Source organism: Micromonospora sp. NPDC048887, assembly GCF_040649715.1.
Lineage (GTDB): Bacteria > Actinomycetota > Actinomycetes > Mycobacteriales > Micromonosporaceae > Micromonospora.
This window is the reverse complement of record NZ_JBEZGA010000008.1, coordinates 169,851-227,175: the sequence shown is the minus strand read 5'-3', so window position 1 is coordinate 227,175 and position 57,325 is coordinate 169,851. Positions and strand designations below refer to the sequence as shown.

The 57,325-nt window shown below is 72.8% G+C and carries 54 protein-coding genes (2 of these 54 only partly in view); 32 read left to right on the top strand and 22 right to left on the bottom strand.

Annotation, left to right across the window (positions count from 1 at the left end):
* From AB0C17_RS15470 to AB0C17_RS15460, 3 genes are all read left to right on the top strand, one after another.
* On the top strand, positions 1-455 hold the 3' portion of the coding sequence (locus tag AB0C17_RS15470; protein WP_357381418.1) for an inositol monophosphatase family protein. The gene continues 379 nt to the left of window position 1, outside the view; only the last 455 of its 834 coding nucleotides appear in the window; its start codon lies off the left edge, out of view; the stop codon is at positions 453-455.
* Positions 456-534: 79 nt separating this feature from the next.
* On the top strand, positions 535-1,446 hold the full coding sequence (cysD, locus tag AB0C17_RS15465; RefSeq protein ID WP_357381420.1) for a sulfate adenylyltransferase subunit CysD: 912 nt from the start codon (positions 535-537) through the stop codon (positions 1,444-1,446).
* A complete protein-coding gene (locus AB0C17_RS15460; protein ID WP_013283961.1) occupies positions 1,446-2,747 on the top strand; it encodes a GTP-binding protein in 1,302 nt (433 codons plus the stop codon). The genes cysD and AB0C17_RS15460 overlap by 1 nt, the downstream gene beginning before the upstream one ends.
* A gap of 97 nt (positions 2,748-2,844) precedes the next feature.
* Here the strand turns inward: AB0C17_RS15460 and galK are convergent, their stop codons facing one another.
* Together galK and galE are read right to left on the bottom strand one after the other, a co-directional pair.
* Positions 2,845-3,999 (bottom strand): galactokinase, encoded by a 1,155-nt coding sequence (galK, locus tag AB0C17_RS15455; RefSeq protein WP_357381423.1) that lies wholly within the window; start codon positions 3,997-3,999, stop codon positions 2,845-2,847.
* Positions 3,996-4,982 carry a UDP-glucose 4-epimerase GalE gene (gene galE / locus AB0C17_RS15450; protein ID WP_357381425.1) on the bottom strand — a complete coding sequence of 329 codons (987 nt, stop codon included), beginning with the start codon at positions 4,980-4,982 and terminating at the stop codon, positions 3,996-3,998. The genes galK and galE overlap by 4 nt, the downstream gene beginning before the upstream one ends.
* Positions 4,983-5,159: 177 nt before the next feature.
* Here galE and AB0C17_RS15445 point away from each other — a divergent pair, with 177 nt between their 5' ends.
* The 6 genes from AB0C17_RS15445 (at position 5,160) to AB0C17_RS15420 (ending at position 9,731) form a co-directional block, all read left to right on the top strand.
* Positions 5,160-6,176: a hemolysin family protein gene (locus AB0C17_RS15445; RefSeq protein ID WP_357381427.1), complete on the top strand. Its 1,017-nt coding sequence runs from the start codon at positions 5,160-5,162 to the stop codon at positions 6,174-6,176.
* A gap of 33 nt (positions 6,177-6,209) precedes the next feature.
* Positions 6,210-7,235: a tryptophan--tRNA ligase gene (gene trpS, locus AB0C17_RS15440; protein ID WP_357381429.1), complete on the top strand. Its 1,026-nt coding sequence runs from the start codon at positions 6,210-6,212 to the stop codon at positions 7,233-7,235.
* A gap of 46 nt (positions 7,236-7,281) precedes the next feature.
* A complete protein-coding gene (locus tag AB0C17_RS15435) occupies positions 7,282-7,845 on the top strand; it encodes a 2'-5' RNA ligase family protein (RefSeq protein ID WP_357381792.1) in 564 nt (187 codons plus the stop codon).
* 56 nt (positions 7,846-7,901) lie between these two features.
* Positions 7,902-8,843, top strand: a complete 942-nt coding sequence (locus tag AB0C17_RS15430) for a YhjD/YihY/BrkB family envelope integrity protein (RefSeq protein ID WP_357381431.1) — start codon at positions 7,902-7,904, stop codon at positions 8,841-8,843.
* Complete coding sequence (locus AB0C17_RS15425; protein WP_174534838.1) at positions 8,840-9,214, top strand: GntR family transcriptional regulator; 375 nt, start codon at positions 8,840-8,842, stop codon at positions 9,212-9,214. The genes AB0C17_RS15430 and AB0C17_RS15425 overlap by 4 nt, the downstream gene beginning before the upstream one ends.
* Before the next feature lie 73 nt (positions 9,215-9,287).
* Complete coding sequence (locus tag AB0C17_RS15420; protein WP_043326791.1) at positions 9,288-9,731, top strand: hypothetical protein; 444 nt, start codon at positions 9,288-9,290, stop codon at positions 9,729-9,731.
* A gap of 6 nt (positions 9,732-9,737) precedes the next feature.
* On the opposite strand, the gene AB0C17_RS15415 is transcribed toward AB0C17_RS15420, so the two are convergent.
* From AB0C17_RS15415 to AB0C17_RS15405, 3 genes are all read right to left on the bottom strand, one after another.
* Positions 9,738-10,100 (bottom strand): VOC family protein, encoded by a 363-nt coding sequence (locus AB0C17_RS15415; RefSeq protein WP_357473059.1) that lies wholly within the window; start codon positions 10,098-10,100, stop codon positions 9,738-9,740.
* A gap of 154 nt (positions 10,101-10,254) precedes the next feature.
* Positions 10,255-11,898: a glycoside hydrolase family 13 protein gene (locus tag AB0C17_RS15410; protein WP_357381439.1), complete on the bottom strand. Its 1,644-nt coding sequence runs from the start codon at positions 11,896-11,898 to the stop codon at positions 10,255-10,257.
* A gap of 313 nt (positions 11,899-12,211) precedes the next feature.
* Positions 12,212-13,288 carry a LacI family DNA-binding transcriptional regulator gene (locus AB0C17_RS15405; protein ID WP_357381441.1) on the bottom strand — a complete coding sequence of 359 codons (1,077 nt, stop codon included), beginning with the start codon at positions 13,286-13,288 and terminating at the stop codon, positions 12,212-12,214.
* A gap of 199 nt (positions 13,289-13,487) precedes the next feature.
* Between AB0C17_RS15405 and AB0C17_RS15400 the strand changes: the two genes are divergently transcribed.
* The 12 genes from AB0C17_RS15400 to AB0C17_RS15345 all read left to right on the top strand — a co-directional run bounded on the left by AB0C17_RS15400 (position 13,488) and on the right by AB0C17_RS15345 (position 28,516).
* The gene (locus AB0C17_RS15400) at positions 13,488-14,741 is read left to right on the top strand and encodes a maltose ABC transporter substrate-binding protein (RefSeq protein WP_357478980.1); all 1,254 of its coding nucleotides are present in this window, start codon (positions 13,488-13,490) and stop codon (positions 14,739-14,741) included.
* Positions 14,741-16,384: an ABC transporter permease subunit gene (locus AB0C17_RS15395; protein WP_357381444.1), complete on the top strand. Its 1,644-nt coding sequence runs from the start codon at positions 14,741-14,743 to the stop codon at positions 16,382-16,384. Before AB0C17_RS15400 ends, AB0C17_RS15395 begins: the two co-directional genes overlap by 1 nt.
* Complete coding sequence (locus AB0C17_RS15390; RefSeq protein ID WP_357381446.1) at positions 16,381-17,286, top strand: sugar ABC transporter permease; 906 nt, start codon at positions 16,381-16,383, stop codon at positions 17,284-17,286. The genes AB0C17_RS15395 and AB0C17_RS15390 overlap by 4 nt, the downstream gene beginning before the upstream one ends.
* Positions 17,287-17,428: 142 nt before the next feature.
* Positions 17,429-19,246 (top strand): glycoside hydrolase family 13 protein, encoded by a 1,818-nt coding sequence (locus AB0C17_RS15385; protein WP_357478977.1) that lies wholly within the window; start codon positions 17,429-17,431, stop codon positions 19,244-19,246.
* 157 nt (positions 19,247-19,403) lie between these two features.
* Positions 19,404-19,745 carry a hypothetical protein gene (locus AB0C17_RS15380; RefSeq protein WP_357478974.1) on the top strand — a complete coding sequence of 114 codons (342 nt, stop codon included), beginning with the start codon at positions 19,404-19,406 and terminating at the stop codon, positions 19,743-19,745.
* 277 nt (positions 19,746-20,022) lie between these two features.
* Complete coding sequence (locus tag AB0C17_RS15375) at positions 20,023-21,093, top strand: BMP family ABC transporter substrate-binding protein (protein WP_357381794.1); 1,071 nt, start codon at positions 20,023-20,025, stop codon at positions 21,091-21,093.
* A gap of 122 nt (positions 21,094-21,215) precedes the next feature.
* On the top strand, positions 21,216-22,856 hold the full coding sequence (locus tag AB0C17_RS15370; RefSeq protein ID WP_357381452.1) for an ABC transporter ATP-binding protein: 1,641 nt from the start codon (positions 21,216-21,218) through the stop codon (positions 22,854-22,856).
* The gene (locus AB0C17_RS15365; RefSeq protein WP_357381454.1) at positions 22,853-24,217 is read left to right on the top strand and encodes an ABC transporter permease; all 1,365 of its coding nucleotides are present in this window, start codon (positions 22,853-22,855) and stop codon (positions 24,215-24,217) included. The genes AB0C17_RS15370 and AB0C17_RS15365 overlap by 4 nt, the downstream gene beginning before the upstream one ends.
* Positions 24,218-24,219: 2 nt before the next feature.
* Positions 24,220-25,500 carry an ABC transporter permease gene (locus AB0C17_RS15360; protein WP_357381456.1) on the top strand — a complete coding sequence of 427 codons (1,281 nt, stop codon included), beginning with the start codon at positions 24,220-24,222 and terminating at the stop codon, positions 25,498-25,500.
* 93 nt (positions 25,501-25,593) lie between these two features.
* A complete protein-coding gene (locus tag AB0C17_RS15355; RefSeq protein WP_357381458.1) occupies positions 25,594-26,304 on the top strand; it encodes a cytidine deaminase in 711 nt (236 codons plus the stop codon).
* A gap of 162 nt (positions 26,305-26,466) precedes the next feature.
* Positions 26,467-27,747 (top strand): thymidine phosphorylase, encoded by a 1,281-nt coding sequence (locus AB0C17_RS15350; protein WP_357478972.1) that lies wholly within the window; start codon positions 26,467-26,469, stop codon positions 27,745-27,747.
* Between the two features lie 88 nt (positions 27,748-27,835).
* Positions 27,836-28,516, top strand: coding sequence for a DUF4272 domain-containing protein (locus AB0C17_RS15345; RefSeq protein WP_357381462.1), 681 nt, complete (start codon positions 27,836-27,838; stop codon positions 28,514-28,516).
* Between the two features lie 6 nt (positions 28,517-28,522).
* On the opposite strand, the gene AB0C17_RS15340 is transcribed toward AB0C17_RS15345, so the two are convergent.
* On the bottom strand, positions 28,523-29,374 hold the full coding sequence (locus AB0C17_RS15340) for a putative RNA methyltransferase (protein ID WP_357381464.1): 852 nt from the start codon (positions 29,372-29,374) through the stop codon (positions 28,523-28,525).
* Positions 29,375-29,377: 3 nt separating this feature from the next.
* Positions 29,378-29,851, bottom strand: coding sequence for a MarR family transcriptional regulator (locus AB0C17_RS15335; RefSeq protein ID WP_357381466.1), 474 nt, complete (start codon positions 29,849-29,851; stop codon positions 29,378-29,380).
* A 57-nt stretch (positions 29,852-29,908) separates the two neighbouring features.
* On the opposite strand from AB0C17_RS15335, the gene AB0C17_RS15330 reads away from it, so the two are divergent.
* From AB0C17_RS15330 to AB0C17_RS15315, 4 genes are read left to right on the top strand one after another with little or no spacing between them, the layout of a single operon-like run.
* On the top strand, positions 29,909-30,535 hold the full coding sequence (locus AB0C17_RS15330) for a hypothetical protein (RefSeq protein ID WP_357381468.1): 627 nt from the start codon (positions 29,909-29,911) through the stop codon (positions 30,533-30,535).
* The gene (locus AB0C17_RS15325) at positions 30,523-31,098 is read left to right on the top strand and encodes an NAD(P)H-dependent oxidoreductase (protein ID WP_357381470.1); all 576 of its coding nucleotides are present in this window, start codon (positions 30,523-30,525) and stop codon (positions 31,096-31,098) included. Before AB0C17_RS15330 ends, AB0C17_RS15325 begins: the two co-directional genes overlap by 13 nt.
* 5 nt (positions 31,099-31,103) lie before the next feature.
* Complete coding sequence (locus AB0C17_RS15320) at positions 31,104-31,526, top strand: PPOX class F420-dependent oxidoreductase (RefSeq protein ID WP_357479043.1); 423 nt, start codon at positions 31,104-31,106, stop codon at positions 31,524-31,526.
* 50 nt (positions 31,527-31,576) lie between these two features.
* A complete protein-coding gene (locus tag AB0C17_RS15315) occupies positions 31,577-32,653 on the top strand; it encodes an adenosine deaminase (RefSeq protein ID WP_357381474.1) in 1,077 nt (358 codons plus the stop codon).
* Here the strand turns inward: AB0C17_RS15315 and AB0C17_RS15310 are convergent, their stop codons facing one another.
* The gene (locus AB0C17_RS15310; protein WP_357478968.1) at positions 32,654-33,067 is read right to left on the bottom strand and encodes a hypothetical protein; all 414 of its coding nucleotides are present in this window, start codon (positions 33,065-33,067) and stop codon (positions 32,654-32,656) included. It lies immediately after the preceding gene.
* 385 nt (positions 33,068-33,452) lie between these two features.
* Between AB0C17_RS15310 and AB0C17_RS15305 the strand changes: the two genes are divergently transcribed.
* From AB0C17_RS15305 to AB0C17_RS15290, 4 genes are all read left to right on the top strand, one after another.
* Positions 33,453-37,091 (top strand): nitrate- and nitrite sensing domain-containing protein, encoded by a 3,639-nt coding sequence (locus AB0C17_RS15305; RefSeq protein WP_357381478.1) that lies wholly within the window; start codon positions 33,453-33,455, stop codon positions 37,089-37,091.
* Complete coding sequence (locus tag AB0C17_RS15300; protein ID WP_013283992.1) at positions 37,088-37,492, top strand: roadblock/LC7 domain-containing protein; 405 nt, start codon at positions 37,088-37,090, stop codon at positions 37,490-37,492. The genes AB0C17_RS15305 and AB0C17_RS15300 overlap by 4 nt, the downstream gene beginning before the upstream one ends.
* Positions 37,493-37,592: 100 nt before the next feature.
* Positions 37,593-37,970: a DUF742 domain-containing protein gene (locus AB0C17_RS15295; protein WP_030501200.1), complete on the top strand. Its 378-nt coding sequence runs from the start codon at positions 37,593-37,595 to the stop codon at positions 37,968-37,970.
* Position 37,971: 1 nt separating this feature from the next.
* Positions 37,972-38,565 (top strand): ATP/GTP-binding protein, encoded by a 594-nt coding sequence (locus AB0C17_RS15290; RefSeq protein WP_269702284.1) that lies wholly within the window; start codon positions 37,972-37,974, stop codon positions 38,563-38,565.
* Between the two features lie 123 nt (positions 38,566-38,688).
* On the opposite strand, the gene AB0C17_RS15285 is transcribed toward AB0C17_RS15290, so the two are convergent.
* The 3 genes from AB0C17_RS15285 to AB0C17_RS15275 all read right to left on the bottom strand — a co-directional run bounded on the left by AB0C17_RS15285 (position 38,689) and on the right by AB0C17_RS15275 (position 43,418).
* Positions 38,689-39,909: an ABC transporter substrate-binding protein gene (locus AB0C17_RS15285; RefSeq protein WP_357381480.1), complete on the bottom strand. Its 1,221-nt coding sequence runs from the start codon at positions 39,907-39,909 to the stop codon at positions 38,689-38,691.
* A 121-nt stretch (positions 39,910-40,030) separates the two neighbouring features.
* Entirely contained in the window at positions 40,031-42,427 is a 2,397-nt protein-coding gene (locus tag AB0C17_RS15280) for a transposase (protein ID WP_357478963.1), read from the bottom strand.
* Positions 42,428-42,467: 40 nt separating this feature from the next.
* Complete coding sequence (locus tag AB0C17_RS15275; protein ID WP_357478960.1) at positions 42,468-43,418, bottom strand: DNA primase; 951 nt, start codon at positions 43,416-43,418, stop codon at positions 42,468-42,470.
* A gap of 145 nt (positions 43,419-43,563) precedes the next feature.
* On the opposite strand from AB0C17_RS15275, the gene AB0C17_RS15270 reads away from it, so the two are divergent.
* Positions 43,564-43,905, top strand: a complete 342-nt coding sequence (locus AB0C17_RS15270) for a helix-turn-helix transcriptional regulator (RefSeq protein WP_354864763.1) — start codon at positions 43,564-43,566, stop codon at positions 43,903-43,905.
* 64 nt (positions 43,906-43,969) lie between these two features.
* Here the strand turns inward: AB0C17_RS15270 and AB0C17_RS15265 are convergent, their stop codons facing one another.
* The 10 genes from AB0C17_RS15265 to deoC form a co-directional block, all read right to left on the bottom strand.
* Positions 43,970-44,653, bottom strand: coding sequence for a permease prefix domain 1-containing protein (locus AB0C17_RS15265; protein WP_357381486.1), 684 nt, complete (start codon positions 44,651-44,653; stop codon positions 43,970-43,972).
* Positions 44,654-44,714: 61 nt separating this feature from the next.
* Entirely contained in the window at positions 44,715-46,553 is a 1,839-nt protein-coding gene (gene cydC / locus AB0C17_RS15260; RefSeq protein WP_357478957.1) for a thiol reductant ABC exporter subunit CydC, read from the bottom strand.
* Between the two features lie 34 nt (positions 46,554-46,587).
* Positions 46,588-48,267 (bottom strand): thiol reductant ABC exporter subunit CydD, encoded by a 1,680-nt coding sequence (cydD, locus tag AB0C17_RS15255; protein WP_357381490.1) that lies wholly within the window; start codon positions 48,265-48,267, stop codon positions 46,588-46,590.
* A complete protein-coding gene (locus AB0C17_RS15250; protein ID WP_357381492.1) occupies positions 48,264-49,271 on the bottom strand; it encodes a cytochrome d ubiquinol oxidase subunit II in 1,008 nt (335 codons plus the stop codon). The genes cydD and AB0C17_RS15250 overlap by 4 nt, the downstream gene beginning before the upstream one ends.
* An 11-nt stretch (positions 49,272-49,282) precedes the next feature.
* Positions 49,283-50,530, bottom strand: a complete 1,248-nt coding sequence (locus AB0C17_RS15245) for a cytochrome ubiquinol oxidase subunit I (protein ID WP_357478955.1) — start codon at positions 50,528-50,530, stop codon at positions 49,283-49,285.
* A 103-nt stretch (positions 50,531-50,633) separates the two neighbouring features.
* Positions 50,634-51,539, bottom strand: a complete 906-nt coding sequence (locus tag AB0C17_RS15240) for a M56 family metallopeptidase (protein WP_357381496.1) — start codon at positions 51,537-51,539, stop codon at positions 50,634-50,636.
* Between the two features lie 10 nt (positions 51,540-51,549).
* Positions 51,550-52,008, bottom strand: a complete 459-nt coding sequence (locus tag AB0C17_RS15235) for a BlaI/MecI/CopY family transcriptional regulator (RefSeq protein ID WP_357381498.1) — start codon at positions 52,006-52,008, stop codon at positions 51,550-51,552.
* Positions 52,009-52,058: 50 nt separating this feature from the next.
* Positions 52,059-52,883 (bottom strand): aldehyde dehydrogenase family protein, encoded by an 825-nt coding sequence (locus AB0C17_RS15230; RefSeq protein WP_357381500.1) that lies wholly within the window; start codon positions 52,881-52,883, stop codon positions 52,059-52,061.
* Positions 52,876-54,306: an aldehyde dehydrogenase family protein gene (locus tag AB0C17_RS15225; protein ID WP_357381502.1), complete on the bottom strand. Its 1,431-nt coding sequence runs from the start codon at positions 54,304-54,306 to the stop codon at positions 52,876-52,878. The genes AB0C17_RS15230 and AB0C17_RS15225 overlap by 8 nt, the downstream gene beginning before the upstream one ends.
* A 5-nt stretch (positions 54,307-54,311) precedes the next feature.
* Complete coding sequence (deoC, locus tag AB0C17_RS15220) at positions 54,312-55,271, bottom strand: deoxyribose-phosphate aldolase (protein WP_357381505.1); 960 nt, start codon at positions 55,269-55,271, stop codon at positions 54,312-54,314.
* A gap of 136 nt (positions 55,272-55,407) precedes the next feature.
* Here deoC and upp point away from each other — a divergent pair, with 136 nt between their 5' ends.
* Positions 55,408-56,040 carry a uracil phosphoribosyltransferase gene (gene upp, locus AB0C17_RS15215; RefSeq protein WP_013284009.1) on the top strand — a complete coding sequence of 211 codons (633 nt, stop codon included), beginning with the start codon at positions 55,408-55,410 and terminating at the stop codon, positions 56,038-56,040.
* Between the two features lie 98 nt (positions 56,041-56,138).
* Positions 56,139-56,813, top strand: coding sequence for a GPP34 family phosphoprotein (locus AB0C17_RS15210; protein ID WP_357381507.1), 675 nt, complete (start codon positions 56,139-56,141; stop codon positions 56,811-56,813).
* 87 nt (positions 56,814-56,900) lie between these two features.
* Here the strand turns inward: AB0C17_RS15210 and AB0C17_RS15205 are convergent, their stop codons facing one another.
* Positions 56,901-57,325, bottom strand: partial view of a phospho-sugar mutase gene (locus AB0C17_RS15205; protein ID WP_357478952.1) — the final stretch only. 1,240 nt of this gene lie beyond the right edge of the window; only the last 425 of its 1,665 coding nucleotides appear in the window; its start codon lies beyond the right edge, outside the window — the gene reads right to left on this strand; the stop codon is at positions 56,901-56,903.

The window sequence follows — 57,325 nt, the reverse complement described above, 5'->3', positions numbered from 1 at the left end:
ACGGCCTGGTGGCGGGCGCGGTGGCGCTGCCGGCGCAGCACCGGGTGCTGGGCACGGACCACCCGCCGGCGTATCCGCCGATGACAGTGGAGGCGGCCACCGGGGGCGGCGCGCGGGTCATCCGGTTGGCGGCCAGCCGTAGCCGTCCGCCGGTTTTCCTGACCGACCTGGCAGAGGACGTCGGCGCTCATCTGGTTCCGATGGGCTCGGCGGGCGCGAAGATCGCCGCCGTGGTCACCGGCGAGGTCGACGCGTACATCCACGCGGGCGGTCAGTACGAGTGGGATTCGGCCGCTCCGGTCGCTGTGGCGACGGCCACCGGTCTGCATGCTTCCCGGATCGACGGTTCTGCGCTGAAATACAACGGGGCCGACCCGCGCCTACCGGATCTGCTGGTCTGCCGCAAGGATCTCGCGAGTCGGTTGCTTGCAGCGTTGCAGCGGCATTCCGGGTAACCTGAGCGTTCTTCCTCACGACTCCGACCTGAAAGGTCTGGAATCCGATGTACGGATCCGAGCGAATCGAGTTCGTGTCATGACGTCCCCCGCCGCGTACCAGGTGTCGCATCTCGACGCGCTCGAGGCGGAGAGCATCTTCGTGATGCGCGAGGTCGTCGCCGAGATGGAACGGCCGGTGCTGCTGTTCTCCGGCGGCAAGGACTCGATCGTGATGCTCCGGTTGGCCCAGAAGGCGTTCGCGCCCGCCAACATTCCCTTCCCGGTGATGCACGTGGACACCGGGCACAACTTCCCCGAGGTGCTCGACTACCGCGACCAGCGGGTGGCCGAGCTGGGCCTGCAGCTCATCGTGGCGAGCGTGCCGGAGGCGCTGAACAAGGGCCTGGTCCGCGAGTCCGCCGACGGCATGCGCAACCGGATCCAGACGCCGGTGCTGCTGGAAGCGGTGGAGAAGCACCGCTTCGACGCGCTGTTCGGCGGCGCCCGGCGCGACGAGGAGAAGGCGCGGGCCAAGGAGCGGGTGTTCAGCTTCCGCGACGAGTTCGGCCAGTGGGACCCGAAGAACCAGCGTCCGGAGCTGTGGGCGCTCTACAACGGCCGGCACCACCCGGGCGAGTCGATCCGGGTGTTCCCCCTGTCGAACTGGACCGAGCTGGACGTCTGGCACTACATCGCGCGGGAGCGGATCCCGCTGCCGTCGATCTACTACTCGCACGAGCGCGAGGTGATCGAGCGCGACGGCATGCTCTACGCGGTGAACGAGTTCTTCCGGGCCCGCGCCGGTGAGCAGCCGTTCAAGGCCCAGGTGCGGTACCGGACCGTGGGTGACGCCTCCTGCACCGCGGCGGTCCGCTCGGACGCCGACACGGTGGAGAAGGTGATCGAGGAGGTGGCCGCCACGCGGATCACCGAGCGCGGCGCGACCCGCGGTGACGACCGGGTCAGCGAGGCCGCCATGGAGGACCGCAAGCGAGAGGGCTACTTCTGATGAGCGTCGAGACCCTGGCCCCGGCCGAGAGCGAGACCGCGCGGCCGATGGACCTGCTGCGGTTCGCCACCGCGGGCAGCGTCGACGACGGCAAGTCGACGCTGATCGGCCGTCTGCTCTACGACACCAAGTCGCTGTTCAGTGACCAGCTCGCCGCCGTCGAGGCGGTCAGCGCGGCCCGGGGCGACGAGTACACGAACCTGGCGCTGCTCACCGACGGCCTGCGTGCCGAGCGGGAGCAGGGCATCACGATCGACGTGGCGTACCGCTACTTCGCCACGCCGCGCCGGAAGTTCATCATCGCCGACACCCCGGGGCACATCCAGTACACCCGGAACATGGTCACCGGCGCCTCCACCGCCGACCTGGCGCTGATCCTGGTGGACGCGCGCAAGGGCCTGGTGGAGCAGTCCCGCCGGCACGCGTTCCTCTGCTCGCTGCTGCGGGTGCCGCACCTGGTCCTGTGCGTCAACAAGATGGACCTGGTGGACTGGTCGCAGGAGGTCTACGAGCGGATCGCGGACGAGTTCACCGCGTTCGCCGCGAAGCTCGACGTGCCGGACCTGACTGTGGTGCCGGTCTCCGCGCTGCAGGGCGACAACATCGTCACCCGGTCGGAGAACATGCCGTGGTACGAGGGCCCGTCGCTGCTGCACCACCTGGAGCGGGTGCACATCGCCTCGGACCGCAACCTGGTCGACGTGCGGTTCCCGGTGCAGTACGTGATCCGGCCGCAGTCCACCACCGTCACCGACTACCGGGGGTACGCCGGTCAGGTGGCCTCGGGCGTGCTCAAGCCGGGCGACGAGGTGATGGTGCTGCCGTCGGGCTTCACCAGCCGGATCGCGGCGGTGGAGACCGCCGACGGCCCGGTGGACGAGGCGTTCCCGCCGATGTCGGTGACGGTCCGGCTGACCGACGAGCTGGACATCTCCCGCGGCGACATGATCTGCCGGCCGAACAACGCCCCGATGGCCGTGCAGGACATCGAGGCGATGATCTGCTGGATGGACGAGACGCGGCCGTTGCAGGTCGGCGGCAAGTACGCGATCAAGCACACGACCCGCTCGGCGCGGGCGATCGTGCGCGGGCTGCACTACCGGCTGGACATCAACTCGCTGCACCGCGACGAGACCGCCGGTGAGCTGAAGCTCAACGAGATCGGCCGGGTCCGGCTGCGGACCACTGTTCCGCTGCTGGCCGACGAGTACCGGCGTAACCGCACCACCGGCGGCTTCGTGATCATCGACGAGTCGACGAACCGTACGGTCGGCGCCGGCATGATCGTCGAGGCCGGCTGACCCTGGGTTGTAAGGAAGGGCCCCTTGTTAACAGTGCGCTGTTAACAAGGGGCCCTTCCTCTACCGCAGGCGTTAATAAGGGGCCCTTCCTTACACCTCACCCGAGGCGGGTGACGCCGCCGGCCGGGAGGACGGTCAGCGTGCCGGGGGCGGTGAAGCCGCGCTCGGCGTACGCCTCGGTGACGGCGGCGGCCACCGCTTCGGCGGCGCCGGCGTCGACCAGGGCGAGCACGCAACCGCCGAAGCCGCCGCCGGTCATCCGCGCGCCGTACGCCCCGGCGGACAGCGCCGCCTCGACCGCTGTGTCGACCTCCGGCACGGTGATCTCGAAGTCGTCGCGCATGGAGACGTGCGAGGCGGTCAGCAGCGGGCCGGTGTCGCGGACCCGGCCGGCGCGCAGCAGCGCGACCGTGTCGAGCACCCGCTGGTTCTCGGTCACCACGTGCCGGACCCGGCGGCGGGTCTCGTCGTCGTCGAGGCGGGCCAGGGCGGCGTCGAGGCCGGCCACGTCGACGTCGCGCAGCGCGGTCACCCCGAGCGTCTCGGCGGCCCGCTCGCAGCTGCGGCGCCGCGCGGCGTACTCGCCGTCGGCGTGCCGGTGCGGCGCCCGGCTGTCGATCACCAGCACGGCCAGCCCGGCGTCGTCCAGGTCGAACGGGATCTGCTCGATCTCCTCGGTGCGGCAGTCGAGGAACAGCGCGTGCCCGGCCCGGCCGCGGATCACGGCGGACTGGTCCATGATCCCGGTGGGCGCGCCGACGTAGTCGTTCTCGGCCCGCTGGGCGAGCCGGGGCCACCGCTCGGCCGGCAGGTCGAGGTCGCCGAGGTCGACAAGGGCGGCCAGCACCGCCGACTCGATCGCGGCCGAAGAGGAGAGCCCGGAGCCGACCGGCACGTCGGAGGCGACGGCGAGCCGCGCGCCCGGCACGTCGTGGCCGTCGGCGCGCAGCGCCCACACCACCCCGGCCACGTAGGCGGCCCACCCGTCGACCCGGCCGGGCTCGTCGGCCTCCGCCGCGTCGAACTCGACCGGCCGCTCGTCCAGCTCCGACCAGACGGTCCAGCGGCCGTCGGGGGCGGGCGCGGCGGCGACGACGGTACGCAGCGGCAGCGCGAAGGGCAGCACGAAGCCGTCGTTGTAGTCGGTGTGCTCGCCGATCAGGTTGACCCGCCCGGGAGCCGCCCAGCGGCCCGCCGGTTCGGCGCCGTACCGCTGCCGGAAGCCGGCCGTGGCGCGGTCGGCGACGTTCATGAGGGCTGCCCCGCGACGTGTGCCCGGTAGAACTCCCAGGCGTCGCCGACCATGTCGTGCAGGGTCGGCTTGGCCGGCGTCCAGCCCAGCTCGTCGCGGGCGAGCGACGAGGACGCGACCAGCTCGGCCGGGTCGCCCTCGCGGCGGGGAGCCACCTCGACCGGCACCGGGTGCCCGGTGACCTCGCGGACCACGTCGACCACCTGCCGGTTGGTGAAGCCGTTGCCGTTGCCCAGGTTGTAGATCCGGTGCCGGCCCGGGGTGGCCGCGTCCAGCGCGAGCAGGTGGGCGCGGGCCAGGTCCTCGACGTGGATGTAGTCGCGGACGCAGGTGCCGTCGACTGTGGGGTAGTCGTCGCCGAAGAGCTGGAGCTTCTCCCGCCGCCCGGCGGCCACGTCGAGCGCGATCGGGATGAGGTGCGTCTCCGGGTCGTGCCGTTCGCCGATGGCCAGCCCGTCGCGCAGGTACGCCCCGGCGACGTTGAAGTAGCGCAGTGAGACGGCGGCCAGGTCGTGCGCGATCGCCTCGGAGGTGAGCGCCATGTCGACGGCCAGCTTGGTCGCGCCGTAGGTGCTGGTGGGGGCCTTGACGGCGGTCTCCGGGATGGGCAGCTCGGTGGGGTTGCCGTAGACGGCGGCGGTGGAGGAGAAGACCATCCGGGGCACCCGGGCGGCGCGGACCGCGTCGATGAGCGCGATCGAGCCGACCGTGTTGTTGTGCCAGTACAGCTCGGGGCGAATCATCGACTCGCCGGCGGCGATCAGGGCGGCGAAGTGCAGCACGCCGTCGAACCCGGCGTCGGGGGTGAGCACCTGGGCGGCCTCGTGCACCGGCAGGTCGACGTGGGTGGCGTCGGGGGCGAGGGCCTCCCGGTGACCGGTGCGCAGGTCGTCCAGCACGGTCACCCGGTGTCCGTGGTCGAGCAGCATCCGGGTCACCACGCTGCCGATGTAGCCGGCGCCGCCGGTGACGAGCAGTTTCACGTCGGTCCTCCTGCCTGGGCCGCGTCCCGCGGCGGCCGTCCCGCGCTCACCCTACGGCCGGGGGCGGGGTCGCGGCTGTCATGTTGAGCGCGCCTCCATTCCATCATAATCCTTCACGATTGAACAGATTCGAACATTCGGCCACCCGTACGGTGGCCGCTGTCTACCATCCATCTCATGCGGGAGGGTGGTGGTCCCGGGCCCCGGCGGCGACCGTCGGGGCGGCCCCGACGCGAACCCGGCCCGCTGGCCCGTACCGTGGCGCGTCTCGTGGTGCGCGGCGCCGACGGCGCGACCCGCCTGGTGACCGCCCTGCTCGGGGCCAGCCCCACCGCCGGGCGGGAGCGGATCAGCGAGGCCGAACTGCGTGACCTGGTCGCGGCCAACACGCTGCTCGACCCGGACGAACGGCGGATCATCGACGAGGTGCTGGTGGCCGGCGCCCGCCTCGTCCGCGAGGTGATGGTGCCCCGCACCGAGGTGGTCTTCCTCAGCGCGGCGCTGCCGCTGGCGCAGGCGCAGCGGCTGGTCCGGACCGACCCGCACACCCGCTACCCGGTGGTCGACGGCACCCACGACGACGTGGTCGGCCTGGTGCGCCTGCACGACGTGCTGCTGCGGCCGGAACCGGACCGGTCGCTGCTCGTCGGCGACCTGATCCGGGAGGTCAAGCGCCTGCCGGACAGCAAACGCGTGCTCGCGGCGCTCACCGAGATGCGCCGGGAGGGCCACCACTTGGCCGTTGTCGTCGACGAGTACGGCGGCACCGCCGGCATCGTCACCTGCGAGGACCTCGTGGAGGAGTTGGTCGGGGAGATCCGGGACGACGAGCACGGCCCGCTCGAACCGGAGCCCGCCGGCCTGCCCGCGGTCGTCGACGGCCGGCTCAACCTGGCCGACTTCGTCGAGCGCACCGGGGTGCCGCTGCCCGCCGGGCCCTACGAGACGGTGGGCGGGTACGTGATGGCCGCCCTGGGCCGGCTGCCGGTAGCCGGCGACGAGGTGCCGGTGGCTGTCGACCCGGCCACCGGATCGGTGGTCGCCGATCCGGCGGGCTGGCTGCTGCGCGTGCTCACCCTCGACGGCCGGCGGGTGTCCCGCCTGGCGGTCTCCGCCGCGCGGCTGCCCGAGCCCCGCCGCGAGCTCAACGGCCCGCTTCCGTCCGTACCCGCCCGATCCACCGGCCCGTCATGACGGACGCCGGGGCTTGCTGACAGAATTGCCGCCATGTCCGACGTACCCGCCCGCCCGCGCGTCTTCTCCGGCATCCAGCCGACGGCCGACTCGTTCCACCTCGGCAACTACCTGGGCGCGCTGCGGCACTGGGTCGCGTTGCAGGACAGCCACGACGCCTACTACTGCGTGGTCGACCTGCACGCGATCACCGCCGGGCACGACCCGTTGGTGCTCAAGCGCCGCAGCCGGGTGGCCGCCGCGCAGTTGTTCGCGCTCGGCCTCGACCCGGAACGCAGCACGCTGTTCGTGCAGTCGCAGGTGCCCGAGCACTCGCAACTGGCCTGGGTGCTGGGCTGCATCACCGGGTTCGGCGAGGCCGGCCGGATGACCCAGTTCAAGGACAAGTCGCAGAAGCAGGGCAGCGAGCGGGCCAGCGTCGGCCTGTTCACGTACCCGATCCTCCAGGCCGCCGACATCCTGCTCTACCAGGCGAACGCGGTGCCGGTCGGCGAGGACCAGCGGCAGCACCTGGAACTCTCCCGCGACCTGGCGCAGCGGTTCAACTCGCTGTTCGGCAGCACCTTCACGGTGCCCGCCCCGCACATCGTGAAGGACACCGCAAAGATCACCGACCTGCAGGACCCGACGGCCAAGATGTCGAAGTCGTCGTCCTCCCCGGCCGGCATCATCGACCTGCTGGAGGATCCGGCCCGCTCGGCCAAGAAGATCCGCTCGGCGGTCACCGACACCGGCCGTGAGATCGTCTTCGACGCCGAGGGCAAGCCGGGGATCACCAACCTGCTCACCATCTACTCCGCGCTGTCCGGCCGCTCCATCGACGACCTGGTCGCCGCGTACGACGGCAAGGGCTACGGCGACCTGAAGAAGGACCTCGCCGAGGTGGTGCGGGAGTTCGTCACGCCGATCCAGGAACGCACGAACGCCTACCTGAACGACCCGGCCCAGCTCGACAAGCTGCTGGCGCGGGGCGCGGAGAAGGCCCGGTCGGTGGCCGCCGGGACGCTGCGGGACGCGTACGAGCGGGTCGGTTTCTTCCCGCCGGTGCGGTTCGAGTAACGGCCCGGAGGGGCGGAGACGGGTGACGCAGCCGGTGGCCGGAGGGATGGCGCGCGACGTGGCGGGCAGTGACACGGCGCCGGGCGGCGCGGACACGATCCAGATCGGGATCGCTGTCGACGTCCCCGAGCCCTGGGGCGGGATGCTCACCCGCCGCCGGGTCGAGGCCGGCGATCCACTCGCCGTACCCGCGCACGTCACCCTCCTCGGGCCCACCGAGATCCCGGTACGCGCGCTGCCCGCCGTCGAGGAGCACCTGGCCGGGGTCGCCGCCACGCACCTGCCGTTCACGCTGCACCTGCGCGGCACCGGCACGTTCCGCCCGGTCACCCAGGTGGTCTTCGTGGCGGTGGCGGCCGGGATCAGCGAGTGCGAACTGCTCGCCGCCGCCATCAACTCGGCCCCCGAACTGCGGCGCGAGCTGCGCTTCCCGTACCACCCGCACGTCACGGTGGCGCAGGACGTGCCGCCCGAGGTGCTCGACAAGGCGTACGAGGACCTGGCCGACTTCTCCGCGTTGTTCCAGGTGGAGGCGTTCACGCTGTTCTCGCACAGCGGCGCGACCCGGTGGCAGCCCCGCCGCGACTTCCGGCTCGGCGGCCGGAGCTGAACATCCGACCGGCCGGGGCCCCTCCACCACGGGCGGAGATCGGCGAGGATGACGGGGTGAACGTCTTCGGCCGGATCGAGGCGGCGGTGGGGCGCCGCATCGACGCGGCCCGGGGCCGGTCGTCGGCCTTCGACCACGTCTGGCGGGCCGGGACGCTCTACGCCGACCTGCTCGCCGGGCGGCTCGCCGCCGCCATCGCGTACTACGGCTTCTTCGCCGTGTTCGCGCTCGCGCTCGTCGCTTACTGGGTCTTCGGCGCGGTGCTGCGGGACAACGAGGAGGTCAGCCGCGGCGCGGCGCACTTCCTGGAGGAGAACCTGCCGTTTCTCGACCCGGCCCAGATCGCCGAGAGCAGCGGCACGGTGGGCGTGGTCGGCCTGGTCATCCTGGTCTTCACCGGCATCGGCTGGGTGGAGGCGATCCGCTCCTCGCAGCGGCTGATGTACGGCTTCAACCAGCAGCCCGGCAACCTGGTGGTGCGCCGCCTCGTCGACCTGGGCGTGCTGGTCGCGGTCTTCGTGCTGCTGTTCGTCTCGGTCGCCGCGGTGGACGCGCTGGAGTCGCTGCTGCGCTTCCTGCTGCGCAGCACCGGCTCGGTGGGCCTGACCACGATCAGCGCGGTGCTGAGCGTGCTCGTCAACGCCGTGCTCGCCGCCGCGCTGCTGCTCGCCGTGCCCCGGCTGCGGATGAGCCGCCGCCGGCTGCGCCCGGCGATCCTGACCATCGCCGTCGGGATCACCCTGCTGAACACAGTGGGGCGCTACTACGTGGTACGCACCGAACGGAACCCCGCGTACACCGTGGTCGCCACCGCAGTGGGCCTGCTGCTCTACCTCTACCTGCTCAACCAGCTGGTGCTCTTCGGCGCGGCGCTCGCCGCCACCAGCCCGTACGGCCGGGTGGTGGACCTGGCCGAGGGCGGTGCCCGGGAGGTGGACGTGGAGGCGGACGTGCTCGACGAGGAGACCGAACCGGGCACGCCGGGAGGGGCGGGATGAGCGCACGGATCCGGATCGACGCCGAGTCGGCGGTGCCGCCGTACGAGCAGGTGCGGGCGCAGTTCGCGGCGCGCATCGGCGACGGGCGGCTGCCGGTGGGCACCCGGCTCCCGGCGGTGCGGCAGCTCGCGGCGGACCTGGGGCTGGCGGTGAACACGGTGGCCCGGGCCTACCGGGAGCTGGAGGCCGCCGGGCTGGTCCAGACGCGCGGCCGGCACGGCACGGTGGTCGCGCCGGGGCGGGACGACGCCGTCGACCGGTTGCAGCAGGCCGCCGCCGGGTACGCCGCCGAGGCGCGCCGCCTGGGCGTCCCGCCGGAGCGGGCGGTCGCCCTGGTCCGTGCGGCGCTGGACGCCGGTACACGTGGCTGAGCGTGGTCCCCTGAGCGGGGAGTCTCCGCCGATGCGTTCCCCGGGGCGGATCCCGGCCGACGATGATGGGCCGGTGGGCGCACTCGTGACACTCGACCTGCCGGACGACTCGCCGATGCTCGGCCTGCCGTGGATCATCACGTTCGGTCCGCTCGGCGCCGACGACGAGTGGGAGCCGGTGGTCTGCGGCCCGTACGAGCGGGCGCACGCGCTGGCGCTGGCCGAGGCGGTGGTGGCCGAGGAGCAGCTGATGGCGGTGGTGGAGCCGCTGCTGCCCGCGCTCACGCCGGAGGAGATCCGGGGCGAGATCGCCGCCGCGCAGATCGCCGCCGAGGACGAGGCGGCCGAGATCGACCAGGCCGACCTGTACGGCGACTTCGAGGACGTCATCGACGAGGAACTGGAACGGGCCGCCGAGCGCGAGCCGGAGCCCGAGCCGGCGAAGGCACCCGACCGGGAGGAGATCCGGGCCGGGTTCGCCCGGATCGCCGCGCTGCTCACCGCCAAGGGCGGCTGAGGACGCTCAGCGCGGCGGCCCGTCGAGCACGCAGAACTCGTTGTCCTCCGGGTCGACGAGCACCACGAACCCCTCCGCGCCGGTCTGCCCGACGTCGGCGAGCCGGGCGCCGAGCCCGATCAGTCGCTTGACCTCCGCCGTCTGCCCCTCGTCGGCGACCAGGTCCAGGTGGAGCCGGTTCTTGCCGCGTTTCGGGGTGCCGCTGCCCTGCAACCAGACGGTCGGGCCGGGCCGGCCGGGCGGCGGGTAGAGCTTCGCGTTGCCGTCGTCGCCCTGGGAGACGGTGTAGCCGAGGGCGGCCGACCAGAACCGGGCCATCAGGTCCAGGTCGCTGACGTCGAGGGTGTACTGCGCGACGTGTGCGGTCATCCCCCGGTGGTACCCCGGGCCCTCGGGACGGACACCGGCCCCCCGGGAGCGGACTCCCGAGGGGCCGGGGCCACCTCACCCCCCCACCACAAGGGGTCGGCAGCCCAGCCGCCCGTCGGCGCGGGGCACAACGGACGGCCAGGTCGATGGCGGGTTACCCGGCTGGACGCCGTTCGAACCACGCGGCCGCGTCCACCGGCAGGACGTGCCCGTCGCCCCGCTCGGTGAGCTCGGCGCTCGCGACCAGCGGGCGGCCGTGGCCGCTCACCGTCACGTCGGCGCCGCTGATGTTGACCACACAGGTCACCTCGGCGTCCCCGGCGGCGCGGCGGAACGCCAGTACGCCGGGCTCGGTCTCCAGCCAGGTGATCCCGTCCAGGCCGGCCAGCGCCGGGTGCTCGTGCCGGGTGCGCAGCGCGGTCCGGTACAGCTCCAGCGTCGAGCCGGGCACCCCGGTCTGGGCGGCCACCGACAGCGACCGCCAGGTCGCCGGCGCCGGCAGCCAGCTCAGCTCGCTGCCGTCGGGCCCGAAGCCGTACGGGGGCAGGTCGCCGCCCCACGGGATGGGTACCCGGCAGCCGTCCCGGCTCTCCCCGGTACGCCGGAACGCCGGGTCCTGCCGCAGCTCGTCGGGGAGGTCCAGCACCTCCGGCAGGCCCAGCTCCTCGCCCTGGTAGACGTACGCGCAGCCGGGCAGCGCGAACATCAGCAGCGCGGCGGCGCGGGCACGGCGCAGGCCGACCTCGCCGTCGCCGTACCGGGTGACGTGCCGCTGCCGGTCGTGGTTGGAGAGCACCCAGGTGGTGGGCGCGCCGACGATCGTCGCCTCGGCCAGCGCGGTGTCGATCACCTTGCGGAACGAGTCGGCCGACCAGGTGGCGTCGAGGAAGTCGAAGCTGAACGCCTGGTGCAGCTCGTCCGGGCCGATGTAGCGGGCCAGCCGCTGCGGGGTCTCGGCCCACGCCTCGGCGACCGCCATCCGGCCGCCCGGGTAGCTGTCCAGGATCGGGCGCCAGTCGCGGTAGATGTCGTGCACCTCGTCCTGGTCGAAGTACGGCAGCCGGCCCTTGCCCAGCAGCTCGGACTGGCGCTGGCCGGTGGTCATCGAGTTGAAGCCGACGTCCGGCAGGCCCTCGGCCTTGATCATCCCGTGGGCCACGTCGATCCGGAAGCCGTCCACGCCCCGGTCCAGCCAGAAGCGGAGCACGTCCTCGAACTCGGCCCGCACCTCCGGGTGGCGCCAGTTCAGGTCCGGCTGCGCCGGGTCGAACAGGTGCAGGTACCACTGGCCGTCGACCACGCGCGTCCAGGCCGGGCCGCCGAAGATGCTCTCCCAGTCGTTCGGCGGCAGCTCGCCCTGCTCGCCCTTGCCGTCGGCGAACAGGTAGCGCTCGCGCTCCGGCGAACCCGGTCCGGCGGCGAGCGCGGCGGTGAACCACGGGTGCGCGCTCGAGGTGTGGTTCGGCACCATGTCGACGATGATCCGCAGACCGAGCGCGTGGGCGTCGGCGATCATCTCGTCGAAGTCGGTCAGGTTGCCGAACAGCGGGTCGACGTCGCGGTAGTCGGCCACGTCGTAGCCGGCGTCGACCTGCGGCGAGGTGTAGAACGGCGTCAGCCAGAGCGCGTCCACGCCGAGGTCGCGCAGGTACGGCAGGCGCTGCCGGATGCCCTGGAGATCACCCACACCGTCGGAGTTCGCGTCAGCGAAGCTGCGGACGTACACCTGGTAGACGACAGCGGACCGCCACCAGTCGTCGTCGGCGGTGCGTGGGGTGGTGCTGGGGGCGGAGGTCATCGCTGTCGATCCCGTTCTGTGGCGGCTTCTGGTGCGGCGCAGGGTGTCAGAGCAGAATGCCGCCACGGCCCTGCAAGAGTCAAGCATTCCTTGCGCAAGAAATGACGGCCATCACCCACGGGCTGGCGCCACCGCCCGCCGCCCCGTCTCCCGCATCCCGAGACGCCCCACCTCTCGCGCCCCGCTCTCGGCTCTCCCGCTCCGAGGGGGTGATCAAGGGGTTTGTGTCCGGGATGGAGATCGACTCGGCCGCGAACTCCTTGATCAACCGCAGGAGGGGGTGCGGCGGCGGGGAGGGGAGAGGAGAGGGGTGTCAGGCGGGGATGGGGAGGGAGGGGGAAGGGGTGGCGGGGCGCTGGCGGGCCGGCGGGCTGGCGGGCTTGGCCACCGCTGTCGAGCCGCGCACCACCAGCTCGGGGCGGAACAGGTATTCGGAGTTGGGGGAGGGGTGACCGTTGATCTCGTCGACCAGGGCGCGGACCGCGGCGACCGCCATGGCGGCGACCGGCTGGCGCACCGTGGTCAGCGGCGGGTCGGTGAAGGCCATGAGCGGGGAGTCGTCGTACCCGACCACGGAGATGTCGCCGGGCACCGACAGCCCGCGCTGGCGGGCGGCCCGGATCGCGCCGAGCGCCATCAGGTCCGAGCCGCAGACGAGTCCGGTCACGCCACGCTCGATGAGCCGGCCGGCGGCGGCCTCGCCACCCTCGACGCCGAACAGCGACAGCTCGGTCAGCTCGGACAGCTCGTCGGAGGTGATGTCGGTCAGGCGCCCCATCGCGGCCTTGTAGCCGGCGACCTTGCGCTGCACCGGCACGAACCGGTCCGGGCCGGTGATCAGGCCGATCCGGCGGTGCCCGAGCGCGACCAGGTGGGCGACCGCCAGTTCGGCGGACTCCCTGTCGTCGCAGGAGACGAACGGCGCGGGGATCCCCGGCGCGTACCCGTTGATCATGACGATCGGCAGCGGCCGGGCCAGCAGCGTGCGGTAGCGGTCGTGGTCCGCCGCGGTGTCGGCGTGCAGGCCGGAGACGAAGACGATGCCGGAGACCTGCCGGTCCAGCAGCATCTCCACGTACTCGTCCTCGCGGACGCCGCCCGGCGTCTGCGTGCAGAGCACCGGTGTGTAGCCGGTGGGGGCGAGCGCGGACTCGATGATCTGGGCGAACGCCGGGAAGATCGGGTTGTCCAGCTCCGGCACGACCAGGCCGACAAGTCCGGCGCTGCGCTTGCGCAGCCGGGCCGGTCGCTCGTAGCCGAGCACATCGAGGGCGGTCAGGACGGCCTGCCGGGTCTCGGGGGCCACACCGGGGCGGTCGTTGAGCACCCGCGACACCGTGGCCTCGCTGACTTCAGCCTGTTGGGCGATGTCGGATAGTCGAGCGCGCATGTGCGGCACTTTAGCCCAACGGCAAAGTCTTGCGTACACTTCTGCAAGCCCTTCCATTCTCTGCAACCTCTTGCTAACGTCCCCGCAACATGCGAGAGCAGCGGCGCAGCATCTCGGCGCCGGTCAGCAAGAAATTTCAGAGGTTTCCACTGGCGGGCCGCCCTTCCCCCGGCGGGCCGCCATGACGACAGGAGTACCGATGCGCATCCGTACCGCGGGTGTGGTCGCCGTCCTCGGCCTGGCGCTCGCCGCCTCCGGCTGTGGTGACAGCGGCAGCGACGACAAGCCGGCCGCCGGCGAGTCCGCCAAGGCGACCGGCGGCAAGCTGGTGATCTGGGCCGACGACAAGCGCACGGCCGCGCTCAAGCCGTTCGCCGAGGAGTTCGGCAAGGAGAACGGCGTGACCGTCGAGGTCCAGGCCGTCTCCAAGGACCTGCAGACCAACTTCGTCACCGCCTCGCAGCAGGGCAGCGGCCCGGACGTCGTGGTCGGCGCGCACGACTGGATCGGCAACCTGGTCCAGAACGGCGCCATCGACCCGGTGCAGCTCCCGGCCGAGCAGAAGTCCGGCTTCAACGAGACCGCGATCAAGGCGGTCACGTTCAACGGCCAGCTCTACGGCGTGCCCTACGCCACCGAGAACGTCGCGCTGATCCGTAACACCGAGCTGGCCCCCGAGGCGCCGAAGACGATCGAGGACCTGGTCGCCGCCGGCAAGAAGCTCAAGGCCGAGAAGAAGGCCAGCGAGATCCTGTGCCTGCAGTCCGGCCAGAACGGCGACGCGTACCACATCTACCCGCTCTACACCTCGGGCGGCGGCTACCTGTTCGGCACCGGGGCGAACGGCGACTACGACCCGAAGGACCTGGGCGTGGGCAAGCCGGAGTCGATCGCTGCCTTCCAGAAGATCGCCAAGCTGGGTGAGAAGGGCGAGGGTGCGCTGAAGCGCTCCATCACCGGCGAGAACTCCATCGCCACCTTCACCGGCAAGAAGTGCGCGTTCCTGGTCTCCGGCCCGTGGGCCGTGGCCGACGCCAAGAAGGCCAACATCTCCTACGACATCTCCCCGGTCCCCGGCTTCGCCGGTGGCAAGGAGGCCCAGCCGTTCGTGGGCGTCCAGGCGTTCTACGTGGCCGCCAAGGGCAAGAACAAGGCCCTGGCCCAGGAGTTCGTCACCAACTACGTGACCAAGCCCGAGCTGGCCGTCGCGCTGTACAAGGCCGAGCCGCGCCCGCCGGCGCTGACCGCCGCCTTCGACCAGGTCAAGGGCGAGGACCCGGACCTGGCCAAGTTCTCCGAGGCCGGCAAGAACGGCCAGGTGCTCCCGGCGATCCCGGCCATGGCCGCGATCTGGGACCCGTTCGGCAAGGCGGAGGCCGCCATCATCGGCGGCGCCGACCCGGCCAAGACGATCACGGCCGCCGGCAAGACCATCCAGGGTCAGATCAAGTAATGAGCGCGCCGCTGTCCGGCCCGGGGTCTGCACCGCAGGCCCCGGGCCGGGAGCCCGTACGCCGTGGGCTCCCGCGCACGTCCCGTACCGCGCGGCAACACGCGCCGATCACCGCGACCGGCCTCGTCGTCAAGGTGATCCTGCTCGGCCTGGTGGCCGGGATCGCGATCTGGGCGGCCTTCCCGCTCATCGAGGCCGAGCACTGGATCGCGCTGGGCGTCCTGGCGGTCACCACCGCCGGCCTGTTCTACCTCTACCTGAGCCGCCGGCACATCCCGGCCAAGTACCTGGTCCCCGGCACCCTCTTCCTGATCGCCTTCCAGGTCTTCCCGGTGCTCTACACCGCGAGCACCGCGTTCACGAACTTCGGCGACGGCCACCGGGGCAGCAAGGACGACGCGATCGTCGCCGTGCAGACCTCCTCGGTGAAGCAGGTGCCCGGCTCGACCGAGTACAACCTCACCGTCGCCACCACCGGCGACCCGGCGACCGGTGACCTGGTGTTCCTGCTCGGCGACCCGAAGACCAAGGAGGTCTTCGCCGGCGACGCGGGCGGGCTGCGCAAGCTCGACGCCGCCGACGTCGAGGTGAGCAGCCTCAGCGGCAAGATCACCGCCGCGGACGGCTACACCCTGCTGAACATCGGACAGGCCAGCGCCCGCAGCGAGGCGGTCACCGCGCTCGTCGTGCCCACCGACGAGGGCGCCATCCGCTCCAACGGCCTGACCCGGGCGTACGAGGGCAAGGCCATCCGGGCGTACGACGCCGGATGCGACTGCGTCAAGGACAGCGAGACCGGCAAGACGTGGACCGCGGACGAGAGGTCCGGCTCCTTCGTCGCCGCCGACGGTGAGCGCCTCGCCCAGGGCTGGAAGGTCGACGTCGGGCTGAAGAACTTCAGCGCCGTGCTCACCGACCCGAACATCTCCGGCCCGTTCTTCGGCACGCTGGCCTGGAACTTCGCGTTCGCGATCGGCTCCACCGGGCTGACCTTCCTGCTCGGCATGGCCATCGCGCTCGCGCTGCACTCACCCCGGATGCGCGGCACCAACCTCTACCGGATGGTGCTGATCCTGCCGTACGCCATGCCGTCGTTCGCCATGCTGTTGATCTGGCGGGACATGTTCAACACGGACTTCGGCCTGCTCAACAACCTGTTCGGGCTGAACGTCGACTGGTTCGGCGGCAACTGGTCCGCCCGGATCGCCGTGCTGCTGGTGCAGTTGTGGCTCGGCTACCCGTACATGTTCCTGGTGGCCACCGGCGCGTTGCAGGCCATCCCCCGGGAGCTGACCGAGGCGACCTCGGTCGACGGCGCGTCGCCCTGGCAGTCGTTCCGGGCGGTCACCCTGCCGCTGCTGCTGGTGGCGCTGTCGCCGCTGCTGATCGCGTCGTTCGCGTACAACTTCAACAACGTCAACGCGATCCTGTTCACCACCGAGGGCGGCCCGTTCGCGCCGGACAACCCGACGAACGGCGCCACCGACCTGCTGATCACCTACACGTACCGGCTCGCGTTCGGCGCGCAGGGCGCCGAGTTCGGCCTGGCCGCCACCGTCTCGATCTTCATCTTCGCGATCGTGGCGACGGTGTCGGCGATCAGCTTCCGGCGGACCCGCAAGCAGGAGGAGGTGTACTCGTGACCACCATCGCGGAGACGCCCACACCCACTGGCACCCGCACGCCGGCCCGCCGCTCGCGCAGCCGCTGGTTCGCCCAGGTGGGCTGGCGGCACCTGGTCGGAGTGGTGGCTGTGGCGTTCAGCCTCTTCCCGATCCTGTTCGTGATCTCGGCGGCGTTCAACCCGCTCGGCACGCTCTCCTCCACCGAGCTGCTGCCGACCGGGGCGTCGCTGGAGAACTTCACCAACCTGTTCGACAACACCGCGTTCGGCCACTGGTTCCTCAACTCGCTGCTGCTCGCGGGCGTGGCCAGCTTCGCGTCGATCTTCCTGTCGTCGCTCGCGGCGTACGCGTTCTCCCGGATGCGTTTCGCCGGGCGCCGGGTCGGCCTGCTGGCACTGCTGCTGATCCAGATGTTCCCGCAGTTCCTGGCGATCGTGGCGATCTTCTTGATCTTCACCACGCTCACCGACCTCTACCCAGCGATCGGGTTCAACACCCCGTGGGGCCTGTTCCTGCTCTACATGGGTGGCGCGCTGGGTGCGAACACCTGGCTGATGAAGGGCTTCTTCGACACGCTGCCGAAGGAGCTGGACGAGTCGGCCACCATGGACGGCGCGTCGCACGTGCAGGTCTTCTTCCGGATCATGCTGCCGCTGGTGGCGCCGATCCTGGCGGTGACCGGCCTGCTCGCGTTCATCGGGTCGATCAACGAGTTCATCATCGCCAACGTGTTCCTCACCGAACCCGAGTCGAAGACCCTCGCGGTCGGCATGTTCGGCCTGGTCGCGGGCGAGCGCAACAACAACTTCGGGATGTTCGCGGCGGGCACGCTGCTCACCGCGATCCCCACGGTGCTGGTGTTCCAGCTGCTCCAGCGCTACATCGTCTCCGGGCTCACCTCCGGAGCGGTAAAGGGCTGAGCCTCCTCGGCTCACGCTGCGGCAAGGGCGTCGTGTCGGCGTACACCGGAGCGGTTCTCGGGCGGACCGCCGCGGTCGGGTGAAACCGGCCGCGGCGGGTGCCCGCCCCTCTCCCTGTCGGTACGACGCGAAAGGCAGCACCATGTCCCTTCAGCCGCACCACGACGGTTCCGCCACCTACGTCCCGGAGCAGGAGCCCGCGCTCGGGCAGACGGTGCCGGTCCTCGTCCGGGTCCCGGCCGGCACCGGCGTCTCCCAGGTGCACGTGCGCACCACAGGCGACGGCGAACCGCGCTTCGCCGAGGCACGGATCGACCGCACCGACGGCGGCGACGTGTGGTGGCGGGCCGACGTCGAGGTCCGCAACCCGGTCAGCAACTACCGCTTCCTGCTCGACGGCGAACGCGGCACCCGCTGGCTGAACGCCGCCGGCCTGGCCGGGCACGACGTGCCCGACAACGGCGACTTCAAGCTGGTCAGCTACGCTCCGCCGCCGGCCTGGGCCCGCGACGCGGTGATCTACCAGATCTTCCCGGACCGGTTCGCCCGCTCGGCCGCCGCCGACGGCCGGACCGTGCCGGACTGGGCCATCGGATGCGACTGGGACACCCCTGTCATCGGACGCGGCCCGGAGACGCCCCGGCAGTTCTACGGCGGCGACCTCGACGGGATCACCGAGCGCCTGGACCACCTGGACCGGCTCGGCGTCAACACCGTCTACCTCACGCCGGTCTTCCCGGCCCGTTCCAACCACAGGTACGACGCGTCGAGCTTCGACACCGTCGACCCGCTGCTCGGCGGCGACGCGGCGCTGGCCCGGCTCGCCGACGCGGTGCGCGCCCGGGGGTGGCGGCTGCTCGGCGACATCACCAGCAACCACACCGGCGACGCCCACGACTGGTTCACCGCAGCCGTCTCCGACGTGCACGCGCCGGAACGCGACCTGTACTACTTCGACCTGGCCGGCGGCGACTACGAGTCGTGGAACGGGGTGAAGTCGCTTCCCAAGCTCAACTGGGGCAGCGCGGAGCTGCGCCGACGGTTCGCCACCGCCGAGGACTCGCTGCTGCGCCGCTGGCTGCGCCCGCCGTACGGGCTGGACGGCTGGCGTGTCGACGTGGCGAACATGACCGGCCGGCGCGGCGCGGACGCGTACACCCACGAGGTGGCGCGGCTGCTGCGCGAGGTGGTCGCCGAAACCCGGCCGGACGGCCTGCTGCTGGCCGAGCACGGCCACGACCACACCGGTGACCTGGACCGCGACGGCTGGCACGGGACGATGAACTACGTCGGCTTCACCGACCCGGTCTGGTCCTGGCTGCGTCACGGCGACGACCCGGTGCCGAACTTCCTCGGCACCCCGGGCGGGGTCCGGCGGCGCGACGCGGACGCGGTGCTCGCCACCATGAACACCTACCGGTCGCTGGTGTCGTGGCGGTCGTACACGCACTCGTGGCAGCTGCTCGGCTCGCACGACTCGGCCCGGATCCGCACCGTGGTCGGCGACGCGGCCCGGCAGGAGGTGGCGGCCGGACTGCTCGCCACGATGCCCGGCACGCCTGTGGTCTTCGCCGGGGACGAGCTGGGCCTGACCGGTACGAACGGGGAGGGCTCGCGTACCCCGATGCCGTGGCACCGGCCCCAGAGCTGGGACCGGCGCACGTTCGACGCGTACCGGTCGTTGCTGACGCTGCGCCGCGACGAGCCGGCGCTGCGGCACGGCGGCCTGCGGTGGGTGCACGCGGACGCGGACACGCTCGTCTTCCTGCGCGAGGCGCCCGGGTCGACGGTGCTGGTGCTGGCGAGACGCGCCCCCGGCACCCCGGTCCGCCTGGCCGGCCTGCCCGCCGCCGAGAACGTCTACGGCGACGCCCCCGCCCTCCACCCCGACGCCGAGGGCGCGGTGACCCTCCCCGCCGACGGCCCCACCTTCCAGGTCTGGCGCCTGCACCAGCCCTGACCTCTCGCGATCTTGCGGTTGCGGCCCTTGCGGCGCGGCTTTCGTCCCGTTGTGTCGGGGCGGTAACCGCAAGATCGCGGGGGAGGTGGTCACGGTATGACGGCAGCTCGGCCGGGTCATTACTACAAAGCGTCGTTGATGAGGGAGGATGGGGCGCGTGGAAGCTCTTCGACTGATTCTTCTCTACGTCCATCTGATCGGTTTCGCGCTGTTGCTCGGCGGTGGGATCGCCCAGTACGTCAGCGGCCGGCTGCGCATCAACGCGGCCATGCTCTGGGGCGCGATCATCCAGGTCCTCACCGGCATCGGGCTGTCCGCCCCGCTGCGCGACGGGGACGAGCCGGCCCCGGCGAAACTTGTTACCAAGTTGGTGCTCGCGCTGCTCATCTTCGTCATGGTCTTCTTCTCCCGGAAGCGGGAGACCGTCAACCGTGGCCACTTCCTCGCGATCGTCGGGTTGACGCTGGTCAACGCGGCCGTCGCGGTGTTCTGGCGTTAGTTCGCCGCGAGTCGGGGAAGCTCGGAAAACGGACGTTCGCGACACCACCGCGCACGCCCTACCGGCCGGAGAAGTGACGTGCCCCACCCAAGGGTTACACCGGGGTAACAGACGCTCAACAGTCGTGCACGATTGTCGGCCGGTGGGTGGGCGCGGGCGTACGCTCCCGTCCGTAACGTGGGACGCCGGCGGCACACCGCAGGCCGGCGCAAGGGCTGCACACCGCGCACGACGCGGGGTGCAAGGGGAAGGAGACGTCTTGCGCTCTGTGCGTGGGATGCGGATTGCCTCCGTCATTGCGGCGGGTGGACTCGTGCTGGGCGCTGCCGCGTGTGGTGAGGCTCCGGACGACGACAACAACGCCGGTGGCGACGGCGGCAAGAAGTTCAGCGCCTGCATGGTGACTGACGTCGGCGGCGTCGACGACAAGTCCTTCAACGCCTCGGCCTGGAAGGGCCTGCAGGAGGCGCAGAAGGAGAACGACAAGATCGACATCAAGTACGTCCAGTCGAAGGCCGAGGCGGACTACGAGGTCAACCTGACCGGGTTCGTCAACCAGAAGTGCGACTTCATCCTGGCCGTCGGTGGCCTGATGTCGGACGCCACCAAGGCGGCGGCGGAGAAGAACCCGAACCAGCAGTTCGCCATCGTCGACGCCAACCCGGGTGTGACGAACGTCTTCCCGATGCAGTTCGACACCGCGCAGGCCGCGTTCCAGGCCGGCTACCTGGCCGCCGGGATGAGCAAGACCGGCAAGGTCGGCACCTACGGTGGCCTGCCGATCCCGCCGGTCACCATCTTCATGGACGGCTTCGCCGACGGCGTGGCGTACTACAACAAGGCCAAGAGCAAGAACGTCCAGGTTCTCGGCTGGGACAAGGCCGCCCAGAAGGGCTCCTTCGCCAACTCGTTCGAGAAGCAGGACGAGGGCAAGAAGGTCTCCGACGCGCTCGTCGCGCAGGGTGCCGACATCGTCATGCCGGTCGCCGGCGGCGCCGGTCTGGGCACCACCTCCGCGGCCAAGGCCTCGGGCGGCAAGTACTCGACCGTCTGGGTGGACATCGACGGCTGCGAGAGCACCCCGGACTGCTCGGCGATCCTGACCACCGTCGTCAAGAACATCCCGGACGCCGTCAAGGAGGCCGCGCTGAAGGCCGCCGGCGGCGAGAAGCTCCAGGCCACCCCGGGCTTCGTCGGCACGCTCGCCAACAACGGCGTCTCGATCGCGCCGTACCACGACTTCGACAGCAAGGTCCCGGCGGACCTGAAGGCCGAGGTCGACAAGATCAAGACGGACATCGCGGCCGGCACCATCACCGTCACCTCGAAGGCCCAGCCGACCAAGTGACAGTTCCGCCGGCCCCCACGGTGCGATCATCGGCAGCGGGGGCCGGCGGACACCAGGTTTGACGATCCGGCCGTCCCGGCGCAACGGGGAAGGTACCCCCGGCGCCGGGGCGGCCGATCAGCTTGACTCCCCCCGACATCCCCACCCGGCGTGGTGGCGGCGCGGCAGGTCGCTACGCTGCACCATCGCTCGCACTCCAGGAGGTTGCGCTGAGACTCGAACTGCGCGGCATCACCAAACGGTTCGGTGATCTGGTCGCCAACGACCAGATCGACCTGACGGTGGAGCCTGGAGAGATCCACGCCCTGGTCGGCGAGAACGGCGCCGGCAAGTCGACCCTGATGAACGTGCTCTACGGCCTCTACCAGCCGGACGAGGGCGAGATCCTGGTCGACGGCAAGCCGCTGAAGCTGAAGGGCCCGTCGGACGCGATCGCCGCCGGGATCGGGATGGTGCACCAGCACTTCATGCTGGTGCCGGTCTTCACCGTGGCCGAGAACGTGATGCTCGGCGCCGAGCAGGTCAAGGGGCCCTTCGCCGGGATCCTCGACCGGCGGCGGGCCCGGCGCGAGGTCGCCGAGGTCTCCGAGCGGTACAACCTGCGGGTCGACCCGGACGCGGTGATCGAGGACCTGCCGGTCGGCATCCAGCAGCGGGTGGAGATCGTCAAGGCCCTCACCCGCGACGTCGACCTGCTGATCCTCGACGAGCCCACGGCCGTGCTCACGCCGCAGGAGACCGAGGAACTGCTCACCGTCATGCGGTCGCTCAAGGCCGCCGGCAAGTCGATCGTGTTCATCACCCACAAGCTGGGTGAGGTGAAGGCGATCGCGGACCGGATCACGGTGATCCGGCGCGGGCGGACCGTCGGCACCGCCGAGCCGAGCGCGAGCCGGGACGAGCTGGCCGCGCTGATGGTGGGACGCAGCGTCCGGCTGACCGTCGACAAGAAGCCGGCCACCCCCGGTAAGCCGATCCTTGAGGTCGCCGGCCTGGTCGTGGACGACGACCGGCAGGTCCGCGCGGTCGACGGCGTCGACCTGACAGTGCACGCCGGTGAGGTGCTCGGCGTCGCGGGCGTGCAGGGCAACGGCCAGACCGAGCTGATCGAGGCGATCATGGGCCTGCGCCCGGTGCTCGCCGGCACGATCAGCCTGGACGGCGAGCCGACGCACGGCTGGTCGACCAAGAAGGTGCTGCACGCCGGTGTCGGCTACGTGCCGGAGGACCGCAGCGTGGACGGCCTGGTCAAGGAGTTCTCGGTCGCGGAGAACCTGGTGCTGGACATCTACGACAGGCCGCCGTTCGGCAAGGGCCTGTCGCTGAAGCCCGAGGCCATCGCGAAGTCGGCCCGGGAGCGGATCGAGCAGTTCGACGTCCGTACCTCCTCGGCCGACGCGGCGGTCGGCACGCTCTCCGGCGGCAACCAGCAGAAGGTGATCGTGGCCCGGGAGCTGTCCCGGCCGTTGAAGCTCTTCATCGCCGCCCAGCCCACCCGGGGCGTGGACGTCGGCTCGATCGAGTTCATCCACAGCCGGGTCATCCGCGAGCGGGACATCGGCACCGCGGTCCTGGTGGTCTCCAGCGAACTGGACGAGGTGATCGGCCTGGCCGACCGGATCGCGGTCATGTACCGCGGCCGGATCATCGGCATCGTCGGCCCGGACACCCCGCGTGAGGAGATCGGCCTGCTGATGGCCGGCATCACCCCGGACGCCGCCACCGCTACCGACGACGGCCCTGGCAACGAGGACGAGGCATGACCAACCCGAACCCCGTCTCGGGCTCGCCGGACAAGGAACCGGCGACCGAGGCGCAGGAGTCGCTGAGCGAGGCCCGGGCGACGCCGACGCAGCCGGCCGGTGACACCGAGCAGACGGTCCCGGCCACCGCGACCGCCAAGAAGCCGGCCCCGCCGGGCGAATCCCGCCGCGACATGGGCCGGATGTTCCTGGACAACCTCTGGGCGGCCAACACGGTCACCGTGACAGTGCTCGCGGTGCTGCTGGCCATGGTGGTCGGCGCGGTGCTGATCATCGTGTCCGACCCGGAGGTGCTCGCCACCTACAGCTACATCACGGCCCGCCCCTCCGACGCGCTGAACGCCAGCTGGACGGTGGTCAGCGAGGCGTACGCGAACCTGTTCAAGGGCGCGATCTTCGACCCGGACGCGGTCGGCTTCACCGCCGCCATGAGCCCGATCTCGGAGACGCTCACCTACGCCGCGCCGCTCGTCTTCACCGGCCTGTCGGTGGCGCTCGCCTTCCGCGGCGGCCTGTTCAACATCGGCGCCCAGGGTCAGGCGACGATCGCCGTCATCCTGGCCGCCGTGGCCGGCTTCGCGCTGCCGCTGCCGCCCTTCGTGCACCTGCTGGTGGCGCTGATCGCGGGCGCGCTCGGCGGCGCGCTCTGGGGCTTCATCCCCGGCATTCTCAAGGCCCGGGCCGGCGCGCACGAGGTGATCAACACGATCATGCTCAACTACGTGGCGGTCTACTTCCTGTCCTGGATCATCGTCCAGAACGGGGTGCAGAACCCGAACCGGTCGGACGCGATCAGCAAGCCGGTCGACTCCTCCGCGCAGCTGCCCCGGCTGCTCGGCGAGGACCTGCGGGTGCACGCCGGCATCCTGCTCGCGGTGGCGGCCACCTGGTTCATCGCCTGGCTGCTCAACCGCTCCACGCTCGGCTTCGAGCTGCGGGCCGTGGGCGCGAACCCGGACGCGGCCCGGACCGCCGGCATCAGCGTCACGAAGACGTACGTGCTGGTGATGGTGCTCGCGGGCATGCTGGCCGGTCTCGGCGGTTCGACCATGGTGCTCGGCACCACCGCCACCGCGCTGACCCCGCTGGTGATCGCGCAGATCGGGTTCGACGGCATCCTGGTCGCGCTGCTCGGCCGCGTGAAGCCGTGGGGCGTGCTGCTGGCGGCGCTGCTGTTCGGCGCGCTCCAGGCCGGCGGCAACCGGATGCAGTCCTACTCCGGCATCTCGCTGGAACTGGTCACCGTGCTCCAGGCGCTCATCGTCATCTTCATCGCCGCGCCTGCCCTGGTGAAGACGATCTTCCAGCTCCGGGCGGCCCGCGCCGCCCGGTTGCAGACGAGCCTCGCGAAGGGCTGGTGAGCATGTCCACCACCGCTGTCCCCGAGGTCGCCGTTACCGCGGTCGACGAGGGTTTCTGGACCCGTAACCGGAAGATCGGCGCGGTCCTGCTGGCGCTGGGTGTGCTCGCGGCGGTGCTGTTCGGCGCGCTCGCGACCGACCAGCACGCGCGGTTCACGCTCAGCGAGACCGAGGGCGGGGCCGCCCTGGAGATCAACGGCACGGTCGGCGCGATCCTGTTCGGGCTGATCACCGCCGGGGCCGGAGGCGCGCTGCTGGCCGGCGTGCCGAAGCGCTGGTTCACGCTGCTGCTCGGCGCCGGGCTGGTCGCCTTCGTGCTGAGCTTCCTGTGCTGGCAGGTCTCCGCCGCGCCCGAGGGCCGCAACTTCATGCCGCTGGTGAACGTCGTACGCGGCACGTTCATCCTGGCCCTGCCGCTGATCTTCGGCGCGCTCGCCGGTGTGCTGTGCGAGCGCTCCGGCGTGGTCAACGTGGCCATCGAGGGTCAGCTCCTGATGGGCGCGTTCTCCGGCGCGCTGTTCGGCAGCATGTCCGGCAGCGTCTGGGTGGGCCTGGTGGCCGCCGCCGTCGGCGGCGCGTTCATCTCGTTCCTGCTGGCGGTGTTCTCCATCCGCTACCTGGTCGACCAGGTCGTCATGGGCATCGTGCTCAACCTGCTCGCGGTCGGCATCACCGGCTTCCTCTACGAGCGGCTGATGCAGACCGACGCGGCGAAGTACAACAGCGCGCCCCGGTTCGGCAACTGGGAGATCCCGCTGCTGTCCGACATCCCGCTGCTCGGCCCGGCGCTGTTCCGGGGCAACATCTTCCTCTACCTCGGCCTGCTGCTGGTGCTCGTCATCCACCTGGCGCTGTTCCGCACCCGGTGGGGCCTGCGGACCCGCTCGGTGGGCGAGCACCCCACCGCCGCCGACACGCTGGGCGTGAAGGTGCTGCGGCTGCGCTACCGCAACGTGATCCTTGCCGGTCTGGTGGCCGGTGTCGGCGGCGCCTCGTACACGCTGGCGCTCTACTCGTTCACCAAGAACATGATCGGCGGTAAGGGCTTCATCGCCCTGGCCGCGCTGATCTTCGGCCGGTGGAGCCCGACCGGCGCGCTGCTGGCGGCGCTCTTCTTCGGCTTCGCCGACCAGCTCGCCACCTACCTGGGCGCGATCGGCAGCAGCATCCCGAGCCAGTTCCTGGCGATGCTGCCGTACCTGGCGACGATCCTGGCCGTGGCCGGGCTGGTCGGCAAGGTCCGGGCACCGGCCGCCGACGGCAAGCCGTACATCAAGGGCTGACCGCCCGCCGCGACACCGATGCCCGGCGGGGCGACCCGCCGGGCATCGTCGTCTCCGGCCGCAACCGCGACCGATCGGCGTTGACTGGGCAGAATGGGGATTGTGATGGAGATCGACTGGGAGCGGCTGCGGGCCGCCGCCACCGAGGTGATGCGGCACGCCTACGTGCCGTACTCGAAGTTCCCGGTGGGCGCCGCCGCGCTCGTCGATGACGGCCGGGTCGTGGTCGGCTGCAACGTGGAGAACGCCGGCTACGGGGTCACCCTCTGCGCCGAGTGCGGCGTGGTCTCGCAGCTGCACGCCACCGGCGGCGGCCGGATCGTGGCGCTGTCCTGCGTCGACGCCACCGGTGAGCCGCTGATGCCGTGCGGCAGGTGCCGGCAGTTGCTCTGGGAGCAGGGCGGGCCGGAGTGCCTGGTCGAGGCGAAGGGCGGGCCGTTGCGGATGGCCGAGCTGCTGCCGCACGCCTTCGACGTGGCCGACATCGAGGCGGTGACCGGCGAGCACCCGGTGCCTGTGGTGCCGGACCGGCTGGCCGCCTGGCGGGGCCGGGGCACCGTGTTCGTGCATCCCGACCTGTCGGCCGGGCAGCAGGTGTGGACCGCGTACTGGGAGCGGTCGTCCGGTGAGACCGGCGCCGAGACCGGCGTGCTGGAGGAGGGCTCGACCTGGGACGACCCGGCCGGGGCGATCGAGTGGGGGCTGGCGCGGACGCCGCGCGTGGTGGTGGTGGACGCTTCGGGGACGATCTTCTGGGCTGGTGAGGGTGAGCCTCCTACGGAGATTCCGGTTCGTTGGGGTTGAGCCGGTTGAGTCGGGGTTGCGGTTGGGGCCGGGGCCGACCGCGCCCGGCTCCGGGCGGTCAGGCTTGATCCCTCCGCCGGGCACGGTCGGCCCCGGCCCGACGTGGGCACCGAACGCGGCGAGTGCGGCCGACGTTGTTGATCTATTGATGGGAACTCAAAGGTGAGTGCTTTTACGGCGGTTGATGTCATTCGGGCCAAGCGGGACGGGGGTGTGCTGAGCGACGGGCAGATCGACTGGGTGGTCGACGCGTACACCAGGGGTCTGGTCGCCGACGAGCAGATGTCGGCGCTGGCCATGGCGATCCTGCTGCGCGGCATGACCGCTCCGGAGATCGCCCGGTGGACCGCCGCCATGATCGCCAGCGGCGAGCGGCTCGACCTGTCGCCGGTGTCCCGGCCGACAGTGGACAAGCACTCCACCGGCGGCGTCGGTGACAAGATCACCCTGCCGCTGACCCCGCTGGTGGCGGCCTGCGGCGCGGCGGTGCCGCAGCTGTCCGGCCGGGGCCTGGGCCACACCGGCGGCACGCTGGACAAGCTGGAGTCGATCCCGGGCTGGCGGGCGGCGCTCACGAACGACGAGTTCATCGCCCAGCTCCGCGACGTGGGCGCGGTGATCTGCGCGGCCGGTGACGGGCTCGCCCCGGCCGACCGCAAGCTGTACGCGCTGCGCGACGTCACCGGCACCGTCGAGGCGATCCCGCTGATCGCCAGCTCGATCATGAGCAAGAAGATCGCCGAGGGGACCGGCGCGCTGGTGCTCGACGTGAAGGTCGGCTCCGGCGCGTTCATGAAGAACGTCGACGACGCCCGCGAGCTGGCCCGCACCATGGTCGAACTGGGCGGCGCGCACGGCGTACGGACCGTCGCCCTGCTCACCGACATGTCCACCCCGCTCGGCCTGGCCGTGGGCAACGCGGTCGAGGTGACCGAGTCGGTGGAGGTGCTCGCCGGTGGCGGCCCGGCCGACGTGGTGGAGCTGACGCTGGCGCTGGCCCGGGAGATGCTCGACGCGGTCGGCCTGCCGGACGCCGACCCGGAGGCGGCGCTGCGGGACGGCCGGGCGATGGACGCCTGGCGCACCATGATCCGGGCGCAGGGCGGCGACCCGGACGCGCCGATGCCCGCCGCGAACGAGGTCGAGCTGGTCACCGCCACCGAGGACGGCTGGGTCGCCGAGATCGACGCGTACGCGATCGGGGTCGCCGCCTGGCGGCTCGGCGCGGGCCGGGCCCGCAAGGAGGACCCGGTGAGCATCCCGGCGGGCGTGGTGCTGCACAAGCGCCGCGGTGACCGGGTGCGGGTCGGCGACCCGCTGTTCGAGCTGCGCGCCGAGCACGCCGAGCGGATGCCCGCCGCGCTGGCCGAGGCACGCGCCGCGGTGCGGGTGGCGCCGGACGCGCCGGAGGCGACGCCGCTCGTCGTCGAGCGGATCGGCTGAGGGCCATGGTGCCGCCCCGGTCGGAGTCGCTATCCTCCCAGGCCAGGGGGGACCGACCGGCGAGGACCCGAACAGACAGGGACTGACCGTGCGCGTACCCGCTCCCGACCCCCGGGCCGTCCGGGAGGCGAGCCTGGACGAGTTGTCCCGGCTGGGCCTTCCGCTGCCACCGCCGCAGTTCCCGCTGGTGTGGGAGCCGGACGACGAGATCGAGCTGCGTCCGACAGCGGAGATCGAGGCCCGGATAGCGGTCCTGCACGTGATCCTGGCCCGCTGCTTCGGCATGCCCGCGCAGGCGGCGATGAGCTGGCTGCTGGAGTCGCACCTGGTCGACTCGGTGACGCCGCCGGAGTGGCAGTTCGTGATGGGCGGCCGGGGTGACCACAGGTCGTTCGTGCTGCACCACGACGCCCTGTTCTCGCTGGCCTGGGTGCTCGGGCTGGCGAAGGAGCTGGACCCGACGGTGCCGGTGGACGAGCGGCTGGTCGAGCGGATGCCGAACCTGGTCGCGGGGGAGACGTTCGGCCAGTGGCAGGCCCGGATCCTGGCCGCGCCGCAGCATCCGGGCGACGCGGCGGCCCTGCTCGACCTGCACTACTGCCTGGACTGGGCGTACCTGGAGACGGAGAAGGCCGGCGGGCCGCTGCCCGGGCTGGTGGACGCCAACGCGATCGGGCAGCGCCGGTGGGCGCTGGAGTGGGCGGTGGTGCTGCGCGGGCCGTACCACGACGAGCCGCCGGGCTGGGAAGAGGTCGACCTGTCCACCTGAGCGCGGTCAGCGCGGGCGGTGCACGGTGAGCCGGACCGAGAGCGTGACCGGCACCGGTTCGGGCAGCGCGGCGATGCGCGCGGCGAGCCGTTGCGGGTCGGCGTGCCAGGCGCTCGGTCCCATCCCGACGAGCGTGGCGACCTCGGCGCGGGTCAGCGCGAGCCGGGCCCGGTGCCCGGTGGCGGACTCCTCGGTGAAGCGGGCGCCGAGGCTCCCGGCGACCCGCTCGGCCTTGTCCGGGTCCACCCGCAGCAGGTCCAGCGCGTCGACGAGTTCGGTCAGGTGGTCGGCGGCCGGGGTGACCACGAGCAGCGCGCCGCCGGGGTCGAGCACCCGGTGGAACTCCGGGCCGTTGCGCGGCGCGAACACGTTCAGCAGCACGGCGGTGGACCGGTCGGCCAGCGGTAGCCGCTGCCAGGTGTCGGCCAGCGCGGCGGCGGCCCGCGGGTGCGCCTTGGCCGCGCGGCGCAGCGCCGGCTTGGAGACGTCCAGGGCCAGGCCGGCGGCGTCCGGCAGCGCCGCCAGCACCGCCGCGAGGTAATGCCCGGTCCCGGCGCCGGCATCGACGACCAGGGGGTACGGCTCGACGCCCGCGACGCGTACCGCTGTGGTCGCGAGCGCGGCGGCGACGGTGTCGTAGTGGCCGGCGGCGAGGAAGCCGGCGCGGGCGGCGACCATCTCGGCGCTGTCCCCGGTGTGCGGGGTGCGGCCGGCGAGCAGGTTGACGTATCCCTGCCGGGCCATGTCGAAGCTGTGCCCGCGCGGGCAGCGCAGCGCGCGTGCGGTGCCGGCGGTGGTCTCGGTGAGCGGTTCGGCGCAGACCGGGCAGCGCAGCCGGTCGAGGATGCGATCGTCCACGGCTCAGTGCTCCGCAGCCGGGCGGCCGGTGAGGTGGCCGATCACGCGCTGGCTGAGCGTGCCGAGCGCGGACACCTCGGCCGGGGTGAGCCGGTCGATCAGGTGCCGGCGGACGGCTGCCACGTGCCCTGGCGCGGCGGCCTCGACAGCCCGGCGCCCGGCCGGGGTGAGCACGACGACCGAGCCGCGGCCGTCGGTGGCGCACTCCTCCCGGGTGACCAGGCCGCGTTGCTGCATGCGGGAGATGTGGTGGGACAGGCGGCTGCGGGACCAGAGCATCCGGTCGGCGAGTTCGCTGAGCCGTAGCCGCTGCTCCGGGGTCTCGGAGAGGTCGCTCAGGACGTCGTAGTCCGGCTCGGAGAGCCCGGCGTCCTGCATCAGCTCCCGGGCCAGTTCCAGGTCGAGCAGGCGGCGCATGCGGCGGTAGCCGCGCCACGCGCGGTCCTCCTGCTCGTCCAGCCAGCGCGGTTCGTCCACGAACCGATCCTACCGGTGTTGTTGACATGTCACCAAGTTGCGACCTAGGTTGATGACATGTCAACCAAACTGCCGTCCCGGCTGGTGCGGCTGTCGGCCGGCCTGGCCCTGTTCGGCGGCAGCGTCGCGCTGATGGTCCGCGCCGACCTCGGGCTCGCGTCCTGGGACGTGCTGCACCAGGGCCTCGCCGACCGCACCGGCCTGCCGATGGGCCTGCTGGTGAACGGCGTGGCGCTGCTGGTGCTGCTGCTGTGGATCCCGCTGCGGCAACGCCCGGGCGTCGGCACCGTCGCGAACGTCGCGCTCGTCGGCCTGGCCCTCGACGCGACGCTAGCCCTGCTGCCGCCGGTCGACCCGCTCGCCGGCCGGATCGGCCTGCTGGTCGCGGGCGTCCTGCTCAACGGCCTCGCCACCGCGCTCTACCTCGGCGCCCGCCTCGGCCCCGGTCCGCGGGACGGGCTGATGACCGGCCTGGCCGCCCGCGGCCTGCCGCTCGGCCCGGCACGCACCGGGATCGAGGTGACGGTGCTGACGGTCGGCTGGCTGCTCGGCGGTGCCGTCGGCCCCGGCACCCTGCTCTACGCGATCGGCATCGGGCCGATCGTCGCCTGGCTCGTTCCCCGGCTCACCGCGCCGGCCCCGGCCGCCGTCCCGACAGGAGTGACCTCACCATGCCCCGCCTGAACGTCGTCGTCGCCAGCACCCGCCCCGGCCGGGTCGGTCGTCGCATCGGTGACTGGTTCGCCGCCGCCGCCGTCCGCCACGCCGGCTTCGACGAGGTACGCCTGGTCGACCTGGCCGAGATCGGGTTGCCCTTCCACGACGAGCCGCAGCACCCGTCCGAACGGGACTACCTGCACGAGCACACCCGCGCCTGGAGTGCCGAGATCGACGCGGCGGACGCCTTCGTCCTGGTCATGCCGGAGTACAACTACGGCTTCAGCGCGCCGCTGAAGAACGCGATCGACTACCTCTACCACGAGTGGCAGCACAAGCCGGTCGGCTTCGTCAGCTACGGCATGACCTCCGGGGGCCTGCGTGCGGTGCAGATGATCAAGCAGGTGGTGACCACGTTGAACATGACGCCGGTCAACGACCAGGTGGTCGTCTTCCTGCGGCAGGCGCTGGACGAGTCGGGTGAGCTGCGACCCGACCCCGGCCGTGAGGAGGCCGCCGCGCTCATGCTCGACCGGCTCGCGCGGCTGGCCGTCGCGCTCGCGCCGCTGCGGTCCGAGGTGGCGCGGTGAGCGCGGTGAGCGCGGTGAGCGCCCGGCTATGGGAGCTGTTCGGTGAGCGCGGGCGCGGGGTGCTCGCCACGCTGCGCCGGGACGGCCGGCCCCAGCTGTCGAACCTCGACTATCTGGCCGAGCCGGGTCTGATCCGCTGCTCCACCACCGGCGACCGGGCGAAGGTGCGCAACCTGCGTCGCGACCCCCGGGCCAGCTTCCACGTCACCACCGCCGACGGCGCGGCGTACGCGGTGGCCGAGGGCACCGTGACGCTCACCCGGCCGGCCGCCGCCACCGACGACGCCACGGTCGAGGAACTGGTCGAGGTCTACCGGCGGATCCGGGGCGAGCACCCGGACTGGGCCGAGTACCGGGCCGCCATGGTGGCCGACGGGCGGGTGGTCCTGCGGCTCGCGGTGGAGCGGGTGTACGGCTGGCATCCCTGACCGGCCCGGTCGACCGCCCGGCGGGCACCGGGGGTGACTAGGGTCTGAGCATGGTCGCAATCTCGTACGAGGACATCGTCAAGGTCCCGAAGGCGCTGCTGCACGATCACCTCGACGGCGGCCTGCGGCCCGCGACGATCGTCGAGCTGGCCGCCGAGGTCGGTCACGAACTGCCCACCACCGACCCGGCTGCGCTCGGCCTCTGGTTCACCGAGGCGGCGAACTCCGGCTCGCTGGAGCGCTACCTGGAGACGTTCGCGCACACGGTGGCGGTCATGCAGACCCCTGCCGCGTTGCGCCGGGTCGCCCGGGAGTGCGCGCTGGACCTGGCCGCCGACGGTGTGGTCTACGCCGAGGTGCGGTTCGCGCCGGAGCAGCACCTGGAGCAGAACCTGACCCTGGACGAGGTGGTCGACGCCGTCGTCACCGGCTTCCGGGAGGGCAGCGCGCTGGCCGCCGAGGCGGGCACCCCGATCCGGGTCGGCACGCTGCTGACCGCGATGCGGCACGCGGCCCGCTCGCAGGAGATCGCCGAGCTGGCCGTGCGGCACCGCGACACCGGGGTGGTCGGCTTCGACATCGCCGGCGCCGAGGCGGGCTTCCCGCCCACCCGGCACCTGGACGCGTTCGAGTACCTCCAGCGGGAGAACTTCCACTTCACCATCCACGCCGGTGAGGCGTTCGGCCTGCCGTCCATCTGGCAGGCGATCCAGTGGTGCGGCGCCGACCGGCTCGGCCACGGCGTCCGCATCGTCGACGACATCACCCCGGGCAACCCGCCGGTGCTGGGCCGGCTGGCCGCGTACGTGCGGGACAAGCGCATCCCGCTGGAGCTGTGCCCGTCGTCGAACGTGCAGACCGGGGCGGCGGCCTCGATCGCCGACCACCCGATCGGGCTGCTGCGCGACCTGCGGTTCCGGGTGACGGTGAACACCGACAACCGGCTGATGAGCGGCACCTCGATGTCGCGGGAGATGGCGCTGCTGGTGGAGGCCTTCGGCTACGGCTGGAAGGAACTCCAGTGGTTCACCATCAACGCGATGAAGAGCGCGTTCATCCCGTTCGACGAGCGGCTGCGGATCATCGACGAGGTGATCAAGCCGGCGTACGCCGAGCTGATCGGCTGATCACGACTGGCGGGGGTGGCCGGAGAGCAGCGCGGCCACCCCGCGCAGCACCTGCCCGGCCCGGGCCGCCTCGGCGCCCAGCCCGGTCTGCCGGCGCAGCACGGCCGGTTCGGCGCGCAGCAGCGCGACGCCGCGCCGGAGCAGCACCCGGGGCGCCTTGCGCTGTTCGGTGAGATCCCGGGCGAGGCGGCGCAGGAACGTCGCGCCACGCGGGCGGCGCAACGCGTACGCCCCGGCGAGCAGCCCGCGCCGCCGGCACTCGGCCACGATCTCGGCCGCGAAGATCCCCTCGGCGACGAAGATTGGCGATCCGTCGACATCGAATGGCCGGGTGGCTACCCGGCGGTCCGCGCCGATCGCATAAACCGGCACTTCGGCCTTGCCCTCACGGGCCAGTCGGGCGATTGTTTGCACCGCTGTGTCCGCATCCCAGGACAGTGGGGACTCCCAATCCACCTGTCCGTTTCGACGTGGACACGTAGGGTCATCGCCGTCCTTGTAGAAGTCGTCCAGGCAGAGCACCGGAAGTCCGGTTCGCTGGGCTATGTATGACTTTCCCGAGCCGGAGGGGCCGGCGAGCAGGACGACGCGGTGCGGGTGATTCATTACCTTCAGTGACTCCGGCCAGACGGATTGCTATCAAATTGCATCAACATCTCATCACACCTCCGGCGAGGGACAACCTGGTCTTTCTCTTTGCGGAGCGGCGTGATGGAATCTCGGAGGTCCGACCCGCCGGGTCGGTCGCTCGGCGTTGCCCTCAGGGTGGCGCGGAGCGCGGTAATGCGAGGGCGGTGACGTGAGCAAACGGCCAACGACGGCGGGCTCCTTCCTGTCGCGGCTGCGCCGGCCGATGAGCCGGCTACGCGACATGCCGATCTGGTCCAAGCTCGGTCTGATCATGATCGTGCCGACCATCGCCACGGTCGTGGTGGGCACCAGTGGTCTGGTCGACCACCTGGAGACGCTCAACAATGCCAACCGGGCGGGGGATCTGGCCAACCTGATCGGCTACTCGGGTGACCTGGTCGACACCGTGCAGGACGAGCGGGTCGGCGCCGTGCTCTTCCTCGGCGCCAAGGAGTTCCAGACCCGGGCGCAGTACCAGGAGGGTTACAACCGGGCCAACCAGCGGGTGGACCAGGCGAAGTCGCCCTACCTGCGGCAGCGTGGCGAGATCGACGACCTGCCCCGCAACTTCGTCGGGCTGCTGGACACGATCGACACCCAGCTGAAGGACCTCCCGGCGACGCGCAGCCAGGTGCTGAACGGCAAGCTCAAGATCAACGATGCCGACCAGGCGTACCGCCAGCTCATCGAGGACCTGCTGACCATCCGCGACTCGGCCACCCAGCTCGCCGGCAACAACGACCTGAGTGACCGGATGCGCGCGTCGGCCGCCGTGGCCCGCCAGAAGGAATACCTGACCCAGCGCCGGGTCGTCGTCCACCAGGCGCTCACCCAGAACCAGTACACCGCCGCGCTGCGCGAGCAGTTCATCGCCAGCGGCACCGGCCAGTCGCAGTCGCTGGCCACCTTCCAGGCCGTCGCCACCGAGCCCGACAAGCTGTTCTACGAGCAGACCGTCTCCGGGCCCGACCTGCGCAAGGCCGACCGCTTCACCAGTTTCATCTCCGGCAACAACAACGGCTCGATGGAGAACGCCCCGTTCGGGTCGGACCAGTGGGACCAGACGATGGTCGCCAACGCCAAGCTGATCCGGACCGTGGAGGCCCGGCTCGACGGCAACGTGGTCCGGCAGGCCGACGCGCTGCGCTCGGACACCCAGCGCCAGGTGTTCCTGGAGACCGGCCTGCTGCTCACCATGCTGCTGCTGGCCATCCTCTTCGCCTACCTGGTGGCCCGGTCGATGGCCCGCTCGCTGCGCGACCTGCGCCAGGGCGCCCTGGCGGTGGCCCAGTACGGGCTGCCACAGGCGGTCGCCCGGCTGCGGGACCCGCAGGTGACCGGCCAGCTCTCCCCGGTCCAACTGGCCAACCAGATCGCCGAGCCGCTGCCGGTGCGCAGCAAGGACGAGTTCGGCCAGGTGACCGAGGCGTTCAACGCCGTCCACCTGGAGGCCGTCCGTACCGCCGCCGAGCAGGCCGCCCTGCGGGCCTCGGTCGCGACCATGTTCGTCAACCTGGCCCGCCGCTCGCAGATCCTGGTCGACCGGCTGATCGGCCACCTCGACCGGCTGGAGCGCGGCGAGGAGGACCCGGACCGGCTGGCCGAGCTGTTCCAGCTCGACCACCTGGCCACCCGGATGCGCCGCAACGACGAGAACCTGCTGGTCCTCGCCGGAGCGGACTCCACCCGCGTGCAGCGCGAGCCCGCCGCCCTGATCGACGTGCTCCGCGCCGCCCAGTCCGAGGTCGAGCACTACACCCGGATCGAGTTCGGCGTGATCGACCGGGACATCGAGGTCGCCGCGCACGCTGTCAACGACCTGGTGCACCTGGTCGCCGAGCTGTTCGACAACGCCACCGCCTTCTCCCCGCCGGACTCCCAGGTCATGGTGGAGGCCCGGCGGGTCGGCGACCGCGCCTCCCTCTACGTGGAGGACCGGGGCATCGGCATCAGCCCGGAGCAGATCCGTGACCTCAACGAGCGGCTGGCCACGCCGCCGCAGGTGGACGTCGCGGTCTCCCGGATGATGGGCCTGGTCGTGGTCGCGCGGCTGGCCGCCCGGCACGGCGTCCGGGTCGAGCTGCGGCCCGGCGCCGACCGGGGCACCGTCGCCGACGTGACGCTGCCGACCTCGGTCCTGGTGCCGCGCGCCCTGGCCGGCCGCGGACAGCCCGGACCGGCGCTGCCGGCCGCCGGCCCGCAGCAGAACGGCCCGGCGCCGGCCTTCGGCGCCCTGGCCGCCTTCGGCAACAACGCGCCGAGCCTGCCGCCCGCGGCGCACCCGGGCTCCTCGGGCAACCAGGTCACGCTCGGCGGACGCGCCTTCGACCCGGCGCCGCGCAACGGCGCGGGCACCCCGGCGAACGCCGCCGGCGGCGGCCGGGCCATGCCGGCCTGGTCCGACCTGACCGGCGCCAACCCGGCCGGCGGGGACGGCGGCTTCGGTCCCCGGCCCGCAAACGGCCAGTCGATGGACCCGCTGCCGCAGCGGCGCAACCCGGCCGACGGCGATCCGGGCAGCACCGGCCAGCAGCCGGCGATCCCGCGTCAGCTCCCGAGCAGCCCGGAGGCGCGGCCCTACAGCCCGCCGCCGGTCTCCGCGCCGCCCGTCCCGCCGGTGTCGGCGCCGCCGCTGCCGCCGGTCTCCGGCGTGCCGGTCTCCGGCAACCCGATGCCGTACCGCCCGGTCTCGGCCGCCCCGGTCTCCGGCGACCCGTTCTCGGGCCGTCCGGTGTCCGCGGCGCCGGTCTCCGGTGACCCGCTGCCGTACCGCCCGGTCTCGGCGGCTCCGGTCTCCGGGCACCCCGCGTCGGCCGCCCCGGTCTCCGGGCAGCCCACCTCGGGTCACCCGGCCTCCGCGCCGCCGGCGAACCAGTTGCCGACGCGCCCGATGCCCGCCCCGGGTGTCAGCGCCCCGCCGGTCTGGCCCCCGGTCGCGCCGACGCCGGCTCCGCCGGTGCCGGAACGGCCCGCCAGTGGCATGGACATGACCACCGAGCTGCCCCGGGTGCCGCGCACGGAGATGCCCGCCACCCCGCAGCCGGCGGCCGGCCAGCAGGCCGCCGCTCCGGCGGCGGGCCGCCCGGCCACCCCCGCGGCGCCGGTGTCGCGCCCGGCCGCGCCGCAGCAGCCGGGCAACCGCCAGCGGTACGCGGACGAGACGATGGAGCTGCCGATCTTCCGGGAGCTGGAGTCGGCGTGGTTCCGTACCCGCCGGCCCGGGCCCAACGAGGAGGCGGCGGCCCCGGCCCCGGCGACGAACGGTGGCGCCGCCGCCACCCAGCAGTTCGCCAAGGTGGACACAGCCGGCCGGCCCGTGCCGCAGACGACACCAGCAACGACAGGTAACACACCGATGGCACACACTCCGACGGCCGGCGGAGCACCGCGTGACAACGGCGCGGCGAACGGGAACACCCGTCCGGCGTACACCGGGGGGTTGCCCACTCGGCAGCCGGCCGCGTCACCGCAGTCCTCACCGTGGCAGACCGCCGCCGACGACGGCTGGCGGGCCGCCTCGGCGGCCACCGAGGTGCCGGTCGCGGAGACCACCCAGAAGGGTCTGCCGAAGCGGAAGCCGATGGCGCAGCTCGTGCCGGGCAGCATCGAGAAGCCCTCCGCGTCGGTGCAGCGGCGGACGCCGGAGGGAGTCCGGGGCCTGCTCTCGGCCTACCATCGAGGCGTGCAGCGCGGGCGTAACACCGACAGCAACACGACCGGCCCGGAGGGCACTCCGGGCGGGCAGCAGTCCTCGCAGTCTGACTCAGGCCCGGCGGCCGGGAGCGGGCAGAAGGAGCAACAAGGATGACTACTACGCAGGATCTCGGATGGCTGCTCGCCAACTTCGCCGACCGGGTGCCCGGTGTGGCGCACGCGGTCGCGGTGTCGGCCGACGGCCTGCTTCTCGCCTCGTCCCGTGACCTTCCGCGGGACCGCGCCGACCAGCTCGCCGCGATCGCGTCCGGTCTGGTCAGCCTGACCCAGGGCGCGGCCCGCTGCTTCGAGGGCGGGGCGGTGTTGCAGACAGTCGTCGAGATGGACAACGGTTTCCTGTTCCTGATGTCCATCTCGGACGGCTCGTCGTTCGCGGTGCTGGCGGCGCGGAGCTGCGACGTGGGTCAGGTCGGGTACGAGATGGCCCTGCTCGTGGACCGGGTGGGCGATGCCCTGACGCCGCAGCCGCGAACGGCTGTGGGGATGATGGGCTGAATGACGCGCTGGCCGGTGGGTCAGGTGCGGGAACGACAAATACAGCGACGGATGCCACCGGGGCGAGCCGGTGCCGGGTACGAGGGAGGTGAGCGGCGAAATGGCGGATCGTGACGAGCCGACCGGAGCGTTGGTCCGGCCGTACGCCGTTACCCGCGGTCGTACCCGTCCCCGGCTCGACATCGCCCTGGAGGCGCTCGTCGAGACGACGGTGCGCGGCCGAGCGGTTGCCACTGGCAATGGTGGCCACGGTCGTGAACACCAGTACATCGCCGCGTTGTGTGACGGACGTGTGCAGTCGCTCGCCGAGATCGCGGCGCGGATGCAGCTTCCGCTCGGCGTGGCCCGGGTGCTCATCGCCGACATGGCGACGGACGGCCTGGTCGCGGTCCACGAGCCGACCATTTTGGACGACTCCGACGACGCGGTGGGCACTGAACTGCTGGAGAGGGTGCTGAGTGGACTTCGCAGGCTCTGACATGTCGCACCGGCCGCCGGCCCAGAGCGGCCGCGTGACGTCGGCGAAGATCGTTATCGCCGGTGGGTTCGGCGTCGGCAAGACGACGCTGGTCGGCTCGGTCTCGGAGATCACGCCGCTGACCACCGAAGCGATCATGACCTCCGCCGGTGTCGGCGTCGACGACACCCGGCAGGTGCCGGGCAAGACGACGACCACGGTGGCGATGGACTTCGGTCGTATCTCGATCGACCGTGACCTGATCCTGTACCTCTTCGGTACGCCGGGTCAGACGCGGTTCTGGTTCATGTGGGACGAGTTGGTCCGTGGTGCGATCGGCGCTGTGGTGCTGGTCGACACCCGGCGGCTCGCCGACTGCTTCGCCGCCATCGACTTCTTCGAGCACCGGCGGCTGCCGTACCTGGTGGCCATCAACTGCTTCGACGGCATGCAGTACCACGATCCGCAGGACGTCCGGGACGCGCTGGCGATCTCCCGCGACGTGCCGGTGGTGCCGTGCGACGCCCGTAACCGGGAGTCCACGAAGCACGTGCTGATCTCGCTGGTCGAGTACGTGCTCACCATGCGGCGCTCGCGGGCCGTCGCGCCCGCCTGACCGGCGCGCGGAAGCGCCCGGCGGCCTGAGGCCACCGGGCGCTTCCTGGCGTCTGGGAACGGACACGGTACGCGATCACCCGGTGACCCTCCATACAGGACGGTCGCCGGGTGGCGTCTCCGGTCAGGCGTACCGGGTCCAGGTGCCCCGGAACACCTGGTACACGGCGAGCGAGTCGGGCTCCATGCCGCCGTGCCGGTCGGCGCTGAACGCGTACCCGCCGGCGATGCCCTCGACGGTCTGCGCCTGGAGGAGGGCCCGCAGCCGGCCCCGGTCCAGGCTCGTCGCCATCCGCGCCGACGTGGCGAGGAGCTGGAGCGCGTCCGAGGCGTACGGGGCGAAGTCCGGGCTGACGCCGTGGCGCTGCGTGTAGCGGTTGACGAAGTCCCGGCGGGCCAGCTGCGCCGTCGTGGTGGCGGTGGCCGCGGAGACGTCCAGGCAGGCCGGGTGCACCGCGTACGCGCCCTCCACGGCGGCGGCGTTGGCACCCTGCACGGTGTCGTCGGCGACCGCCCCGGCGTCGAAGAAGATCGGCCCGCGGTGGCCGGCGGCACGCAGCTCCCGCGCGGCGACTCCGGAGTCGGGCGCGGTACCCCAGACCACCACGCCGTCCCGCTGCCCCCCGGCGACGCGCTCGGCGGCGGCACGGAAGCGCCGACCGGTCGCCGGCAGGCGTACCGTGCGGACCAGGTCGGTGGTGCTGTCGGCGAGCGCCTCCCGCATCGCCCGCACACCCGAGTCGCCGTGCATCCCGTCGGCGGCGAGCACCGACACCCGCCGGATCTTCTTGGACTCGAACAGCTCCACCAGGCGCCCGGCCATGTCCACGGCGTCCGGGGTGAGCTTGTAGGTGAACGTGCGTTCGTCCAGCGGCTGCACGATGCGGTCACCGTAGCCGAGTGACAGGAAGGGCGTCTTGACCCGCTGGGCGGCCGCCGCGAGGGCCATCGAGGTCTCGCCGAGCACACCGCCGATCAGCGCCTGGGCGCCGACCCGGGTCAGATCGGCGGCATGGCGCGCGGCGACCTCGGGATTGCTGCCGTTGTCCAGGATCTGCAGCCGGACCGATCGGACCAGGTTCCCGACCGGTACGCCGGCGCGGTTCAGCGAGTCGGCGGTGAGTTGCAGGGCCTGCCGCTGGGCGGCACCGAGCAGCGCCCCCGCGCCGGTCAGCTCAAGACTCGCCCCGACGATCAGGTCCTGGTCGGCCGGCGCGCTGCTGGACGGGCCGTCGTCCGGCCGCTGGCCCTGCGGCGCGCAGCCCGCGAGCAGCAGGCTCCCGGCCGCGGCGGCGAGGACACCCCGCCGGGTGAGCACAGTGGAGTCGAACGCCGGTGTCGCCAATGGAATCGCCTTCCCACCCCGGCGAACAGGCGCCGCCGCTGGTCCGCCGGGTATGTTCCCGGCCGGTCCAGCCCAGCGTCAAATCGCCCCGGTGTGGGATGAAACACCCGGCGAGCCCGGGTCAGGAGCGGTAGCCCGCCGAACGGTACTCGTATTCCCGGTCGTCGTCGCGGTCACCGGTGTCGCGGGTGAAGTCCCAGCCCCCGGCCGCCTCACGGCCCGGACGGCCGCCCACGGCGAAGCCGCCGATCTCCTGACCGCGCCGCCACCCCCGGAAGTAGCCGGTGGTGTTCTCGGCGAGGCTCGCCGCGTTCCGGACGATGCGCAGTGGACGCTCCTCGCGCAGCGGGGAACCCGGCACCAGGTTGGCCTGCGGTACGCGCTTGGGCAGACCGGCCTTGGTCTCCGCGCCGACGGCCGGGCGGGCCGCCTGCTCGGCCGCCTGCCAGCCGGTGTCGGCGGTGGTCGACCAGTCCAGGTCGGCCTCGTCGCCGTGCCCGACGAACCAGGCGGACTTGGCCTGCGCGAAGATCAGCAGATCGCCGTCACCCTCGTCGGAGACCGGCGGCGGCCGGTGCTCCTTCGGCGCGGGACGCCGCTCGGGCGCGGCGGGCAGCGGGACCCGGCCCGGGTCGCCCTGGTCGACCAGACGCAGCGGGGGCGTCTCCAGACCGGGGCTCATCTCGTCGCGCAACGCGCGGTCGGCGAGCGGCGGCGGCTCCACCAGCCGCAGCATCGGCGGCTCCTGCGGCAGGTCGTCGGCGAGCCACGGCGGCGTGACGCGGCCCGGGTCGCTCGGCGCGTCCACGCCTCGCCCGTACGGGTAGGTGGTGCCCTCCCGCTCCCGCGCGGCGTCGTCCTCGTTGTTCACCAGCGGCCAGTTCGCCCGGGAACCCGGCGGAGCCGCCTCCGGCGCGGGCGGGCGCGGGGCCGGCACCGGGATGCTCAGGTCGGTGGCGCTGAACCCACCGGTCGGCGGTTCCTGGTGCTGGTTGGTCTTGGGCCGGGGCGGGATGACGGTGCGCTGCCGCTCGGCCCGGGCCTTGTTGATCGCCGCGGTGGTGAGCGTCGGGCGGAACGGCTCGCCAGCCTCGGCCGGCGGGACGGCGCCACGCGGGGAGGGCGCGATCGGCGTGATGCCCGGCGGCGGCGGGGGCGGCGCGGAGACCGGCCGGTTGGTGGGGCCGTCCACCCGCGACGGCAGTGGCGCGCCGGTCGGCTCGGGCCGTGCCGGGGGAGCAGACGCCGGCCGGCCCAGTGCGGCCGCCGGAGCGACGGGCGTGACCGGGGCCGGGGCGACGGGCGGCGGCGTCACCGGTGCGGGCGCGACAGGTGGCGGGCCGAGCGGCCGGGGTGTCGTCGTGGCGGCCGGACCGGACACCGGCTCCGGGCGGCTGCGCCGCCCACCGGGGACCGGCTCGGGACGGCCGCGACGGCCGGCCGGCTCGGGTGCCCCGGCCGGCTCGGGACGACCGTGGTGGGGCTCGGCGGCCGGGCCGGGCTGGAGGGAGCGCACCGGCCGAAGGTCGGCCGCCGACGTCGAGGCCAGCTCGTCGACCTGCTCTCCCCGTCGGGCGGCGGCCCGGCGGCCGGTCGCGGGAGTGGGCGCGGTGCGTTCGGCGAGCGCGCCGACGAGCGCGTCGCAGCCGGCGTCACAGGTCCGGACCGAGGCGACGGCCTGCCGTACGGTCTCGGCGACGGCCGCGGTGAGCGTCCGGTTCACGGTGGCCCGCCGGGGCGTCTCGGAGATGGCGACGCGCAGCGCGGTCACCGCGTCGGAGACGGCGTCGGCGTCGGCCACCCCTTCGCCGGCCAGATGGGCGACCACCGCGTCGGCGGTCAGCCCGCCGTCGCGGCCGCCACGGGCCGCGGGGCCGGTGAGCATGCCCGGTTCGGGCAGCGCGTCGAGCACCGCCAGGGCGACCCGGTCGGCGGGGTCCGGATAGGCCCGCAGCGCGGCCGGATAGAGCTCGCGGAGCACCTCGCGCAGCGTCACCGCAGCGGAGTGCCGGCCACTCGCCAGCGCCGCGTGCGCGGCCAGGACCTGCGTGTATCCGGCGAGTTCGCGCGGGGCCGGGAGGGTAACCGCGGAGAGCGCGCCGGCCTGGAGCGCGCGGGCCAGCCCGACCGCCCGGCGCTCGGCGGGCGGGGACTGCATCTCCTCCAGGGAGTCGTCGTCGGCGAAGCGCTCGGCGAAGTCGTCGACCGAGTCGTCGTCGGCGATCGCCAGCGGCCGGCCGGCGGCGCTCAGCAGCGAGGTGACGATGTGGTCGTCGCTGTCGGCGGCGATGGCCGCCCCGCTCGGACCGCCGGACCGCTCCACCAGCAGCGCGACCAGCCGGGCGTAACCGGCGGGATCGTCACCGATCTCGCAGACGTGCAGCAGACGGCCTGCGTCGTCGACCACAGCGGACGTCAGCGTCGTTCCGGCCGAAGCCGTTCGGTCGGCCGGATCTGCCGAGGCCAGACCGCAGTACACGCGCACGAGCGCCACGGCGTCGTCCTCCTCCCGGGACACAGGTCTTGCACTGCCAGAGACTGATGCTCCCCGCTCCGGGTCAGTCGCGCCAGTCCACAACCGCAGAGATCTTCCCGACAATGGTGCGCCAACCGAGACTTGCGGTTTGTGCCCCGATTTTCTTCAGTCGGCGACGACCCAGGAAACCACCGACGCCACCGTTCACGGAAGCGCGCAGCGCCTCGTCCAGGTCGTCCAGGCTGGAGCCGGCGGAGAGCATGTCCAGCACCGCCGGTAGCCGCAGGGCGTACGCCAGGTCACGGGCGATCTCACCGGCTTCGATCAGCAGCTCGTGGTCCCACGCGTCGTGGCCGCCGCGCAGGTTCTCCACCACCAGGTCGAGCTCGTAGGTGTCCTCGTCCAGCGGGGCGATGTCGGCCGGCTCCAGCCGTTCGGACAGTTCATTCCAGCTGTCCAGCTGGGACATGTCGTTCGGCGCACCGGAACGGATGAAAGTGACCAATGACTCGGGGGTCTTGAACAGCAGGAGCCGGCCCTTGTGGGTGAGGAAGACCGGCACCTCCTCGTCGCCCGCCTCGTCCGCGTCCGCGTCGTCTTCGGCCTCGTCGTCGGCCTCGGCCGCGGCCTCGTCGTCCGAGGCGTCGGCCTTGCCCTTGCGGCGGGACTTGGCGTCCTTCTCCTCGTCCTCGTCGTCCTCCTCGGCGGAGAGGGCGGCGAACTCCTCGTCGAGGATCACCACCTCCTCGTCGTCCTCGGTCTCGACGACCTGGCGGCGGGCCAGGAACGGGTCGTCCTGGTCGCGCTCGACGACGTCGGTCGGGGTCAGCTCGCGCGCCTGCCGGTACGCCCGCAGCGTGAAGCCGGTGCCGGCGGGCAGGGCGATCTCCACCGGGTCGATCCGCACCTCGTCCCAGAGCGCGCGGTCGGCCGGCGGACGGTCCTCCTCGGCCTCGTCGGCCGCGACGGCGGCGTCGGTGTCGTCGAGCTCGGGCTCGTCGGCGTCGGGCCGTTGGGGCGACTGGCGGGCCACGCTGACCTCCGTGTGCGTTCGGGTTGCCCACCCGGCGGCGTCGCGCCGCCGAGTGACTCTGGGCACATACCCTAGTGGGCGACCGTTCCGGCCGGGAGGTGCACCCCATGGCGTCGCGGCGGGCCGACAAGTAGCGTTGCTACACATGAAGGCGCAGGCGCTGCACGGACACCTGGACGCGCTGCTGCTCGCGGTGCTGGAACGGGGTGCGCTGCACGGCTACGCGATCATCGAGGCGTTGCGAGCCCGCAGCGGCGGCGCGCTGGACCTGCCCACCGGCACCATCTATCCGGCGCTGCGCCGGCTGGAGCGCGCCGGGCTGGTGGCGAGCACGTGGAGCACTGTGAACGGCCGGGAGCGCCGCACCTACGAGCTGACCGAGGCCGGTGGCCGGGCGCTGGCCGGGGAGCGGGCCGGCTGGCGCGAGTTCAGCGCCACGGTCGGGCGGTTCCTCGGCGCGGACGAGCCGCCCACGGCGCCGGCCTGACCGCGCCCGGCCGTGCCGGCAGTGTCCCGGCCGTGCCGGGAGCGGTCAGGCCAGCGCCGGCGGCTCAGCCGGCCAGCCGGCGGTCGGCGAGCACCCAGCAGCGGGCCGCCCGGGCCAGCGCGAACCAGGCCGCCGAGACCACCACCATCCCGATGATCATCGGCGGCCAGGTGAGCGCGGCGTCCCACAGCCCGAGCGACCAGCCGAACAGCGCGCCTCCGGCGGCCGCGCCGAGCAGCAGGCTGCCGGTCAGACCGAAACCGATCAGCCGGGCCGGGTGGGCGAGCCGTGCCGTTCCCCACCGGGCGACGAGCGGACCGGCCAGCAGAGCGGCGAGCGCGAGCGCGGCGACCACGCCCCAGATGACGTTCAGCGCGGCGGAGAGCAGCAGATAGGCGGCCGGCGGCGGGGGACCGCCGCTCCAGCTCGACCCCTGCCAGGTCAGGTCACCGGTGGCCAGGAGCACCACCGCCACCACGAGCGTGCGCAGCGCCAGCCCGCGCAGCGCACCGGCGGCCAGCTCGGCCTGGAAACCCGGCACGAGCTGGGCGTCGCTGCCGAACTCGGCGACCGCCCGCCGCTGCGCCTCCGTCGGCGGCAGGCCCCGGTCCCGGTACGCCTCGACGGCGTCCTCCAGCGCGTGCCGCGCCTCGGTCAGCAGGTCGGTCTTGAGCCGGCCCGGCCCGTGCAACCGCGTGGACAACTCGTGCAGCCGGCGGTCGACCACCGCCTCCTCATGCACCCGCATGCGGTAAGCCTGCCATCGACGGCCGACACCCGCGTCAGGGAAAACCCCGACCGGCCGGGTGTCAGGGCGTGACGGCCAGGTAGCCGCGCTCGGCCGCCTCCTGGCGCAGCCACTGCTCCCGGTACCAGCCGGGGCGGGCCACCAGCTCGTCGTGCCGGCCGCGCTGCACCACCCGGCCGCCTTCGAGCACCACGATCTCGTCCAGCCCGGCCAGGCCGCTGAGCCGGTGGCTGATCAGCAGCACCGAGTGCCCGGCCGGGGTGGCGGCGAGTGCGGAGTCCAGCACGGTGTCGGCCGCCGCCGGGTCGAGCCCTTCGGTCGGCTCGTCGAGCACCAGCACCGGCGGGGCGGCCAGCAACGCCCGGGCCAGCGCGAGGCGTTGCCGCTGCCCGCCGGAGAGCTGCCCGCCCTGCTCACCGACCACCGTGTCCCAGCCGTCGGGCTGTTCGCGTACCCAGTCGAGCAGGCCGGCCGCCCGGGTCGCGGCTGCCAGGTCCGCCTCGGTGGCGTCCGGACGGCCGAGGAGCAGGTTCTCCCGGACGGTGGCGTGGAAGACGTACGCCTCGGCGAGCAGGCCGCCGACGACCCGGGGCAGGTGCTCGGCCGGGATCTCGGACACCGGCACGCCGCCGGCCGTGACCCGGCCGGTGGCCGGGTGCACCGCGCTGGTGAGCACCGCGGCGAGCGTGCTCTTGCCGGCGCCGCTCGGCCCGACCACCGCCACGCGCCGGCCGGCCGGCAGGTCGAGGTCGAACCCGTCCAGCGCGGGGGCGGCACCGGCCCGGTAGCGGACCGTCACGTCGGCGAACCGCACGTCGTGGCCGTCGACAGTGGGCTCCGGCGCGTCCGGTGGCGTCGCCGGACCGGGCTCGGTGAGCAGGTCGGCGACCCGGGCCAGCCCGGCCCGCAGTTGGGTGCGCTGGCGGGCCGCCGCGACGAGCGCGAGTGCCACCTCCACGGCGGCGAGCGAGCCGACCGCGAGGACGCCGACCAGCACGCCGCCGACCCCGGCCCGCAGCGCCACGACCACCACCGCGGCGGAGGTGAGGCCGCCGACGAGGACGCCGAGCGCGTCCACCGCGAAGCCGGTCGCGGCGAGCCGGCGTTCCAGCTTCGCCAGCCGGGCGCCCCGGTTCCCGGCGGCGGCGAGCGCGGCGCCTGTCGCACCGAACGCGGCCAGGTCGGCGGCGCCGTGGGTGAGGTCGACCGCGTCGACGGCGAGCGCGCCCCGCAGTGGGGCCACCTCGTCGGCGGCTCGGCGGGTGATCCGGGTGGCGAGCGCTGGGAGCGCCACGCCGGCCACCAGCAGACCGATTGCGAGCACACCGGCGGCCGGCGGTGAGATCAGCGCGGCGACGCCCACGGCGAGCACGCTCACCAGTGCCGCCGCCGCTCCCGGCACGAGGACGCGCAGGAGCAGGTCCTGGGCCGCCTCCACGTCGGAGACCAGCCGGCTCAGCGCGTCCCCGGTACGCCGGCCGGTGTCGCGCCGGGCGGCGAGCGTGGCGAAGACGCGCGCCCGTACGTCGGTGATCATGCGCAGGACGGCGTCGTGCCCGGCGAGCCGTTCGGTGTACCGGAACACGCCCCGGCTCACGGCCAGCGCCCGGACCGCGACGATGGCCACCGTCAGCCTGTCCAGCGGCGGCCGGCCGGCGGCGCTCATCAGCAGCCAGGTGGCGGTGGCCATCAGCGCCAGACCGGCGAACTCGGTCGCCGCGGCGAGCAGTCCGGCGCCGAGCAGCCGGCGCAGGTACGGCCGGGCCAGGCGCAGCACCGCCCGCTCGGCACCCGGCCGGGCGGGCGCGGGCGGCTCCGGCGCGCCGGAGGGCGTCACCGGCACACCCGCCGGCCCGGCGGGCTCGCGGCCCACCGGCGTCACGCCGTCGGCGGCGGTCACCGGGCCACCGCCGGGCGGGCGGGGGAGACGGGGATCATCGGGGCACCGCCGGGCCGGTGGTGGTCGGGTGCAGTTCGGTGACCCGGCCGTCCTCGACGCGCAGGATCCGGTCGGCGTCGGCGAGCAGCGCGGGCCGGTGCGCGACGAGCAGCGCGGTACGCCCGGTGACCAGCCGCCGGGTCGCGTCCAGCACGATCGCCTCGCTGGCGCTGTCCAGCCGCGCGGTCGGCTCGTCGAGCAGCACGATCGGCGCGTCCCGGAGGAACGCGCGGGCCAGCGCGACCCGTTGCCGCTGGCCGCTGGACAGGCCGTGGCCGCGTTCGCCGAGGCGGGTGTCCAGCCCGTCGGGCAGCGCGTCGACCACCTCGTCCAGCGCGGCGCCGGTGACCGCGGCGGCGAGCGCGGCATCCGGGGTGTCCGGTGCGCCGAGGCGGATGTTGTCGGCGAGCGATCCGGCGAACAGGTGCGCCCGCTGCGGCACCCAGGCCAGCTCGCGCCGCCAGGCGTCGAGGTCGACCCCGGCCAGGTCCACGCCGTCGACGGTGACCCGGCCGGAGGTCGGTGCGACGAAGCCGAGCAGCAGGTTGAGCAGCGTGCTCTTGCCGGCGCCGCTGGGCCCGATGATCGCCACGCGGTCGCCGGGCCGGATGGTCAGCGTGACGTCGCGCAGCGCCGTGGTCCGTTCGTACGCGACGGTGACGTCCTCGAAGCGGATCTCGCCCCGGCCGCGCGGCGCGGGCCGGCGGGGCTCGTCGGCGGCGGGGGTGTCGGTGGCGGAGAGCGTGAGCGCCTCGTCCAGCGCGGTGAGCCCTTCCATGCTGGCGTGGAACCGGCTGCCGGCGGCTCGCAGCGGCAGGTACGCCTCCGGCGTGAGCAGCAGCACCAGCAGCGCGGTGGAGAGCGTGAGGCCGCCGCCGAGCAGCCGGATGCCGACCGGCACCGCGACCAGCGCCACGGAGAGCGTGGCGACCAGCTCCAGCACCAGCGCGGACAGGAACGCGATCCGGAGCGTCTTCATGGTGGCCTGGCGGTGGCCGTCGGCCATCCGGCGTACCACGTCGACCTGACCCCGGGACCGGCCGAACGCGCGCAGCGTGGGCAGCCCGGCCACCATGTCGAGGAAGTGCCCGCCGAGCAGCGACAACCGCCGCCACTGCCGTTCGGTGGCGGCCTGGGCCTGCCAGCCGAGCAGCGCGCCGAAGATCGGGATGAGCGGGATGGTGAGCGCGATGATCAACGCCGAACTCCAGTCGGCGAACACGATCCGGGCCAGCACCGCCACCGGCACCGTGACGCTCAGCACGAGCTGCGGCAGGTAGCCGGTGAAGTAGGGGTCCAGCGCGTCCAGGCCGCGCCCGGCCAGCGTGGCGAGCTGCCCGGCCCGCTGCCCGGCGACCCAGGTGGGGCCGTGCTGGCCGACCGCGCCCAGCAGATCGGCACGCAGCGCCGCCTTGACCGTGGCGGCGGCCCGCGCCGCCACAGTGCCCTGCGCCCAGCTCACCAGCGCCCGCCCGGCCACCGCGGCCACGAACCCGGCCAGCGCCGGCCGGTGCAGCCGCCCGTCGAACGCCGTCGCCAGCAGCGTCGCCAGCGCGGTGGCCTGAGCGATCACCAGCAGCGCGGTGAGCCCGCCCAGCACCGCGAGCACGGCGAGGTCGCGCCGGGCCGCGGGGACCCGACGCAGCAGACGCGGGTCGAACGGGCGGCGGTTCACCAGTACACCGGTGCCCTGCCGTCGATCCGTCCCCGGAACACCCACCAGCACATTGCCTGAAAGCCTAGTAGGGCCGGCAGGAGCGGTAGCGCGAGCCATCCCAACAGCGCCAGCGTGGGGCGGCTGGCGGCCGCCTCGGCCACCGTCAGCGACGCCGCCGGGTCGGCGGTGGAGACCAGGATCCGGGGCCAGAGCGCGGCCCCGACCAGCGGCGCCGGCAGCGCCAGCGCCGTCGCGGTCGCCGCGAAGGCCACCAGGGCCCGGCCCCGCCGCAGTGCCGCGCGGGCCGTCAGCAGCGCCGCCACGAGCGCCAACGGCAGGAGTACGGCCACCGCCGGCCGCGCCACCGCGGCGCGTACCCGATCGGAGAGCAGGCCCAGGACGGTGGCGGAGCCGACCGCGACGAGTGCGGCGGGCACCAGGCCGCTCGCCAGCCGGGCGAGCGCCGGGGCCTCGGCGGCGGGCAGCCGGAGCGTGAGGAACGTCGCACCGTGCACCGCCACCAGCGCGAGCAGCGCCAGCGCGGCGGCGGCGACGAACGGGGTGGCGAGATGACCGACACCGACCACATGGCCGTCCGCGCCCACCGGCAGGCCCTGGAGCAGCCCGGCGAGCAGCGCGCCCCAGCCCAGCGCGGCGAGTACGCAGCCGGCCACCACCACCCGGTCCCAGGCGGCGCGGGCGCTGGCGGAGACCGGGCGGCTGCGCAACTGCACCCCGGCGGTCACCAGCACCACACCGGCCAGCGCGGCGAGCACGGCCGGGTAGAAGCCGGAGAGCAGTTCGCCCTCCAGCCGGGGGAACGCGCCGAACAGGATGCCGACGGCCGCCACCAGCCAGACCTCGTTGCCGAGGAAGAACGGCCCGAGCGCGGCGAGCGTGGCCCGGCTCCCCGGTGCCGGGCCGCGCCGGGCCAGCAGCAGGCCGACGCCGTAGTCGTAGCCGCCGAGCACGAGGTAGGTGGCGAAGAAGAGGCCGAGCAGGGCGTACCAGGCGAGTTCCACGGCGGGCTCCCTCAGACGAACACGGACTGGTGGTGGGCGTCGGTGTCGGGCGCGGGCGGGCGGCCGAGCGCGGGATCGTGCGCGCCCCGGGCGGCGTGCCGGGCCAGCAGCGTCCAGTTGGTCACCGCGAGCGCGCCGAGCAGCAGACTGAACCCGATCAGTGAGGCGAGCATCAGCCCTGGTGAGACGGGCGAGACGGCCTGCGCGGTGGGCAGCAGCCCGTACGCGGCCCAGGGCTGGCGGCCCACCTCGCGGGCGATCCAGCCGAGCAGCATCGCCACGAAGGGCAGCGGCAGGCCGAGCAGGATCAGCCAGAGCGGGACCTTCAGCCGGATGATCCAGTCCCGCCATAGCAGCGGCAGCAGGAGCCAGAGGGCACTGAGCGTGAAGCCGATCAGGATCATGAAGCCGAGACCGACGTTCGACAACACCGGCGGTTCCCAGTCGCCGGGGCCGAACCGCGCGGTCCAGTCGGCGACGAGCGCGTCCCGGTCCGGCCCGCCGCCGAACTTGGTCGGCTGGAGCTGCGCGACCGGACCGAACTGGGCGAAGCCGAAGCCCTGGAGCATGCTGACCGCCAGCGCCGCGGTGACCAGGCCGAGCCGCAGCGAGGTGCGGAAGAGCGCGTAGTCGCTGGTGCGCCGCAGCAGGTGCCAGGCGCTCACCGCGGCCATCAGCATGCCGCCGGTGACCAGGCTCGCCGAGATGACGTGGCCGAACGCCATGCCGAACGTGGGGTTGGTGAGCAGCGCGCCGAAGTCGGTGAGGTGGGCGACGCCGTCGCGGACCTCGTACCCGACCGGGTTCTGGAGCCAGGCGTTCGCCACCATGATCCAGAAGGCCGAGGCGTACGCGGTGATCGCCACGCCCCAGAGCAGCGCCAGGTGCACGCCGCGCCGCAGCCGGTGCCACCCGAAGATCCACATGCCGAGGAACGTGGACTCCAGGAAGAACGCCACGAGCGTCTCGATGGCCAGCGGCGCGCCGAACACGTTGCCGACGTAGCGCGACAGCCCGCTCCAGTTCAGCCCGAACTGGAACTCCATCACGATGCCGGTGGCGATGCCCAGCACGTAGTTGATCACGTAGAGCTGGCCCCAGAACCGGGTCAGCCGCTCGTACACCGGCTTGCCGGTCAGGTAGCCGGCCGTCTGCAACCCGACCAGGAGCGTGACCAGGCCGAGCGTGACCGCCACGAACAGGAAGTGGATCGAGGTGGTGGTGGCGAACTGGAGGCGGGCGAGGAGCAGCGGGTCCACTGTCGTCCTCCCATGGGTTGGCTCTCTTGTCGTAGCCAAGCTACACGTAGCATCGCTACCTATAGGGGTGCGCGAACCCGGAGAAGTCCCGTAGGGGTCGGGGTCAGCTCAGGAACAGGGCGAACGGCAGGGAGACGAGCGTGCCCGCGACCGCCAGCGCCATCGCGCCGAGCACCCGCGGCGGGCGGTCCGCGTCGAGCAGCCGCTGCACGCGTACGTCCAGGTCGCGGTCGCCGAGTCCGAGCGTGCCGGCCGGCTGCACCCGGTGCTCGGCGGCGGCGAACCGGCGCAGCGCCCCGGCGAGCGGCGCGTCCGCGTGCAGTTCCCGGGCCTTGTCGTCGGCGCGCATCTCGACCAGCAGCGCCACCCGCGCGTGCGCGTCCCGCACCCACTGGAACCAGGGCAGCGCCCGGCACAGCGCGGTGAACGGCAGCAGCACCAGGTCGTGCCGCTCCTGGGCGTGTGCCCGCTCGTGGGTGAGCACCGCCGCCAGCTCGGCCGGATCGAGCAGATCGAGCGTTCCCGCGCTCACCACCACCCGGGGCCGCACCCCCGGCAGGCAGTACGCCGCCGCGCTCGGGTGGTCGAGCACCAGCGCGCCCGGCACCGTCGGGTCGTGCCGGGCCACCAGGTGCAGCAGCTCCCGGTGCCGGCGTTGGGCGCGTACCGCGCCGTGCAGGCTGCGTACCGTCGTGGTGAGCAGCACCACGCCGATGCCGAGACCGACGCCCACCAGGCTGAGGTGCACCGCGCCCACCCCGGCCGGCAGCGTGCCGTGGGCCAGGTCGTCGGCCAGCGCCAGCAGCGCCCACGCGGTCGCCCGGTCGTACGCGTCGAGCCCCAGCGCCATCGGCAGCCCCATGGCCGACAGGCCGAGCGCCAGCCCGACCGCCTGCCAGCAGACGATCGCCACCCGGGGCGCCCGCCAGGTCCAGCGCGCGACGGCGAGGACCTGCGCGGTCAGCCAGCAGGCCAGGATGATCGCGGCGAAGTGCAGGGCGTACGCCACGGCAGCCGCCCTACCGGTCCGTCGCCTCGTCGAGCGCCGGCCGGCCGGGCCGGGGATCCTCGACCCGGCCGACCGGTCCGTCCTCGACGGTCGCGGGGCCGGTCGCTCCGGCCTCGGCGCTGAGCGCGGCGCGGAGGACGTCCGCCTCCGTGCCGGTCACCGAGCGGGCGAAGCGCACCAGCGCGGCGTCCCGGCTGCCGCCGAGGTCGAGGGCTTCGAGCATGAGCTGGGCGATGTGTGCCTCGCGGGTGGCGGCGGGACGGTAGCGCCAGGCGCGACCCTCCCGCTCACGCTGCACCATGCCCTTGCCGGCGAGCCGGTCGAGCACTGTCATCACAGTCGTGTAGGCGAGTTCGCGGCCGTCCAGGGCGTCGGCGACCTCGCGCACCGTCACGCCGCCCGACGAGGCGGGTGCCGCGTCCCACAGCACGTCCATCACCGCACGCTCAAGGTCCCCCAGCCGAGTCACCCGGCAATCCTACCCCCGGTAGTAGATCCCTTCCGACCCCCGGCGTGCGGTCAGACGCCCTTCGGGTGCCAGACCGTCTTGGTCTCCAGCAGCGTGGTCATCCGGGTGACGCCGGGGTCGGCGTACCAGTCGTGGCCGGCCGGCGCCGGCCGCAGCACCCGCTTCAGGTTCTCCGCCGCCCTGACCTCCAGGTCGGCCGCCAGCTCGGCGTCGGCGACGCCGGTCAGGTCGATCGCGTTCACGTCCATGTGCGCGGCGAGCGTCGGCACGGTCTCGGTCAGCCGGCCGGTGAGGATGTTCACCACCCCGCCGGGCAGGTCGGAGGTGGCGAGCACCTCGGCCAGCGTCACCGCCGCCAGCGGCGCCGCCGGGGAGGCGGCCACCACCACCGTGTTGCCGGTGACGATCGCCGGGGCGATCACGCTCACCAGGCCGAGCAGCGCGGGCTCCTCGGGGGCCACCACCGCGACCACGCCCGTCGGCTCCGGCGCGGACAGGTTGAAGTACGGCCCGGCCACCGGGTTCGCGCCGCCGTACACCTGGGGCAGCTTGTCGGACCACCCGGCGTACCAGACCCAGCGGTCGATCGCCGCGTCCACCTCGTCGGCCGGGACGCCCAGGGCGACGAACTGCTCGCGCCGGCCCTCAAGCATCTCGGCGACCCGGTAGAGGATCTGACCCCTGTTGTACGCGGTCGCCCCGGCCCAGCCCTTCACCGCGGCGCGGGCGGCCACAACCGCGTCCCGCGCGTCCTTCCGGGAGGCAAGAGACACGTTCGCGGATTGCACGAGATACGACCGTCCCGACTCGCTGCGCGGGAACTTCCCGCCGATGAAGAGCTTGTACGTCTTGCGTACCGCGACCCGCTCAGACACTGAGGTACCCCTCCAGCCCGTGCCGGCCGCCCTCGCGACCGTAGCCCGACTCCTTGTAGCCGCCGAACGGCGACGTCGGGTCGAACTTGTTGAACGTGTTGGCCCACACCACGCCCGCGCGCAGCCGGTCGGCCACCCACAGGATCCGGGAACCCTTGTCGGTCCAGATCCCGGCCGACAGCCCGTACGGCGTGTTGTTCGCCTTCTCGACGGCCTCCGCCGGGGTGCGGAAGGTGAGCACGGACAGCACCGGGCCGAAGATCTCCTCGCGGGCGATCCGGTGCGCCTGGGTGACTCCCGTGAAGATGGTCGGCGCGAACCAGAAGCCGCGCTCGGGCAGCTCGCACGGCGGCGACCAGCGCTCCGCGCCCTCGGCGGACCCGGCGTCGGACAGCTCCCGGATGCGGGCGAGCTGCGCGGCCGAGTTGATCGCGCCCACGTCGGTGTTCTTGTCCAGCGGGTCGCCGACCCGCAGCTGGGCCATCCGGCGCTTGAGCGACTCCAGCACCCGGTCGGCCACCGACTCCTGGACCAGCAGCCGGGAACCGGCGCAGCAGACGTGCCCCTGGTTGAAGAAGATGCCGTTGACGATGCCCTCGACGGCCTGGTCGATCGGGGCGTCGTCGAAGACGATGTTGGCGGCCTTGCCGCCCAGCTCCAGCGTGAGCTTCTTGCGGGTGCCGGCCACCGCGCGGGCGATGGCGCGGCCGACCTCAGTGGAGCCGGTGAACGCCACCTTGTCCACGCCCTGGTGCTCGACCAGCGCCCGGCCGGTGTCACCGGCGCCGGTGACGATGTTCACGACGCCGGCGGGCAGGTCGGCCTGCTGGCAGATCTCGGCGAACAGCAGCGCGGTCAGCGGGGTGGTCTCGGCCGGCTTGAGTACCACGGTGTTGCCGGCGGCGAGCGCCGGGGCGATCTTCCACGCCAGCATGAGCAGCGGGAAGTTCCACGGGATGACCTGCGCGGCCACGCCGAGCGGCTTCGGTTCCGGCCCGAAGCCCGCGTGGGGGAGCTTGTCCGCCCAGCCCGCGTAGTAGAAGAAGTGCGCGGCGACAAGCGGCAGGTCGACGTCGCGGGACTCCTTGATCGGCTTGCCGTTGTCCAGCGACTCCAGCACGGCCAGCTCGCGCGAGCGCTCCTGGATGATCCGGGCGATCCGGAACAGGTACTTGGCCCGGTCCCGGCCCGGCATCGGACCCCAGACCTTCTCGTACGCGCTGCGCGCGGCGCGGACCGCGCGGTCCACGTCCTCGGCGCCGGCCTCGGCGATCTCGGCCAGCACCTCCTCGGAGGCCGGGTTCACCGACTTGAAACTGCCGCCGGAGGCCGGGTCGACGAACGCGCCGTCGACGAAGAGCCCGTACGAGGGCTTGATGTCCACCACCGAGCGGGACTCGGGGGCGGGTGCGTATTCGAACATCGCGTTCAGTCCAGGGTGAAGTAGTCGGGGCCGGCGTAGACGCCGGTCGTCAGCTTGGTGCGCTGCATGAGCAGGTCGTTGAGCAGGCTGGACGCGCCGAACCGGAACCAGTCCGGGCTCAGCCAGTCGGCGCCGGCCGTCTCGTTGACCATGACCAGGTACTTGATCGCGTCCTTGGTGGTCTTGATGCCACCGGCCGGCTTCACGCCGACCTGACGCCCGGTGGCGGCGCGGAAGTCGCGTACCGCCTCCAGCATCACCAGCGTCACCGGCGGCGTGGCGGCGACCGGCACCTTGCCGGTGGAGGTCTTGATGAAGTCTCCGCCCGCGAGCATGGCGAGCCAGGACGCGCGCCGCACGTTGTCGTACGTGGCCAGCTCACCGGTCTCCAGGATGACCTTGAGGTGGGCTGCCCCGCAGGCATCCTTGGTGGCCACGATCTCGTCGTAGACCTCCTGGTAGCGCCCGGCGAGGAACGCGCCCCGGTTGATCACCATGTCGATCTCGTCCGCGCCCGCCTCGACCGCCGCCCGCACGTCGGCGAGCTTGATCTCCAGCGGGGCCTGGCCGGACGGGAACGCGGTCGCCACGCTGGCCAGGTGCACGCCGCTGCCGCGCAGCACCTCGGCCACGTACGGGACCATCGACGGGTAGACGCAGACGGCGCCGACGTGCGGGCAGCTCGGGTCGGCCGGGTCGGGGCGCAGCGCCTTGGCGGCCAGCGCCCGCACCTTGCCCGGGGTGTCCGCCCCCTCCAGGGTGGTCAGGTCGACCATCCGGATCGCCAGGTCGATCGCCTCGGCCTTGGCGGTGGTCTTGATGGAGCGGGTGCCGAGTGCTGCCGCCCGCTGCTCCGCGCCGACCTGGTCCACGCCGGGCAGGCCGTGCAGGAAGGTCCGCAGAGCGGTCTCGGATCGTCCCAGCTCGGTGAGGTCCGACCGGGCCGACGTCGTTGTCGCCGTCATGCCCCGAATAGTACGCACCAGCGAGTCGGGTGATCTTGCTCACGATCCACGGGTCGTGAGCGTCATACGTGAGCGGTGTCGCTGGTCGTACCGCACCCGCCCTGCGCCGCGCCGCCAAACGGTAGGTTGAGCGATCGTGGACGTACACGTCATTGACCATCCGCTCGCCCAGACGCGGCTGACCGCCATGCGGGACGCCCGGACCGACTCGTCGTCGTTCCGGGCCGCGCTGCGCGAACTCACCACCATGCTGGTGTACGAGGCCGCGCGCTCCTTCCCGGTCGAGAAGTACTCGATCCAGACCCCGGTCACCGCCACCGAGGGCAGCCGGCTGGCGAACCCGCCGCTGCTGGTGCCCGTGCTGCGGGCCGGTCTCGGCATGGCCGACGCCGCGCTCGGCCTGCTGCCCGAGTCGTCGATGGGCTTCGTCGGCCTGGCCCGCGACGAGGAGACGTACGAGCCCCGCGCGTACATGGAGTCGCTGCCGCGCGACCTCAGCGGACTGCCGGTGCTGGTGCTCGACCCGATGCTCGCCACCGGCGGCTCGCTGGAGCACTGCTGCCGGCTGCTCGCCGACCGGGGCTGCACCGACATCACAGTGCTCTGCGTGCTGGCCGCGCCGGTCGGCATCGAGCGGCTGGAGCGCTCCGGCCTGCCGCTGCGCCTGGTCACCGCCTCCATCGACGAGGGTCTGAACGACTCGAAGTTCATCGTCCCCGGCCTCGGTGACGCCGGTGACCGCCAGTTCGGCGGCATGCCCCGCTTCTGAGACCGGTCCGGTGCGGGGGACGGCCCTCCGCACCGGGCGCCGGACCCACCCGGCGAGTCGATGCGCGGGGGTGCGGGGAGGCGCTAGCGTTCCGGGCCATGACTGGTGTTGCGCTCGCCGAGGAGTTGCTGCTCCTCGCGTATGACGACGAAACCGGCAAGGCCACCATGCCGCGGATCAGCCTGGACCTGGGCATGGCCGCCGCGGTGCTGGTCGAGCTGGCCCTGGCCGGACGGGTCGCGTACGCGGACGGGAACCTGGCGGTGGTCGACCCCGCGCCGACCGGCGAGCCGATCGCGGACGCCGTACTCGCCAAGATCGCCGCCGACACCCCGCACACGCCGTCGTCGTGGGTGCAGCGACTGCGGCACGGGCTGCGCGACCGGATCCTCTCCGACCTCTGCGAGCGGGGCGTGGTGCGGGACGTCGACGAGACCGAGCTGGGCTTCATCCACGTGCACCGCTACCCGGTGGCCGACGCCTCGGTCGAGGCGGACATCCGGGGGCGGCTCGCCGACGCGCTGACCAGCGGGCAGCTCCCGGACGAGCGGACCGCCGCGCTCGCCACGCTCGTCGCGGTGCTGCGGATGGAACCGGCGCTGGGGCTGACCGGCCCGGCCGCCGAGGACGCCGGCCGGCGGCTGGAGGAGATCGCCGCCGGGGCCGGGTTCTCCGGCACGGTGAGCCTTGACGACAGCGTGGTACGCCCGTCGATCAGCCTGGTCATCGCCGCGCTGGGCCAGGCCGTCGACGCCGCCCTCGGCAAGCGGTAAGGAAGGGCCCCCTCTTAACGCCTCCGGTAGAGGAAGGGCCCCTTGTTAACGCCAGGCGTTAACAAGGGGCCCTTCCTTACACCGGGGTCAGAGGCCTAGGGCGGCGGCGATCTCGTTGCGCAGCTCCGTGACCGCGGCACGCGCTCGCTGCCGGGCCGCCGGCACGTCGCCGCCGCTCACCGGCTCCACCACCTCCAGGTACGCCTTGAGCTTCGGCTCGGTGCCCGAGGGCCGGATCACCACCCGGGCCGCGCCGGTACGCAGGATCACCACGTCCGCGTCGGGGAGCAGGTCGGACGCCTCGGTCACCGGCTGCCCGAGCAGCGCGGTCGGGGTGGCCGCCCGGATCCGCGCCATCGAGTCCGCGATCACCCGCAGGTCCTCCACCCGCACCGAGAGCTGCTCGGTGTGGTGCACGCCGAACTCGGCTGCGAGCTCGTCCAGCCGGTCGAGCAGCGTACGGCCCTCGGCCTTGAGACCGGCGGCCAGCTCGGCGACAGTCAGCGCGGCGG

Coding starts and splice junctions, on each gene's coding strand:
- AB0C17_RS15395 (WP_357381444.1), top strand. CDS start 14,741: ATGAGCGCGCCGCTGTCCGGCCCGGGGTCTGCACCGCAGGCCCCGGGC.
- AB0C17_RS15330 (WP_357381468.1), top strand. CDS start 29,909: ATGTCAACCAAACTGCCGTCCCGGCTGGTGCGGCTGTCGGCCGGCCTG.
- AB0C17_RS15400 (WP_357478980.1), top strand. CDS start 13,488: ATGCGCATCCGTACCGCGGGTGTGGTCGCCGTCCTCGGCCTGGCGCTC.
- AB0C17_RS15355 (WP_357381458.1), top strand. CDS start 25,594: ATGGGGATTGTGATGGAGATCGACTGGGAGCGGCTGCGGGCCGCCGCC.
- AB0C17_RS15225 (WP_357381502.1), bottom strand. CDS start 54,306: ATGTTCGAATACGCACCCGCCCCCGAGTCCCGCTCGGTGGTGGACATC.
- AB0C17_RS15435 (WP_357381792.1), top strand. CDS start 7,282: ATGGCGCGCGACGTGGCGGGCAGTGACACGGCGCCGGGCGGCGCGGAC.
- AB0C17_RS15415 (WP_357473059.1), bottom strand. CDS start 10,100: ATGACCGCACACGTCGCGCAGTACACCCTCGACGTCAGCGACCTGGAC.
- AB0C17_RS15365 (WP_357381454.1), top strand. CDS start 22,853: ATGACCAACCCGAACCCCGTCTCGGGCTCGCCGGACAAGGAACCGGCG.
- AB0C17_RS15360 (WP_357381456.1), top strand. CDS start 24,220: ATGTCCACCACCGCTGTCCCCGAGGTCGCCGTTACCGCGGTCGACGAG.
- AB0C17_RS15290 (WP_269702284.1), top strand. CDS start 37,972: ATGTCGCACCGGCCGCCGGCCCAGAGCGGCCGCGTGACGTCGGCGAAG.
- AB0C17_RS15425 (WP_174534838.1), top strand. CDS start 8,840: ATGAGCGCACGGATCCGGATCGACGCCGAGTCGGCGGTGCCGCCGTAC.
- AB0C17_RS15460 (WP_013283961.1), top strand. CDS start 1,446: ATGAGCGTCGAGACCCTGGCCCCGGCCGAGAGCGAGACCGCGCGGCCG.
- AB0C17_RS15300 (WP_013283992.1), top strand. CDS start 37,088: ATGACTACTACGCAGGATCTCGGATGGCTGCTCGCCAACTTCGCCGAC.
- AB0C17_RS15325 (WP_357381470.1), top strand. CDS start 30,523: ATGCCCCGCCTGAACGTCGTCGTCGCCAGCACCCGCCCCGGCCGGGTC.
- trpS (WP_357381429.1), top strand. CDS start 6,210: ATGTCCGACGTACCCGCCCGCCCGCGCGTCTTCTCCGGCATCCAGCCG.
- AB0C17_RS15410 (WP_357381439.1), bottom strand. CDS start 11,898: ATGACCTCCGCCCCCAGCACCACCCCACGCACCGCCGACGACGACTGG.
- AB0C17_RS15445 (WP_357381427.1), top strand. CDS start 5,160: ATGCGGGAGGGTGGTGGTCCCGGGCCCCGGCGGCGACCGTCGGGGCGG.
- AB0C17_RS15270 (WP_354864763.1), top strand. CDS start 43,564: ATGAAGGCGCAGGCGCTGCACGGACACCTGGACGCGCTGCTGCTCGCG.
- AB0C17_RS15315 (WP_357381474.1), top strand. CDS start 31,577: ATGGTCGCAATCTCGTACGAGGACATCGTCAAGGTCCCGAAGGCGCTG.
- AB0C17_RS15210 (WP_357381507.1), top strand. CDS start 56,139: ATGACTGGTGTTGCGCTCGCCGAGGAGTTGCTGCTCCTCGCGTATGAC.
- AB0C17_RS15295 (WP_030501200.1), top strand. CDS start 37,593: ATGGCGGATCGTGACGAGCCGACCGGAGCGTTGGTCCGGCCGTACGCC.
- AB0C17_RS15405 (WP_357381441.1), bottom strand. CDS start 13,288: ATGCGCGCTCGACTATCCGACATCGCCCAACAGGCTGAAGTCAGCGAG.
- deoC (WP_357381505.1), bottom strand. CDS start 55,271: ATGACGGCGACAACGACGTCGGCCCGGTCGGACCTCACCGAGCTGGGA.
- AB0C17_RS15385 (WP_357478977.1), top strand. CDS start 17,429: ATGTCCCTTCAGCCGCACCACGACGGTTCCGCCACCTACGTCCCGGAG.
- galK (WP_357381423.1), bottom strand. CDS start 3,999: ATGAACGTCGCCGACCGCGCCACGGCCGGCTTCCGGCAGCGGTACGGC.
- AB0C17_RS15375 (WP_357381794.1), top strand. CDS start 20,023: ATGCGGATTGCCTCCGTCATTGCGGCGGGTGGACTCGTGCTGGGCGCT.
- cysD (WP_357381420.1), top strand. CDS start 535: ATGACGTCCCCCGCCGCGTACCAGGTGTCGCATCTCGACGCGCTCGAG.
- AB0C17_RS15265 (WP_357381486.1), bottom strand. CDS start 44,653: ATGCGGGTGCATGAGGAGGCGGTGGTCGACCGCCGGCTGCACGAGTTG.